This is a genomic window from Pseudomonas arvensis (assembly GCF_056688935.1).
On record NZ_CP162038.1, the window covers coordinates 6199337 to 6246317 of the forward strand.

Consider the following 46981-nt stretch of genomic DNA (forward strand, 5'->3'; position numbering starts at 1 on the left):
CCTCCTGCAACCGTGCGATATAGGCGTTGTGGTAGATCGCCAGGCCCGTGTCCACATCCAGCGTTGGCCCGCCGAGTAAGGTCGCGGCGAAGCCACTGTTGGCATCCGGCGTTTGCGCTAATAAATGCTGTTCGAAGGCCAACTGCCAATCGGTCAGGCGCATAGCGCTCTCCTGGCCAAGGCCGTGGCGCCCAGTTCGCGGGCTTTGCTCAACTCGGTGAGCAGCTCCTCGAATGGCGGAAAATGGTCATCGCGCTCCAACAATGTCGAGACCGGCCCCAAATGCTCCAGCGTCTGTTGATACAGCGCCCACACCGGATCACATACCGGGTGGTCGTGGGTATCGACTACGTAGTCGCCATAGTCCATATGCCCCGCCAGATGCAGCTGGCGAATGCTGTCGGGCGGCAAGTTGCGGATAAAGGTCCAGGCATCGAAGCCATGGTTGCGCGAACTGACGTACACATTGTTCACGTCCAACAGCAACTGGCAGCCCGACAGATGGGCCAGGGCGTTGAGGAATTCCCACTCGGTGAACTCATCCGACTTGGCGCGCACATAACTGGAGACGTTTTCCAACACCAGCGGGCGCTGCAGTACGTCCTGCACTTGGCGAACGCGGCTGGCGACGTGATAAAGGCTTTCTTCGGTGTAAGGCAGGGGCAGCAGGTCATGCAACTGGTGCGCACTGCCCCGGCTCCAGCACAGGTGATCGGAAACCCACGCCGGCTGGATGCGCTCGGCGAGCTGTTTGATTTGTTTCAGGTAATCGATATCGAGGGCGTGCGGCCCGCCGATGGACAGGGACACGCCGTGCATGACCAAGGGATAGCGCTCGGCTATCGCGTCCAGGAAGTACAAGGCTTTACCACCCTGCACCAGATAATTTTCGGAGATCACTTCGAACCAATCCACGGCCGGCGATTGTTCAAGGATCTGCTGGTAGTACTCACTGCGTAAACCCAGGCCGTAACCCAGACTTGGAAGGGAAGCGGACATGACTGACTCCTGGGGAAAGTGTCCGCAGCGCAAGGGGCTGGCGCTGCGGTTGCACCCGTTGCCGGTTATTCGCCGACTTTGCCGCCAGCCGCGTCACACGCTGCCTTGGTCATGGACTTGAAGCCGTGGCCCTTGCAGACCGCTTGGCCTTTGCAGGCGTTTTCAGCGGTCTTGCAGTCGTTCATGCCTTTGCAGGAGGTCACACCGTAGCAGTGCACTGGCGCGTCAGCCGCTTGTACCTGGGTGGCAACACCGGCAAACATGGTAGCGGCGGCCATCGCCAGAGCAGCACCAGCAGCAGCGGATTTAATGTTCATTGTTAAAGTCCTCATGATCGGTAGGGGTGTCGGTCTGAACGGATTGCTCAGTCTCGACACACCACTAGAGTGAGGCCCCCCGACGGCGTTACAGCAGTGTGCAAAGATTTCTGAAAATTATTCGTCGAGCTTCAACAGCGGTTCGTGGAAGCGCAGCAAACGCCCGGCGTTTCCCAACACCAGCAACGTGCTGAGGTTGTGCAGCACCGCCGCGATCATCGCGCCTGCGGCACCCAGCCAGCCAAACGCGGCGAATACCACAATCGCCAGCGTCCAGCCCAGACCGATGATCACATTGACCTGCAACGTGTGCCGGCATTGGCGACTCAACCGGACACAGGTGCCCAGGCGGCGCAGGTCGCTGCCGATCAGCACCACGTCCGCCGAGGCCAGCGCGATGTCTGCCCCGCCCGTCCCCATCGCTACGCCAACCACCCCAGCCTTGAGCGCCAGGGAATCGTTGATCCCATCGCCCACCACCATCGGCCGGAAGCCGCTGCCGATTTCCCCCAGCACGCGGTTGAGCTTGTCCTCGGGCAACGCCTGGGCTTCGACATCGCTGATGCCCACGTCCAGGGCCAGGCTGTCGGCCACGCTTTGGCGGTCGCCCGTCAGCAGCAATTGGCGGCCCAGGCCCAGCTCGCGAAGCTCCTGCAAAGCTTGACGCGCTTCCGGCTTGACACTGTCGGCCAACAGCAGCCAGGCGAGAAATTGCCCGTTCAGCGCCAGCCCGGCAATCGGGCCGTCATGGTTGGGCACGCCCGTGGTGGCAATGCCCAACTGCGCGAACAACTCCGGCCGCCCAAGGGCCGCTTCGCCCTGCTCTGTGTGTGCCACGACGCCCAGGCCCTGGCGTTCGCGAATATCCGTGAGCGCCAGCATTTGGGCCTGAGTCGCCAACCCCGCCAACGCGCGGCTGACCGGGTGGCTACTGGCCGAACCAAGGCTGGCCGCAAGGTTTAGCAGCGCCTGGCGATCGGTCGAGGATGTCTCGATGGACTGCAATCGCAGCGTGCCATAGGTCAGCGTGCCGGTCTTGTCGACCACCAGTGAGGTCAAGTCCGCCAGCTCTTCCAGGAACGCCGAGCTGCGAATCAAAATTCCATGACGCGCCGCCACCGCGATCCCGGCAATCGCCGTGGCCGGTGCCGACAGCACCAACGCACACGGACACGCCGCCACCAACACGGCGAGCATCGCCTGGGCATCGTTGGTCACAAACCAGGTGACCGCCGCCAGCAGCAGCACCAGCACCATATAGCTGCCCGCGTAGCGCTCCAGCAGCCGCGTGATCGGTGGCTTGGACCGCTCAGCGTTCTGCATCAACGCGATGACCTTGCCCAAGGTCGACTCGTTGCCGGTGCGCGTCACTTCAAGACGCAGCAGGCCGTCGAGATTGATCGCCCCGCCAAATACCTGCACACCCACGCTTGCCTCCAAGGGCACCGACTCACCGGTGATCGGCGCCGTGTCCAGGCTCGCCTGGCCGGACAACACCACACCGTCGGCGGGCACGCGGTCACCGGCACGCACTTCGACGATATCGCCGGTGTTCAACGTACCGTTATCCACCTCGACAATGCTGCCGTCGGCCTGCACCAACCGCGCATGGCTGCGGGTCAGCTTGCCCAGAGCATGGATCGCTTCCTGAGAGCCGATCACGCTGCGCTCTTCCAGTACATGGCCGAAGATCATAATGATCGGCAGCAACGCCGCCGTCAGCAGATCGCCGGTGGCCCAGGCGCCGAGCATGGCCAAGGCGATAAGTTGATCGGTGATCCCATGCAAACTGGGGAACCGCAGGCTGTACCACGCCGAACGCATCACCGGCACGGCCACCAGCAGCGAAGCCACGCCCAGCAGCAGCTGACTGACGCCCGTCTGGTCCGGCGCCAGCCAGCGCCACACCAGGCCCAGTACGAGCAAGCCCAGCGCCAGCATGGCCAGGGTCAATTGCCGGGCAGCGCTGCGCTGCTCGGCGGAGGTCAACATAGGTGCGCTCATTGCTCGGCTCCCTGGATGATCAAGCGGGAGTCGTCTTTAGGGTCGACCGTGGTCACGGAACCCGCCTGGCCGAGAATCTTCGGCAGGCGCTCGCGGTACAGCCGCAGCAGCAAACCCGGGTCTTTGACCTGGGCGAGGCTGGCGACCGTGGCGGTTTGCGCCTTGGCACTGGCCAGGCGCTCGCTGGCCTGGGCGTGGGCAACCTGCACCACACGATCCGCTTGCTGATTGGCGGTTTGGGTGAGTTTTTCCGCTTCGGTGCGCGCATTGGCCACCGCTTTATCGGCTTGCTGACTGGCCGTCAGCACCGCATTGAACGCATTCACCGCCGGGCTCGGCAGGCTCGATTGCACGTCAACGCGAGTGACTTCGATGCCCAGGCCCAGGCCGCTGGAGGTCAACTCCGACAGCCGCTTATTGATGCCCTGCACCAGGTCACCGCGCAAGCGCTCCCGCCGTTCGGCGGCGCTGTTGTCGGTGCCGATCAGCTCCGGACGCGCCACCAGAATCGTGTCCAGATCCCGCGCCGCCGTCAGGGCCACGGCGCTGCGCGTGACCAGCCGATCCAAAGCCGGCAACACATGCTCGCCCTGCAGCACAAAGGAATACGGTTCGGTGACCTTGTAGAACACCCGCACATCCAACTGCACCACGCCGGCATCGCCAGTCAGCAGATAACCGGAACCGGCCAGCGCATCGCTCAGCGGCGTGGCGAAGCTGGCCACGCGGTCAGCCTGCACCGCCGCCTCCGAACGCAGCAGGTTTTCCACTCGCCGCTCGATCACGCGGTCGGCAGCCGGCAGCAACACCACTTGCTCAAAGGGCTGCGGCCAGGCCAACAGCAAGCCAGCATTCTGAATGCGGTCGAGGGCGCCGAAGTGCAGCACCACGGCGCGGTTCTGCGGGTCGATCTGGCGCACATTGGAAAATGCCCAGGCCAAGGCCGCCAACACGGTCACCGCGTACAGCGCCATGAAGGTCAGGCGCCCGGCCTGGATCCAGGGGCTGTCCGGGCTGTCACGCTCGGTCATGGCTGGACGTCCTTCGGCCCGTCCACCAGTGCGCGAAACGGCGCGGCGTCGGTGCGCAGGATGATCTTGGTGCCCGGCGTCACCACGGTGCCCAAGGTATCCAGCGAGCGCAGCAAGTTGTACAGCTGAGGATTGCCGGCGTAGGCCCGCCCGTAAATCTGCGCGGCCTCGACTCGCGATTGGGCTTCGATATCGGCGGCTTTGACTGTGGCGTCAGCCTGCACGATCCGCGCGTCGCGCTCGGCGGCGGAGCGGATCTGCGCTGCTTCGCGCTTGCCCACGGCGGTGCGTTCGGTGGCGATGGTTTCGCGCTCGGCACGCATACGGTCGACGGTGGCGGTGAGGGTCACCGACGGCAAGGTCAGGCGCTCGATGCCGACCTGGGCCACGCGCACGCCGTAGGTGGTGAGCAATTGCTGATCAATCTGCTGGCGTAATTGCGCTTCGAAATCGGCGATGCGCACTTGGCTGGCATCCGTATTGATCAGGCTGGACAGATCAAAACTGGCTGCCGTGGTTTCCAGCGCCGAGCCGACGAAGGTGCGGATCTGCCGCGCCGCCTCATCCGGCTGATTTTGTACTGCACGCATAAAGCGCTGCACATTGTCGGCATCGCCTTGCACCTGCCACGCCACATAGGCCTGCACGATGATGCGCAGGCCGTCGCGGGTGCCTACGTCCTGCAAGCCGCTGGAGGTCGTGCGCAGGCGCAGGTCCACCGGGATCGCCGCCTCGAACGGCGCCGGCCAGCGCCAGCCCAGACCCGGCTCCAGCAGCACCCGCGACGGGTTGCCGAACCGCGTGATCACCGTGGCTTCGCCGGAACGCACTTGCACCAGGCTGGCCGCTGCGACCGCAAACAACACCAGCAACGCGGCCCAGGCCATGCGCCGCCAAGGGAAAGGACCAGCAGCGTGCACGTCACCGTGGTGGTGGTGGCCATGATGATGGTGATGACCGTGATCGTGAGAATGAGCGCTCAACAGACAGACTCCTTATTGAACGGCGTTACGCGGCAGCGAGGGATCGGCCGGCAAGGTAAAAGAACGCAGATCGATCGTCGGTGCGCCATCGGCGCCCAGGCGATGATCCAGAATCAGCAGCCTGGCGTGGGCCAGACCTTGGCTGAGTTGGCCGAGGTACTGTTCCAGCACGAAGGCTTGGCCGGCGCTGGCGTAGGCTTTTTGTTCGGCGGTGAAACGCAGGTTGGCCGCCTGGGCGCCGGCATTCACTTCGTGGGCAGTCGCCGTGGCTTGATCGCGGGCGGTGCTGGCTTGCAGCAGGGCTTGGTTGGTCTGCTCGCTGGCCGCGCCACGTTCGCGGGAGATCAGGGCCTGGGCACCGATCTGCGCGGCTTGCACGCCGTGATAGGCATTGGCGGCGCCGGCCGGTGGGTGGATGGCTTCGACCACGGTGGCGAGGATTTCCACACCACTGTGGAGTTTGCGCAAATCCGCCTGCACGGCGCGGCCCACTTCGTCAGCCAGGCTGGTGCGTTGCTCGCCGAGCAATTCGTCGAGGGTGCGCGAAGCAAAATCGTGCACGAGGATGCGGCTGGCGGTGCTGCGGATCAGGCTCGGCACGTCCGCGCTGTTATAGGTGGCGGCCAGCGCAGCCTCGTCGGTCAGGCCGATGCGGTAGACGAAGCGCACATCCATATTGACGATCTGGAAGCCCTGTTTGTCGCCGCTGCTGCTGGCGATGACCTGGGATTTGTCGTTCACGTGGCTGGCGTCCCACAAGCGATTGGCAATCAACGGCGCCGGGCCTTCCGCTGCGGCCAACTCGGGCGAGGCGGCTTCTCTGACGCTGGTGGCCAGTTCGTGCACCACGCCGTTTTCCACCTTGATCACACGACCCAACGGCCACGGCAATCCGGCATGCAGGCCAGGGCCGAAGACCTGCACCGGTTTGCCGAAGCGCTCATAAATCCCACGGCCTTGCAGCGGCACTTCATGCACGCCGGTCAGCGCCCAGCCGACCGCCAGCACCACCAGCAGCACCGGCCAAAATGCGCGGCGCATGTAGGTAAAGGCCCAGATTTGCCGCAGGTCGATGCCGAAGCGGTTGTGCAATTCGTGCTGCAACGCCAGCAAAGGTTGTGGCGGCCAGCGCAGCAACCCGGCGATAAAACTTTGCGCCATCAGCCGCGGTTCGAGGTGCGGTTGGCGTGGGCTGAACAGTGACAACGCGCCTCTGAACAGAAACTCCACCGCGACCAGCGCCGGCAGCAGCCCCATCAATACCGCCAGGCGCAACGGCCACACAGACTCGGCGCCAGCAAACAGCAGGCACATCGCGCTGACCACCAGGCAACTGATCGCCACCCGGCTCACCTGCGCCAGCTGCGAAGCTTCCGGCCATTGCGCGGCGGTTTCCTGGGCCAGGCGTCGTTCGAACACCAGCAAGCCAAACGCCAGGGCCAAGGCCAGCGCGGCGCCGATGCTGGCGGATTGACCGACAGCTGCAGCCGGCAACGCCAGGTTCCAGAACTCGACGATGCTGACCAGCGCCAGCAGCGACCAACCCGCGAGCCAAAGCACGGGCGTGCCGATCTGTCCGACCAAGCGCCCTGCCAGGCGTGCATAGCGACCTGTTTCTTCCTGCTTCAATTCAACCGTCGGCGCTTCAAGCGCCTGGGCGCGCCAATCGGCTACCCACCACGCCGACTGCAGGCAGGCCACCAGCACCAGCAACGCCGAGGCGCAGTTGATCAGCACCACCGGCCAGATCGACACCGGCGCAAACAGCGCGACAAACAACGCCAGCACCCAACCGCCTACGGCCAGGACCGTCAGGCCGATACCGGCCTGGCGCAACCGACGGGCATGGAACAGCCCCTGCTGAAAACGCGGCAGGCCTTCAACCGAAGCGCCGTCAGCTTCTAGATCCACTTGCATCCCAACACGCCCGCTTGCACATAATTCGTTACGATATAACACGGGGCGTGAAATTTTTGTTCGATGAACAGCGTTTTAAGCGGTACATCGATCCAATGTGGGAGGGGGCAAGCCCTAATGCCAGTCAGTTAAGGGCGAACACCGTACCTGTGGCGAGGGAGCTTGCTCCCGCTGGGCCGCGAAGCGGCCCCAAAAATGGGACTGCTGCGCAGTCCAACGGGAGCAAGCTCCCTCGCCACAGGTTACTTTTTGCCCTTTTATCTCTTAACTGACCGGCATTAGGGCAAGCCCCCTCCCACATTTGTCCCTCAGTGCTCTCCAGATCGTGACTAAACCCCCATAAACACGCGCCATCACTGGTGAACACCGTGATTAATCGGCACACTCCAAGCCAGTTTTTCGCGGGCTCACGGACAAGGAAGCGTCACCCCCCATGATTTCGATCTATCAGCTCAAACCGCGTTTTCAAAACCTGCTGCGCCCCCTCGTGCAGCGCCTCTACGACAACGGCACCACCGCCAACCAGATCACCGTGCTGGCCGGGGTGATTTCCCTGCTGGTGGGCCTGCTGATCGCCAGCTTCGCCCACCACCTGTGGCTGTTTGCGCTGATCCCGCTGTGGATGATTGCGCGCATGGCCCTCAACGCCATCGACGGCATGCTCGCCCGTGAATTCGGCCAGCAATCGCGCCTGGGCGCCTACCTCAACGAACTGTGCGACGTGATCGCCGACAGTGCGCTGATCCTGCCCTTTGCACTGATCCCCGGCGTGAGCCTGGCGCCGGTGTTGCTGGTGGCCTTGCTCGCGGTGTTCAGCGAATACGCCGGTGTGCTCGGGCCGATGGTCGGTGCATCGCGGCGATACGACGGACCGATGGGCAAGAGTGATCGGGCCTTTGTACTCGGCGTGCTGGCCACCGGTGTAGCGCTGGGCTGGCTCGGCGCGGGTTGGGTCGACACGGTGATGTGGCTGGTCGCCGCCCTGCTCGCCTACACCCTGGTCAACCGCGTACGCCAAGGCCTGAAAGAAACCCCTTCCCCTTCTGCATAAGGATTTTGCGATGCGCGAACAGCAAGCACACACTTTCAGCACCCATGATGGCGTCGAGCTTTTTTACCGACATTGGCCGGCCACTTCCCCTGAGGAGGGCGAGCCACGCCAGGCGATCGTGCTGTTCCATCGCGGCCACGAGCACTCGGGGCGCATCGCCCATCTGGTCGATGAGCTGAACCTGCCCCAATTCGACTTCTTCGCCTGGGACGCCCGCGGCCACGGCCAATCCCCCGGCGAGCGTGGCGACAGCCCCAGCTTCGCCACCAGCGCCCGCGACGTGCAGACCTTCTGCGACCATATCGGCGCCACCTATGGCATCGAAGAGAAAAACTTCGCCGTCATCGCCCAAAGCGTCGGCGCGGTGATTGCGGCCACTTGGGTCCACGATTACGCGCCGAAAATCCGTGCGCTGGTGCTCGCCTCGCCAGCGTTCAAGGTCAAGCTGTACGTGCCGTTCGCCCGTCCGGGCCTGGCGCTGATGCGCAAGTTTCGCGGCAACTTTTTCGTCAACAGCTACGTCAAGGCCAAGTTCCTCAGCCATGATCCGGAGCGGGTGGCGTCCTACGACAGCGATCTGCTGATCACCAAGGCCATCTCGGTGAATGTTCTGCTGGGCCTGTACGAAGCGGCCGACCGGGTTGTAGCCGACGCCCAGGCGATCCAGGTACCGACTCAACTGCTCATCTCCGGCTCCGACTTCGTGGTGCATCGAAAGCCCCAACAACAATTTTTCGACCGCCTTGGCAGCCTGAAAAAAGAGCTGCACATCCTGCCCGGTTTCTTCCACGACACCCTTGGCGAACGTGACCGCGCCGTGGCGGTGAGCAGCGCCCGGCGCTTTATCCTGCAAAACTTTGCACACCCGCTGGACCGCGCCTCCCTGCTCGACGCCGATAAACTCGGCGCCACCTGCGCCGAGTCCGAATCCCTCGCCGCGCCGCTGCCGCGCAATTCCCTGCGCGACCTGTACTGGCGCATGACCCGCGCCAGCATGGGCCTGGGCAAGAACCTGTCGGATGGGGTGAAACTGGGCTTCGACACCGGTTTCGACTCCGGCAGCACCCTGGACTACGTGTACCGCAATACGCCCACCGGCAAGGGCGGCCTGGGGCGGATGATCGACACCAACTACCTCAATTCCATCGGCTGGCGCGGCATCCGCCAGCGCAAGCTCAACGTCGAGGAACTGCTGCGCCTGGCCATGGCCAAGCTGCGTGGCGATGATCGCGAAGTGCGTATCGTCGATATCGCCGCCGGCCACGGGCGTTACATCCTGGAAGCCTTGCAGGGCGTGTCGCCGCTGCCGGAATCGATTCTGCTGCGCGACTACAGTGACATCAACGTACGCGACGGTGGCGCGCTGATCCGCGAGAAAGGCCTGGGAGACATCGCGCAATTCGTCAAAGGCGATGCGTTCGACCGCGCCGATCTGGCCGCTCTGGACCCCAAGCCGACCTTGGCCGTGGTGTCCGGGCTGTATGAATTGTTTGCCGATAACGCCATGGTCGGCGGTTCCCTGGCCGGCCTTGCCGAAGCCGTGGAGCCCGGTGGTTACCTGGTGTACACCGGCCAACCGTGGCACCCGCAACTGGAACTGATCGCCCGCGCATTGACCAGCCACCGCCAAGGCCAGGCCTGGGTGATGCGCCGCCGCAGCCAGGCAGAAATGGATCAATTGGTGGAGGCCGCAGGTTTCCGCAAGATCACCCAGCGTGTGGATGAGTGGGGCATCTTTACCGTGTCCCTGGCACAGAAGATCTGAACATGCGCGAACCCGGTTTGTTGAAACCCGCAGTGCTGTGGCTGCTACTGCTGGCACCGCTGTTTTTCAGCACCTACGGCTTTGCCACGTGGGTCACCAGCCAGCGCAGCGACGTGGGCACGCTGGTGTTCGGCTGGGAAACCCATATGCCGTTCTGGGCCTGGACCATCGTGCCCTACTGGTCCATCGACCTGCTGTATGGTTTCTCGCTGCTACTGCCGAGCACCCGTCACGAACTCAAGCAACATGCGCTGCGCCTGCTGAGTGCCCAAGTGATTGCGGTGAGCTGTTTCCTGATCTGGCCGCTGCGCTTCACCTTCGAACGGCCGGAGCTGGATGGCGTGTTTGGCTGGCTGTTTGCGGTGCTGGCGGGCTTCGACAAGCCGTTCAACCAGGCACCGTCGCTGCATATCGCGCTGCTGGTAATCTTGTGGGTCATGTTCCAACGTCATACCCAAGGTTTCTGGCGCTGGCTGGTGCATGGCTGGTTCGCGCTCATCGGGATTTCGGTGCTGACCACTTATCAACATCACTTTATCGACTTACCCACAGGCGCCCTCGCCGGCTGGCTGTGCGTGTGGTTGTGGCCGCTGGAACATCCGAGCCCGCTGCTGAATGCACGACTTGCCCGAGATGCGAAGCGCTGGCGGCTGGGCGTGCGTTACGGCTTGGGCGCGCTGGCGTTGATCATCCCGGCCTTTAGCCTTGGCGGGTGGTGGCTGTGGCTGCTGTGGCCAGCGGTTTCCCTGGGGTTGGTCACGGCGAATTACTGCGTGCTGGGGGCTGCGGGTTTCCAGAAGCGCGCCGATGGCCGGCTCACACCCGCCGCTCGCTGGTTGTATGCGCCCTATCTGGTGGGCGCCTGGATCAACTCCCGGCTGTGGACACGCAAACATCCACAGCCTGACCAGATTGTGGATAACGTTTGGCTGGGGCGGATTCCTACCGCAAAGGAGCAGGGTTCGTTCAGCGCCATCGTCGATCTCTGCGCCGAACTGCCGATTAATCCACAGGGGCGCGCCTATCAATGCATTCCCGTGCTGGACCTGATCGCACCGACACCCGCCGAATGCCTGCAAGCGGCTGAGGCCATCGAACGCCTGCGTGCAAGCGGCTCGTTGCTGGTGTGCTGCGCCCTGGGCTACTCACGCAGCGCCACTGCTGTCGCCGCGTGGTTGTTGCACAGTGGGCGAGCCACCACGGTGGACCAAGCGCTGACTATTATTCGTACAGCGCGGACCGATGTGGTCCTGCACCCCGCTCACCGTGAAGCGTTGGAGGGTTTGCCCCATGCCCGCTGATATGGAACTCCAGGTCGTCGCCAGCCTGCTGCGTCGTGGCCGCTCGCTGGATCAGTTATCCACAGGCCTGACCGTGGCCGGTGTGTTGTTCGGCCTGGCGCAATTGCTGATGCCGAGTGTTACGCCGATCTGCCTGTTGCTCAGCCTGTGGATGATCATCCTCGGGCTGTTGCAAAAGTACTGGGCGCTGCGTGTGGCCTTCGACGCCGACCTGTTCGCGTTGCTGGCCCGTGATACTGAGCGCACCGCCGACCTCGACCAGGCGCTGCAAACTCTCGGCCTGCAATCGCCCAAGCGTGCCGGCCGCCCCTGGACCGAGCGCCGTCGCGGCGCCCTCAAACTGTTGCGCAAACAAGCCTGGCTGCTGGGCGCGCAAGCGCTGCTGACCCTGGGCGTGATCCTCGCCAGCCCTTGGCTGCCTTTCGCCGGATAAGGAATCCCCATGTTCGAACCCGTGGTCGCCACGCTGATTACCTCCATGGCCCGCACCGTCACCGGGGCCCGCAGCCTGTGGCTGGGGTGTGCGCCGGTGCCGGTGCAACGCATCTATTTCGCCAACCACAGCAGCCACGGCGACTTCGTGCTGCTGTGGGCCTCGTTGCCGCAAAACCTGCGCAAATTCACGCGCCCGGTGGCCGGCAGCGATTACTGGAATAAAAGCGCGCTGCGTCGCTACATCATCAACCGGGTGTTCAACGGCGTGCTGATCGATCGCGAACGCAAAGAGCCTGTGGATAACCCTTTGCAGCCGATGCTCGCCGCCCTGGAAGGCGGCGATTCGTTGATCATCTTCCCTGAAGGCACGCGCAATCCGGAGGACGGCTTGCTGCCGTTCAAAAGCGGGCTGTACCACCTGGCAAAAAGTTACCCACAGGCCGAATTGATCCCGGTGTGGATCGCCAACCTCAACCGGGTCATGCCCAAGGGGCGGGTCTTGCCGCTGCCGTTGTTATGCACAACCAGCTTTGGTGCGCCACTGCAACTGGAGGACGGTGAAGACAAGGCGCTGTTCCTGGCCCGTACCCGCGACGCCTTGCTCGCCCTCGCCCCGGAGCATGTCTGACATGGATAGCCAAACCCTGATGTTATTCGGCGGGATCGGCGCGATCCTGGTGCTCGCCTCGCTGATCGGCCTGATCCTCAAACTGCGCACCCGTGGCACGCCAAACGCGGTAATCGACAACCTCAACGCCCGCATCAACGCCTGGTGGGTGATGGTGGTGGTGATCGGCATCGCCTTCTGGCTCGGCACCGGCGCGGTGATCCTGTTGTTCTACGCGGTGTCGTTCTACGCCCTGCGCGAATTCCTCACCCTCACGCCGACCCGGCGCAGCGACTACCCGGCGCTGGTGGCGGCGTTTTACCTGGCGTTGCCACTGCAATACCTGCTGATTTATTCGGACTGGTACGGGCTGTTCTCGATCTTCATCCCGGTGTACGTGTTTTTGCTGCTGCCGATCCTCGCCTCGCTGGGCGGCGACACCACGCACTTCCTGGAACGTGCCTCAAAAGTGCAATGGGGCCTGATGATCGCGGTGTTCTGCGTGTCCTTCGTCCCGGCGTTGCTGACGCTGGACATCCCCGGCTACGAAGGCCGCAACCTGCTGCTGATCGCCTACCTGGTGATCGTGGTGCAACTGTCAGACGTGCTCCAGTACGTGTGTGGGAAATTATTCGGCAAACACAAGATCGCGCCCAACCTGTCGCCGTCTAAAACCGTGGAAGGCTTTGTCGGCGGGATTTTGCTGTCATCGCTGATAGGTGCGGCGCTGTGGTGGACCACACCGTTCAACCCGTGGCAGTCGTTTTTGATTGCGCTGCTGATCAACCTGCTGGGGTTTGCCGGTGGGATTGTGATGTCGGCAATCAAGCGCGACCGGGGCGTGAAAGACTGGGGTCACATGATCGAAGGCCATGGCGGGATGCTGGATCGGTTGGATTCGGTGTGTTTTGCGGCGCCGATCTTCTTCCACCTGGTGCGCTACTGGTGGACGTGACCCCACCGTTCGCAGCACCAACGAGCTTAAAGGCTGACCGATAACCCCTGTGGTGAGCGGGCTTGCCCGCGCTGGGCTGCGCAGCAGCCCCTAACCAGACGCTGAGTTCCAACAGAAGGATCCCGGCGTGCGGCGTATATCGGCGTCATCTTTTGTATCAAAGACCCTGTAAGATACGCCGCACTTAGCCAGGGATGCTCACCATGTTCGATTCGCTCAAAGCCATCAGCCGTCGTGTTGTCGGCGTGTTTCTGACCGTGGTGGGGGCCGTTTTCGGCCAATGGCATCCTCCGCTGTGGCTGCGGGCTATCGGCCGTGGCGTGGCGAAACTGGGCGCTAAAGCCCGCGCTTACCCGCGCCAGACGGGTGCCGGGTTGCTCGGGCTGGTGCTGCTCACGGCGGCTGGCTTCTACGGCTGGCACTGGTATTCCAACCTGCCGCAGCCACACACCGCGAGCTACTCGTTGCACAAACCCAACCTGACTGACTACACCCAGCCCACGCCGGTTGTGGATAACTTGCAGGTGCGTTTCGCCGAATCCGTGGCGCCGCTTGCTGCCATTGGCAAGCCTGTTACCGAGGGCATTACCCTCAAGCCTGAGGTCGCAGGCACCTGGCGCTGGGCAGATGACCGCAGCCTGTTGTTCGTGCCGGAAAAAGACTGGCCCATCGACGCCCATTACACCCTCGATCTGGCCAAGAAAAACCTGCTGGCAGACGGCGTATTGCTGGATCAGTACAGCACCCAGTTCTCCACCCAACCGTTCCGCGCCACCCTGGCCGCCAACGAGTTGTACCAGGATCCATCCAACCCGACGCTGAAACAGCTGGTGGCGACCTTCCGGTTTTCCCACCCGGTGGATGAAGACAACCTACGCAAGCGTGTAACCGTGACCCTCGGCAAAGGCCTGGCCTACCGCGACGCCCAGTTGCCCAATCGCCCGGAAATCACCTTCGACGAGAAGAAGCTCAACGCCTACGTACGCTCCGCCGCCCTGGCCACCCCGCTGGAAAGCACCCCGGTCAGCGCCAAGCTCGACGAAGGCATCAAGGCCCGCGACGGCGGCAATGCCAGCGCCGCGCCATTGGTGGCCGAAGTCACCGTACCCGGCCGCTATCGCCTGACCTTTTCCGGCGCCGAAGTCCGCTTTGTGGATAACGAACGCGCCGAGCCAGAACCGGTGCTGATGTTCAGCAGTTCCAGCGCGGTAGCCGATGACACCATCGCCGGTAAGGTCCAGGCCTGGTTGTTGCCAGAAAAAGCCCAGGACGACACGCGCCCTTACACCACCAATGAGATCGACGACGCCCTGCTCGCCCGCAGCACCAAGGTCAACCTGACCCACGTGCCCAGCGTCGAACCGCTGAACACCCTGCATGCCTTCAAGTTCAAGGCCCCGGCCGGTCGTGCGCTGTATGTTCGCGTGCCCGCCAACCTGGAAGCCATTGGCGGTTATCTGGCAAAAAATCCTACGGCGTCGCTGGTGAGCATGCCGGCGTATCCGCGCACCTTGCAGTTCCTGTCTGACGGCGCCCTGCTCAGCCTTACCGGTGAAAAACGCTTGGGCTTCATGGCCCGTGGCGTGCCCGGCGCCCACGTGGAAATCGCCCGCCTGTTGCCCAACCAGTTGCAGCACCTGGTGGACCAGAGCAGCGGCAGCTTTGCGCGACCGAACTTCGGCAATGAGTACTTCGATCGCATGGTCGAGCGTCAGTCCCTGGACATTGCGCTGTCATCCAATGACCCGGCCAAAACCGTCTACGACAACGTGGACTTGAGCCACTACCTCACCGCCAACGGCGGCCGTCGCGGCATTTTTGTGCTCAAGCTCAGCCCACAGGATGAGCCGGCCGAGCGTACCTTCGACTACGACCGCAGCAGCACCAGTGACCTGCGGTTTATCGTGGTGACCGACCTCGGCATCATCGCCAAACGCTCCAGCGATGGCAGCCATGACGTGTATGTGCAGTCCATCGGCAATGGTTCTCCGGTGGCCGACGCGCAGGTCGACATCATCGGGCGCAACGGCTTGCCGGTTAGCAGCGGCCACACCGACGGCGAAGGCCATGTGCATTTCGCCAAGCTGGATGAACTGCGCCGTGAGAAAACGCCGCTGATGTATGTAGTCAGTCGCGGTAATGACCAGTCGTTCCTGCCGATTGCCCGTCAGTCTCAGCAGCTGGATTTGTCGCGCTTCGATGTAGGCGGTTTGGAAGAAGACGGTGCGATTGATCGCCTCAGCGCCTACCTGTTTACCGACCGCGGCCTGTACCGGCCTGGCGAAACTGCTCACTTGGGCATGATCGTGCGCAGCGGCAACTGGAAAGGCGCTCTGCAAGGCCTGCCGGTGGAGCTGCAAATCACCGATCCACGGGGTCTGGAAGTGATTCGCCAGCCGCTGAAGCTGTCCGCCAGCGGGTTTGAAACCTTTGATTTCCCCAGCAGCGAAGTCGCCCCCGCCGGGGACTACACCGCGACTTTGCAGTTGATTGGCCAGAAACAGACCCGCACCGACCTGGGCAGTGTCAGCTTCAAGGTCCGCGACTTCGAGCCGGACCGCATGAAAGTCAGCCTGAGCCTGCATGACACGCCGGTACCGGGCTGGATTGCGCCGGACCAGGTGGTGGCCAAAGTCACCGCCATGCACCTGTTCGGCGCCCCGGCGTCGGGCCGTCGCGTCACGGCGAAAATGTCCCTGAGCCCGACGCTCGCGGCCTTTGACCGTTACCCCGATTACCGCTTCCGCCTCAATGATTCCCTGGAAGACGCCAGCACCGAAGACCTGGCCGAAACCACCGTCGACGATAACGGCCAGGCGGTACTCGACCTCAACCTGCAACGTTTCGCCAACAGCACGTATCGCCTGCAAGTGATGACCCAGGTGTTTGAGGCCGAAGGTGGCCGCAACGTCGCAGCGCAAAGTGCCTTGCTGGTGTCGTCCGCGCCCTACCTGGTGGGTGTGAAAAGTCAGGACTCGCTGTCGTACGTTGCCAAGGATGCGCCACGCCAGGTGCAGTGGATGGCCGTCGCGCCAGACCTTTCGCCGCTGGCGGTGGATGGCCTGACCAGCGAAGTGGTCGAGCACCGTTATGTGTCGGTGCTGGTGAAGCAATCCAACGGTACCTACAAGTACGAGTCGCGCATCAAGAACATCAGCCAACCGGCCTCACCGCTGGTGATGACCAAGGACGGCGCCAAGCAGACCCTGAACACCGGCGCACCAGGGGATTTCACCCTGCAAGTGAAGGACGCCAACGGCAACCTGCTCAACCAGATCGACTACAGCGTGGCCGGGCGCGGCAACACCTCGCGCTCCCTGGAGCGTAACGCCGAGCTGCAGCTGCGCCTGGATAAACGCAGCTACGCCACCGGTGATGAGATCGCCATCAGCATTCGCGCGCCGTACACCGGCGCGGGCTTGATCACCATCGAGCGCGATAAGGTCTACACCCAGCAATGGTTCAAGGCTGACAGCACCAACAGCGTGCAACATATCCGCGTGCCTGCAGGGCTTGAGGGCAATGCCTACGTTAACGTGCAGTTCGTGCGGGACATCGGCTCGTCCGAGGTTTATATGAGCCCGCTGTCCTATGGCGTGGTGCCGTTCAGCATCAACCTGGATGCGCGGCGCATGGCGCTGAAGGTCGAAGGCCCGGCGAAGATCGAGCCGGGGCAGACCCTGGATATCAAGGTCAACGCCGACCGGCCGGGTCGCGCAGTGGTCTACGCGGTGGACGAAGGCATCCTGCAAGTAGCGCGCTATCAGACGCCGGATCCGCTGGGTTTCTTCTTCCAGAAACGTGCACTGGAGGTCGGCACCAGTCAGATTCTTGACCTGATCCTGCCGGAATTCAGCCGCCTGCTCAGTGGGGCAGCGCCCGGTGGCGATACGGAAGGCGCCCTGGCCAACCATCTCAACCCGTTCAAGCGTAAACATCAGCCGCCGGTGGCCTGGTGGTCCGGGCTGGTGGATTTGCCGGCCGGTGAGACCGTGCTGCATTACCAGGTACCGGACAGCTTCAACGGCAAGTTGCACCTGTTTGCCGTTGCGGTGGATACCGACAGTGTGGGCGTCAGCGAGGCGACGACCGACGTGCGCGGGCCGATCGTGATCACGCCCAACGTACCGGCCTTTGTGGCGCCAGGGGATGTGTTCACTGTCAGCACCGGGGTGTTCAGCAACCTCGACGCCGCAGCGCAGGTGAAGTTTGAGGTGCAGACCAGCGCCGGCCTCGTGGTACAGGGCGACAAGGGCAGCACGCTGTCGCTGCAACCACGCAAGGAAGGCACTGCCGAGTTCAAGATCAAGGTCGGCGACACGCTCGGGTCGGCGGACCTGCGTTTTGTTGCGGTGCTGCCGGATGGCAAGCGGATCCAAGTGGCAGAAACCACCTCGATCCGGCCCTTGAGCGAACACCGCGTGGCCCTGAGCCTGGGGCGTTTCGACAGCGCCAGCAAAGAGCTCAAGCCCACACGTGAACTGTTCAGCAAACTGCGTGATGTGCAACTGGGCGTGGCCGCCTCGCCGCTGGTATGGGCCAACGGCCTCAAGCATTACCTGGATGACTACGGCTATGTGTGCACCGAGCAATTGGTGTCCAAGGCCATGCCGGCCTTGATCTGGGGCGGCACCGCACCCGAGGCTGAGCAAGCCTTCAACAGCGCGGTGCGCATGTTGCGCCAGCGTCAGAACCAGGCCGGTGGCTTTGGTTTGTGGGCGGCCAACCCGGACGTGGCGCCGTACGCCAGCCTGTACGCAACCGACTTCCTGATCGAAGCCAAGGAGCGCGGGCTGCCGGTACCGGAAGATCTGCTGGTACGGTCGAATGCGTATCTGACAGACCTGGCCAACGGCCCGAGCGAAGGCTTGTCGGAATTGCGCAACCGCGCCTACGCCAGTTACCTGCTGAGCCGTCAGGGGATTCTGGTGAGCGGCGCGCTGAGCGACATCCGCGAGCGCTACGAAAGTTACTTCAAGGACAGCTGGCAGAACGACCTGGGCGCCGCCTATCTGGCAGCCAGCTACAAGCTGCTCAAGCAGGATCGTCAGGCCGATACGCTGTTTCGCAAAATCCCGTGGCGTTCTCTGGTGGATAAGTGGGACAGCGACGGTTTGTACTACGACCCACTCGTGCACGACGCCGAACACTTGCACCTGCTGGCGCGCCACTTCCCTGAACTGATGGATGACGTGCCCACGGCGCTGCTGGACAAGCTTGGCAAACGCCTCAATGAGCAGCGCTACAACTCGCTGTCGGCAGCCTTGTTGCTGCGCGCCCTGGACAACTATGGTCAGCGTGCGCAAAGCGACATGACCCTCAAGGCCACCGCCTGGCTGGGCGACAAGCAGCAACAATTGCTGGAGATGGCCGGCCAGCCACCGCGCGCCGCCGTACCGGGCGCCACGCAGAAGCTGGTCATGGAAAAATCCGACGGCCCTGCGGCGTTCTACATGCTCAGCGAAGCCGGTTTTGATAAGGGCACCAAGCTCAAAGCCATCAGCAATGGCCTGGAAATCATCCACGAATACCTCGACCTCAAAGGCGAGCCGGTGAGCAAGGTGGCAGTGGGCGACGAGTTCCTGGTGCGCCTGCGCCTGCGCGCCACCGACCGTGATCAAGTGCAGCAAGTGGCTGTGGTTGACCTACTGCCGGGTGGCGTCGAGCCTGTGTATAACTTGCCGCCGGAGCCGGAAGCCGCGAGCAGCGAGGAAAGCGAGGGCGAGGAATCCGAGTACGTAGAAGCCAGCGAAGAAGAAGCCGACACCTGGCAAGCCCCCATCGGCGAGACCGAGTTGAGCAACTGGCAGCCGGACTACGTGGATGTGCGGGATGATCGGGTGGTGTTGTACGGCACTGCGCTACGTGATGTAGGCACTTTCGTGTACCGCGTGCGCGCCACCAATGCAGGCACGTTCAACACGCCACCGGCCTACGCCGAAGGTATGTACGAAACCACCCTGCAAGGGCGTGGCAAAGTAGGCCAGCTTGAAATTACCAAGCCTTAAACGCCTGGCGCCGCTGCTGGCCGCAGCGGCGCTACTGGCGGGGTTGCGGCTGTGGCCCCATACGCCGCTGGAACAGGCCGTCACGTCCTCCAGAGTGGTATTGGCCGACGACGGCTCGCTGCTGCGCATGACCTTGGCCCAGGACGGCCAATATCGCCTGTGGCTACCGCTGGAGCGTATTTCGCCTTCATTGCTTGAGGCCCTGCTGCTCAAGGAAGACCGCAATTTCTACTGGCACCCTGGGATCAATCCCCCGGCGTTGCTGCGGGCGGCCATGGCCACCTACAGCGGCGGCCAGCGCCAGGGCGGCTCGACCTTGAGCATGCAACTGGCGCGGCGCCTGTGGGACCTCAACACCCGCCAGGTGCCCGGAAAATTGCAGCAAATGGCGTTGGCGCTGTGGCTGGAGGCGCGCTACAGCAAGCACGACATCCTTGAGGCGTACCTGAACCTGGCGCCCATGGGCGGCAATATTGAAGGTGCCGAAGCGGCCAGCCGCATTTACTTCGGTAAAGCGGCGGCGCAGTTATCGTTGTCCGAAGCCTTGGCGTTGGCAGTGATCCCGCAACAGCCGGGCCGGCGGGCGCGCTTCGGGCCTTCGCTGCAAAACGCCCGGCTGCGCCTGATGGCTGACTGGCGCGAGACTTATCCACAAGACCTGCGCAATGACAGTCTGCTGGACTTGCCCCTGGAAGCGCGCAATCGCCAGCAGATTCCTTTTTTGGCGCCGCACGTGAGCGAACAACTGCTGGCATCCCAAGCCGGTAACGAATTGAACAGCACCCTCAATCTGCCTTTGCAGCAATTGCTGGAGCGTCTGAGCAGCGGGTTTATCGCCGAACGGCGCAGCACCGGTGTGGAAAACGCCACGGCGATCCTGATCGACAGCCGCGACCAGAGCGTGAAGGCGTTGGTGGGCTCGGCGGACTACCTATCCACAAGCATCCATGGGCAGGTCAATGGCGTGCTGTCACGGCGCTCGCCGGGGTCAACGCTCAAGCCGTTTCTCTACGGGCTGGCGCTGGACCAAGGGGTGATCCACCCCATGAGCATCCTCAAGGACTTACCGAGTAACTTCGGCTACTTCCAACCGGAAAACTTCGACGGCAGTTTTGTCGGGCCACTGACGGCGCGGGATGCGTTGATCCGTAGTCGCAATATTCCGGCCGTGTGGCTGGCAAGTCAGGTCAAGTCGCCGTCTCTGTACGGTTTGCTGCAACGCGCCGGCATCAAAGGCCTGCGCGACGAAAGCCATTACGGCCTGGCCCTGGCACTGGGTGGTGGCGAGATGACCCCGGAGGAGCTGGCGCGGCTGTATGTGATGTTAGCGGGAGACGGGCATTTACGGCCGTTGCGCTACTTGCAGGAACAGCCGCAAACCACCGGCGCGCAACTGCTCACGCCCCAGGCGGCCTTTATGGTACGCGACATGCTGCGGCGCAACCCGCGTCCCGATGGTCTGCCAGGCCGCCATTGGCGCACCGCCTGGAAAACGGGCACGTCATGGGGTTTTCATGATGCGTGGAGCGCCGGTCTGGTTGGCCCGTATGTGCTGGTGGTGTGGGTGGGTAATTTCGATGGTCGGCCGAACCCGGCGTTTATTGGCGCCAAGACGGCCGCGCCGTTGTTCTTCCGCATTGCGGACGCGTTGCCCCTGGCCTTGCCCAACGTCGCGATCAAAGCCGACAAGCCGCCCGCCGGGCTGGTGCGCATCGATATCTGCGCCGCCTCCGGCGAGCTGCCCAACCGCTGGTGCCCGCAAACCCGCAAAACCTGGTACATCCCCGGCGTCTCGCCGATTCGTGTGTCCAACCTGCACCGCCCGGTGCTGATCGACACGCGTACCGGCAAGGCCGCATGCCCGCCATTCGATCCGCAATACACGCGAGAGGAAATCTTCGAATTCTGGCCCAGCGACGTGCAACGCCTGTACCGCGCTGCCGGCCTGCCCCGCCGCACGCCGCCCAGCGTGATGAAAAACTGCCAACCCAACCGCATCACCGACCAGAGCGAAGCGCCGCAGATTCGCTCACCGCTGACCCAGGTGAGCTACCAACTGCGCCTGTCCCAACCCCAGGAAAGCATCCCGCTGAACGCCAACGCCGCCAGCGATGCGGCGACCCTGTACTGGTTCGCCGACCAGACCCTGATCGGCCAGGGCCCACCGCAAGCCACGCTGAACTGGCGGCCGGGCAAGTCGGGGGAATATCGGTTGCGGGTCAGTGATGATCAGGGGAGGAGTGCGAGTCGGGGGTTGCGGGTGGAGTTTGTGCCTTAGGAGCGGCGCTCACCTTCAGCAAGCTCAACATAGTTCGACTCCCCGCCCCCGGTAGCACCCAACAACCAACCCCATACAAAGCTCAGTCTGGTAAGCCCAGACTTATCCACAGCCACCGTGCCTCGCGACCATCCGGACAGCAGCTCACCGTCCAGCGTCAGGCATTGAAACAGCAGCTCAATGGTGTCGGCACCGGTGACGCGACCGACTTGCGTCCCCATGCGGATTCGGCCGCCTTGGTAGGTGCTGGAAATGGCATCGCCGTCGACAAGGTAATGAAACACCGTGCCGGTACCGGAAAGGCCATGGGTGTTGCTGGCGACGGCAAACCGGCGATTGTGCAAAAGCTCGCCGGGTTGGGGAAAGGAAGAAGGGGTCAACGTAGCGTCCTTGCGTTGAAACCTGGAGGCCGCGGGAGCCTCCAGGTACGTGGGGTGTTACTCGACTGTCACCGATTTGGCCAGGTTGCGCGGCTGGTCAACGTCGGTGCCCTTGAGCACGGCCACGTAGTACGACAGCAGTTGCAGCGGGATGGTGTAGAGGATCGGCGACAGGGTGTCGTTGATGTGCGGCATGTTGATGACGTGGGTGCCTTCAGCGTTGGTCATGCCAGCTTTCTCGTCGGCGAATACCACCAGTTGGCCGCCACGGGCGCGTACTTCCTGCAGGTTGGATTTGAGTTTTTCCAGCAGTTCGTTGTTCGGCGCCACGGTGACTACTGGCATGTCGTCATCCACCAGGGCCAGGGGGCCGTGTTTGAGCTCGCCGGCTGGGTAGGCTTCGGCGTGGATGTACGAAATTTCCTTGAGCTTGAGGGCGCCTTCCATCGCCACCGGGTATTGCGCGCCACGGCCGAGGAACAGGGTGTGGTTCTTGTCGGCGAATAGCTCGGCGACTTTCTCTACCACGCTGTCCATGGCCAGGGCTTCGCCCAGGCGGGTCGGCAGGCGGCGCAGTTCTTCCACCAAGGTGGCTTCGACGCCTTCGGCCAGGGTGCCGCGCACTTGGCCCAGGGACAGGGTCAGCAGCAACAGGCCGACCAGCTGGGTGGTGAAGGCTTTGGTGGAAGCCACGCCGATTTCGCGACCAGCCTGGGTCAGCAGGGTCAGGTCGGACTCACGCACCAGCGAGCTGATGCTGACGTTGCAGATCGCCAGGCTGGCGAGGAACCCCAGCTCCTTGGCGTTGCGCAGGGCGGCAAGGGTGTCAGCGGTTTCGCCGGACTGGGAGATGGTCACGAACAGGGTGTCGGGCTGCACCACCACCTTGCGGTAGCGGAATTCGCTGGCGACTTCGACCTGGCAAGGGATGCCGGCCAGTTCTTCCAACCAGTAACGGGCAACCATACCCGCGTGGTAGCTGGTGCCGCAGGCGACGATCTGCACATTGCGCACTTTGGCGAACAGCTCGGCGGCTTGTGGGCCGAATGCGTTGACCAGCACTTGGTGCTGGCTCAGTCGACCTTCCAATGTGCGTTGGACCACGGCCGGTTGCTCGTGGATTTCCTTGAGCATGAAGTGACGATATTCGCCTTTGTCGGCGGCTTCGGCACCGTCACGGTATTGCACAGCTTCGCGTTCGACGGAGTTGCCGTTCACGTCCCAGATCGCCACGCTTTCGCGGCGGATGTCGGCAATATCGCCCTCTTCCAGGTACATGAAGCGGTCAGTCACCTGGCGCAGGGCCAGTTGATCGGAGGCGAGGAAGTTTTCCCCCAGGCCCAGGCCGATCACCAGCGGGCTGCCACTGCGGGCGGCAACCACGCGGTCGGGTTGGCTGGCGCTGACCACGGCCAGGCCATAGGCGCCGTGCAGTTCCTTGACCGTGGCCTTGAGGGCGGTGGTCAGGTCGCTGTGGTCCTTGAGCTTGTGGTTGAGCAGGTGGGCGATGACTTCGGTGTCGGTGTCCGAGGTGAACACGTAGCCCAGGCTCTTGAGTTGCTCACGCAACACTTCGTGGTTTTCGATGATGCCGTTGTGCACCACGGCCAGGTCGCCGGAGAAGTGCGGGTGGGCGTTGCGTTCGCACGGCGCACCGTGGGTGGCCCAACGGGTGTGGGCGATACCCAGGCGGCCGACCAGCGGCTCGCCGGCCAGGGCCTGTTCCAGCTCGCTGACCTTGCCTGGGCGACGCATGCGCTCAAGCTTGCCGGCGTTGCTGAAGACGGCCACACCGGCGCTGTCGTAGCCACGGTATTCCAGGCGCTTGAGGCCTTCGATCAAAATCGCGGTCACGTTACGTTCGGCGACTGCGCCTACAATTCCACACATGGTGCTTCTCCTAGATGATTGCCGCGCATATCAGCGTAATGCCGCGGGCTTGGATCTGGTCGCGGGCCTCAAGCGGCAGGCGATCATCGGTGATAAGGGTATGGACGCTGCTCCAGGGCAGTTCCAGGTTGGGAATCTTGCGACCGATCTTGTCGGACTCGACCATCACCACCACTTCACGGGCGACCTCGGCCATCACGCGGCTCAGGCCCAGCAGTTCGTTGAAGGTGGTAGTACCGCGCTGCAGATCGATGCCGTCGGCCCCGATGAACAGTTGATCAAAGTCGTAGGAACGCAAAACCTGCTCGGCAACCTGGCCCTGGAACGAGTCCGAGTGGGGGTCCCAGGTGCCGCCGGTCATCAACAGCACTGGCTCATGTTCCAGTTCGCTCAAGGCGCTGGCCACGTGCAGGGAGTTGGTCATCACCACCAGGCCGGGCTGGTGGCCGAGTTCCGGAATCATGGCGGCGGTAGTACTGCCGCTGTCGATGATGATGCGGGCGTGTTCGCGCAGACGCATCACCGCCGCACGGGCAATGGCCCGCTTATGGGCCGAGACCGGTTGAGCGGCATCGCCGACCAGTTCCTGGGGCATGGTGATTGCGCCACCGTAGCGGCGCAGCAGGAGGCCGTTGCTTTCGAGGGCGGCCAGGTCCTTGCGGATGGTCACTTCCGAGGTTTCGAAACGTTTGGCCAGTTCGTCCACGCTGACTTCGCCCTGTTCATTGAGCAAGGCCAGGATGTTGTGGCGTCGTTGGGGTGTATTTCGTTTCGACATGGTGATGATAAGTTTCGTTTCGAAAGATAACGAAGGCAATCAAAACCTATTGCCAAGATATCGTCAAGCGTCGAGACCAAATTTTTCGAACAACACACGACAAATGTGGGAGGGGGCTTGCCCCCGATAGCAGTGTGTCAGTCGGTACATAAGCTGACTGATGCGCCGCCATCGGGGGCAAGCCCCCTCCCACATTGGAGCTAAGTTACCGGGGGATGTGGATAACTCAGGTCTTTTTGATTTTGACCGGGCGTTTCCAGCCGTCGATATTGCGTTGGCGGGCGCGTGCTACGGCCAATTGGGACTTATCCACATCCTGATTGATGGTTGAGCCCGCGGCAGTGTTCGAACCATCGCCGATTGTCACAGGTGCAATCAGCGAATTATTCGAGCCGATGAATACGTCCTCACCAATCGTCGTCTGGTACTTGTTGGCGCCATCGTAGTTGCAGGTGATCGCGCCGGCGCCAATGTTGCTGCGAGCACCGATCACCGCATCACCCAGGTAGGCTAGGTGGCCGGCCTTTGCGTCGTCGCCCATTTTCGCGTTTTTCAGTTCGACGAAATTGCCGACATGCGCCCTGGCGCCCATCACCGTGCCCGGACGCAACCGTGCAAACGGGCCGGCGTCGCTGCCCTCGCCCATCACGGCACCGTCGATATGACTGTTGGCCTTGACCACCACGCCTTTACGCAAGGTGCTGTCCTTGATCACACAGTTCGGGCCAATCACCACGTCGTCTTCGATGATCACGCGACCTTCCAGGATCACGTTGATGTCGATCAGCACATCTCGGCCCACAGTCACTTCACCGCGCACGTCAAAGCGAGCCGGATCACGCAGGGTCACGCCGAGCGCCATCAGGCGACGGCCTTCGCGCAATTGATAGTGACGCTCAAGCTCTGCAAGCTGCTTGCGGTCGTTGGCGCCCTGCACTTCCATCGGGTCGTGGGGCTGTTCGGTGGCGACCAGCAGGCCATCACTCACGGCCATCTCGATGACGTCGGTGAGGTAGTACTCGCCCTGGGCGTTGTTGTTGGACAGGCGGCTCATCCAGTCAGCAAGCTTGTTGGCAGGGACGGCGAGAATCCCGGTATTGCCTTCGGTGATGGCGCGTTGGGCTTCGCTGGCGTCCTTGTGTTCAACGATGGCGGCGACCTTGCCGTCAGCATTGCGCACGATGCGCCCGTAGCCGGTGGGGTCGTCCAGTTCAACGGTGAGCAGGCCCATCTGGCCAGGCACTACGTGCTTGAGCAGGCGTTGCAGGGTTTCCACTTCGATCAGCGGCACGTCGCCATAGAGGATCAGTACCGTATCGGCGGTGATGAACGGTACGGCTTGCGCGGTGGCGTGGCCGGTGCCCAGTTGCTTGTCCTGCAATACGAAATTCAGGTCGTCCGCGGCCAGGCGCTCACGCACGGCATCGGCACCGTGGCCGATCACCACGTGGATGCGTTGCGGGTCCAACTGCCGGGCGCTGTGGATAACATGGCCAAGCATGGAGTTGCCGGCCACCGGGTGCAGCACCTTGGGCAGGGCTGAACGCATGCGGGTGCCCTGGCCTGCGGCGAGAATGACGATTTCAAGAGACATGAATGGCTACCAATCCTGGGCGGTCCGGGTTCAGACCAGAGAAGTGTTTTGCTAAAAAAGAAAAAGGGTAGCCGAGGCTACCCTTTTTAATCAATCGCGCTTGAAGCATTGCGGCTAGGCCGCTTACTTCTTGCGGATCTGCTGGAGCGTGCGCAGCTGGGCTGCAGCCTCGGCCAGACGTACAGCAGCAGCGCTGTAGTCGAAGTCCGCACCCTTTTCGTTCAGGGCCTTCTCGGCAGCCTTGACGGCTTCCTGAGCGGAGGCTTCATCCAGGTCGCCAGCACGTTGCACAGTGTCGGCAAGTACCTTGACCATGTTCGGCTGAACCTCAAGGAAACCACCGGAGATGTAAAACACCTCACGTTCCCCGCCTTGCTTGGTCAGAGTGATCGGACCTGGCTTCAAGCTGGTGATCAACGGCGCGTGGCCCATGGCAATACCCAGGTCACCGAGTTCGCCGTGTGCAATCACCATTTCTACCAGACCGGAGAAAATTTCCCCTTCCGCGCTGACGATATCGCAATGGACTGTCATAGCCATCTGATTGCCTCAACCTGATGAGCGCCCGTTTCCGGGCGCCTGGATTACAGTTTCTTGGCTTTCTCGATCGCTTCTTCGATGCCGCCGACCATGTAGAACGCTTGTTCTGGCAAGTGGTCGTAGTCACCGTTGAGGATGCCTTTGAAGCCAGCAATGGTGTCTTTCAGGGAAACGTATTTACCCGAAGCACCGGTGAAGACTTCAGCCACGAAGAACGGCTGCGACAAGAAGCGCTGGATCTTACGAGCACGGTTTACCAACTGCTTGTCGGCTTCCGACAGCTCGTCCATACCCAGGATCGCAATGATGTCCTTCAGTTCTTTGTAACGCTGCAGCACGTACTGAACGCCGCGAGCGGTGTCGTAGTGCTCCTGGCCGATCACGTTCGGGTCCAGCTGGCGCGAAGTCGAGTCCAGTGGATCGACCGCTGGGTAAATACCCAGGGAAGCGATGTCACGGGACAGAACGACGGTGGCGTCCAAGTGGGCGAAGGTGGTCGCTGGCGATGGGTCGGTCAAGTCATCCGCAGGTACGTATACCGCTTGGATCGAAGTGATCGAACCTTCCTTGGTCGAAGTGATACGTTCTTGCAGAACGCCCATCTCTTCAGCCAGGGTCGGCTGGTAACCTACTGCAGAAGGCATACGGCCCAGCAGTGCGGATACTTCAGTACCGGCCAAGGTGTAACGGTAGATGTTGTCGACGAACAGCAGAACGTCGTTACCTTCGTCACGGAACTTCTCGGCCATGGTCAGGCCAGTCAGTGCTACGCGCAGACGGTTACCCGGCGGCTCGTTCATCTGACCGTAAACCAGTGCCACTTTGTCCAGAACGTTGGAGTCCTTCATCTCGTGGTAGAAGTCGTTACCCTCACGGGTACGCTCACCCACACCGGCGAACACGGAATAACCGCTGTGCTCGATGGCGATGTTACGGATCAGTTCCATCATGTTTACGGTCTTGCCTACACCGGCACCACCGAACAGACCGACTTTACCGCCTTTGGCGAACGGGCAAACCAGGTCGATAACCTTGATGCCGGTTTCCAGCAGGTCGTTGCCGCCAGCTTGTTCCGCGAACGAAGGTGCTGGACGGTGAATGCCCCAACGCTCTTCGGTGTCGATCGGACCCGCTTCGTCAATCGGGTTGCCCAGTACGTCCATGATCCGGCCCAGGGTCGCTTTACCGACCGGTACGGAAATGGCAGCGCCAGAGTCGATAACGTCCAGACCGCGCTTCAAGCCTTCGGTGGAACCCATCGCAATGGTACGAACTACGCCGTCGCCCAGCTGCTGCTGAACTTCCAGAGTAGTTTCCGCGCCTTGTACTTTCAGCGCGTTGTAGATGCTCGGTACGCTGTCGCGTGGAAATTCCACGTCGATAACGGCGCCGATGATTTGAACGATACGTCCGCTACTCATAGCTGGATCCTCTGAATATTTGAACCGTTAAACCGCGGCAGCGCCGCCGACGATTTCCGAGATCTCTTGGGTGATCGCAGCCTGACGCGCCTTGTTGTAGATCAGCTGCAAATCGCTGATCAGATCACCGGCGTTATCGGTAGCGTTTTTCATCGCGATCATCCGCGCCGCTTGTTCAGCTGCGTTGTTCTCGACCACCGCCTGGTACACCTGCGACTCCACGTAGCGCACCATCAAGCCGTCAAGCAGCTCTTTGGCGTCTGGTTCGTAGAGGTAGTCCCAGTGGTGCTTGAGTTCCTGATCCGGAGTCGCCACCAGTGGAATCAATTGCTCCACGGTTGGCTGCTGGGTCATGGTGTTGATGAACTTGTTGGATACCACGGACAGGCGGTCAATCCGGCCTTCCAGGTACGCATCCAGCATCACCTTCACACTGCCGATCAAATCATTGATCGACGGCTCTTCACCCAGGTGGCTGATAGCTGCAACGACGTTACCGCCGAAGTTGCGGAAAAAGGCCGCACCCTTGCTACCAACGACACACAGATCGATCTCGACGCCGTTTTCGCGGTTTACCGCCATGTCCTTGACCAGGGCCTTGAACAGGTTGGTATTCAAACCACCGCACAAACCACGGTCACTGCTCACTACCACATAACCCACACGCTTAACTTCGCGGTCGATCATGAACGGGTGGCGGTATTCCGGGTTGGCGTTGGCCAGATGCCCAATTACCTGGCGGATACGCTCCGCATAAGGACGGCTAGCAGCCATGCGCATTTGTGCCTTGCGCATTTTGCTGACCGCCACTTTTTCCATGGCGCTGGTAATTTTTTGCGTGCTTTTGATGCTCGCAATCTTACTGCGAATCTCTTTTGCGCCTGCCATGTAACACCTATCAGGTTAGCAAGCGGGAGCCTTGCGGCTCCCGCTGCGGCTTACCAGGTTTGGGTGGCCTTGAACTTCTCGATACCGGCTTTCATGCCAGCGTCGATATCGTCATTGAAGTCACCCTTCACGTTGATCTTCGCCATCAATTCGGCGTGATCGCGGTTGAAGTAAGCAATCAGCGCTTGTTCAAAGCTGCCGACCTTGGCGATTTCAACGTCGGTCAGGAACCCACGCTCAGCGGCATACAGCGACAACGCCATGTCAGCGATCGACATTGGGGCGTATTGCTTCTGCTTCATCAGCTCGGTAACGCGCTGACCATGCTCAAGTTGCTTACGGGTCGCTTCGTCCAGGTCAGAAGCGAACTGGGCGAATGCCGCCAGTTCACGGTACTGAGCCAGAGCGGTACGGATACCACCGGAGAGCTTCTTGATGATCTTGGTCTGAGCGGCACCACCCACACGGGATACCGAAACACCGGCGTTCACTGCAGGACGGATGCCCGAGTTGAACATGGCCGATTCCAGGAAGATCTGACCGTCGGTGATGGAAATCACGTTGGTCGGAACGAACGCGGAAACGTCGCCAGCCTGGGTTTCGATGATCGGCAGTGCGGTCAGGGAACCGGTTTTGCCGGTCACTGCGCCGTTGGTGAACTTCTCTACGTACTCTTCCGAAACGCGGGATGCGCGCTCCAGCAGACGGGAGTGGAGATAGAACACGTCGCCTGGGTAAGCTTCACGGCCTGGTGGACGGCGCAGCAGCAGGGAGATTTGGCGATAAGCCACTGCCTGCTTGGACAGATCGTCATAAACGATCAGCGCGTCTTCACCGCGGTCGCGGAAGAATTCACCCATGGTGCAACCGGAGTACGGTGCCAGGAATTGCAGCGCAGGAGATTCCGAAGCACTGGCAGCCACGATGATCGTGTTGGCCAGGGCGCCGTTTTCTTCCAGCTTGCGAACCACGTTGGCGATGGTCGATTGTTTCTGACCAATAGCTACGTAGACGCAGAAAATGCCGCTGTTTTTCTGGTTGATGATCGCGTCGATTGCCAGAGCGGTTTTACCGATCTGACGGTCACCGATGATCAGCTCACGCTGGCCACGGCCGACAGGAATCATGGCATCGACAGCCTTGTAGCCAGTCTGTACAGGCTGGTCTACCGACTTACGCCAGATCACGCCCGGAGCAACTTTCTCGACCGCGTCGGTCTCGGTGTTGCCCAGTGGACCTTTGCCGTCAACAGGGTTACCCAGTGCGTCGACTACGCGACCCAGCAGTTCCTTACCAACCGGAACTTCCAGGATGCGGCCTGTGCACTTGGCGCTCATGCCTTCAGCCAGACTGGTGTACGCGCCCAATACAACGGCACCTACGGAGTCTTGCTCCAGGTTGAGGGCCATACCGTAGACGCCGCCCGGAAACTCGATCATCTCGCCGTACATTACGTCGGCCAGACCGTGAATCCGCACGATGCCGTCAGATACGCTGACGACAGTGCCTTCGTTACGGGCTTGGGAGGTCACATCGAGCTTGTCGATGCGGCCCTTGATAATTTCACTTATTTCGGAAGGATTGAGTTGCTGCATTGCTCTGCTGCCCCTTCAAACTCAAGATTTCAATGCTTCGGCAAGATTCGCGAGTTTGCCGCGAATCGAGCCATCGATAACCAGGTCGCCGGCGCGAATGACAACACCCCCAATGAGGGATGGGTCTTCCGCAACTTGCAGGCGCACTTCCCGGTCGAGTCGTGCACTGAGAACCTTGGCGAGTTTGTCTTGCTGTTCTTGGTTCAATGCAAAAGCACTGGTCACTTCAACGTCTACCGATTTCTCTTGCTCGGCCTTGTACAGGTCGAACAGAGCGGCAATCTCCGGCAGAAGCAGGAGACGGTCGTTTTCGGCAATGACGTTGATGAAGTTCTGTGCCTTCACATCAAACTTGTCGCCGCACACTTCAATAAAAGTGGCGGCCTTGTCTGCGCTCGTCAGTCGCGGGGCCTTGAGCACGCGCTGCATGGTGTCGTCTTGCGACACTGCTGCAGCCAGGCCGAGCATGGCTGACCAAGAGGCCAGCTGCTGGTGGGCCTGGGCGTGCTCGAAGGCTGCCTTAGCGTAAGGTCGGGCCAACGTGGTCAATTCTGCCATGATCGCCCTCGCTTAAATTTCAGCAGCCAGTTTGTTAACCAGCTCCGCGTGCGCGTTTTGATCGATTGTGGCACCCAGGATCTTCTCAGCACCGCCAACGGCCAGAGCACCCAGTTGGGCACGCAGCGCGTCTTTGACACCGTTCAGTTCCTGCTCGATCTCGGCCTGAGCCTGAACCTTCACACGGTCAGCGTCGATACGGGCTTTTTCAACAGCCTCTTCAACGATCTGGTTACCGCGTTTCTTGGCTTGCTCAATGATTTCGGCTGCTTGAGCTTTCGCTTCGCGCAGTTGTTGACCCGCTTTATCTTGGGCCAACTCCAGGTCGCGAGCTGCTCGTGCTGCAGCGTCCAGTCCATCCGCGATCTTCTTCTGACGTTCGTGCAGAGCTGCGATGACCGGAGGCCATACGAACTTCATGCAGAAAACGACAAAAATCAAGAACGCTAAGGACTGACCAATAATGGTTGCATTAATGTTCACGCCAATACCTCGCTCATTCGTTGCACAACACACCAATCACTCGAAAAGACGAGTGATTAACCGGCGAGTTGACCAACGAAAGGGTTCGCGAAGGTGAAGAACAGAGCGATACCAACACCGATCATGGTCACGGCGTCGAGCAGGCCGGCGACGATGAACATTTTAACTTGCAGCATTGGAACCATTTCTGGCTGACGCGCTGCGCCTTCCAGGAACTTGCCGCCCAGCAGGCCGAAACCAATGGCAGTACCCAGGGCGCCCAGGCCGATCAACAGTGCAACAGCGATAGCGGTTAGACCAACTACAGTTTCCATCTTTCCTCCCGACTTTTACGTCGTATGGTTTAGGTTTTTTAGATTTTAAAGCGGTAAAACAAATCGTTTCATAGCCCTGTCGGGCCACCTTCCCGTTTCACCGGGAAGGACATCAGACTAGTCGAGACTGGTCTTAATGGTTCTCTTCGTGCGCCATCGACAGGTAGACGATGGTCAGCATCATGAAGATGAAGGCCTGCAGGGTGATGATCAGGATGTGGAACACAGCCCACGCCCACTGCAGAACAATGCCCAGGCCGCTAAGCCAGAGCAGGCCGCTGCCGAACATCACAGCGATCAGAATGAACACCAGCTCGCCGGCATACATGTTGCCGAACAGTCGCAGAGCCAGGGAAATCGGCTTGGCGATCAGGGTCACGAATTCCAGCAGGAAGTTCACCGGGATCAGCAGGGCTTGAACGAAGATGTTCTTGCTGCCGAACGGGTGCAGGGTCAGTTCGCCGATGAAGCCGCCGATGCCCTTGATCTTGATGCTGTAGAAAATGATCAACGCAAATACCGACAGGGCCATGCCCAGGGTAGCGTTAGGGTCAGTGGTCGATACGGCACGGAATGGAATGTGCGGATCGCCGGAAATCGCCATGGCCAACTGAGGAATCCAGTCAACCGGGATCAGGTCGACGGCGTTCATCAGGAACACCCAGACGAAGATGGTCAGCGCCAGCGGTGCAATCACCGGGCTACGGCCATGGAAGCTGTCTTTCACGCTGCCATCGACGAATTCGACCAATACTTCAACGAAGTTCTGCAAAGCACCTGGCTGACCCGAAGTCGCCTTCTTTGCCGCCATGCGGAAAATCAGGACGAAGATCAGACCCAGTGCGACCGACCAACCCAGAGTGTCCAGGTGGAAAGCCCAGAAGCCCATTTCTTTGGCTTCTGCTGCGGAGTGGGCAAAGCCCCAGCCGCCGTTGGGAAGCTGACCGAAGGTCAGGTTCTGCAAGTGGTGCTGGATATAGCCCGAAGCGGTTGTTTCTGCCATGGTTGCCTCAAACGCCCTAAGGTTTCGAAAGTCTTGTTTTCATTAGCAGGGGAGCGAACCAGCTGACCAGTTGGGTCAACACGAAGACGCCGAATACAGCCAGCGGCGCCAATGGCTTCACACCTGCAAAGGTCAGTGCAAACAGCACTGCCGTCAAAATCAGTTTCCCTGCCTCGCCAGCATAAAAAGACCGGACGATAGCCTGGGCTGCTCGGGCGCCGGAAAACCGAAAGGCCCTGTGAGCAAAATACATATTGGGCAGCAAGGCTATCAGGCCTCCGCAGAGTCCTGAATATCCGGCTACGACTCCATGCCAGTACCAAAGCGCCAATGCGGCGATCAGCAAGATGACAAATTGAGCCAATAAAACCGGAAAAACGGCCAAGCGATGGAACGGCAACGTGTTTGGCGTGCGGGTTTCCATCACTCTTGCTCCTCAATGGTCGGCTGCCGGAAATCAATAACTTGGCATAATTTGTGCCGACAAAATGCGCGCAGAGTATAGGGGCGGTTCTGCCCCTATTCAACTGCCGGGTAGTGATTTCCGATCACGCGCTACATAAGCAAATGTTTCAGCGGATGTGGGCAAGGACGCCCTGAAGCTCATCGAGGGAGTTATATCCGATCACCAATTGGCCTTTGCCCTTCTTGCCGTGGCGAATCTGCACCGCAGAGCCCAGGCGTTCGGCCAGGCGTTGCTCAAGACGCGCGATATCCGGATCAGGTTTGGCGGTTTCGACCGGTGCAGGTTTGCCACTGAGCCACTGGCGAACCAGCGCTTCAGTCTGACGAACGGTGAGCCCTCGTGCGACAACGTGTCGCGCCCCTTCAACTTGTTGATTTTCCGGCAACCCGAGCAAAGCACGGGCATGACCCATTTCCAGATCGCCATGGGACAACATAGTCTTGATGACTTCCGGCAATGCGATCAGGCGCAGCAAGTTGGACACGGTGACGCGGGATTTGCCCACCGCGTCGGCCACTTGTTGCTGGGTCAACTGGAATTCCTGCTGCAGACGCTGCAATGCGATCGCCTCTTCGACCGGATTGAGATCTTCACGCTGGATGTTCTCGATCAACGCCATGGCGATGGCGGTTTCATCCGGCACATCACGCACCATCGCAGGGATGGTCTCTTTGCCGGCCTGCTGGCTGGCACGCCAGCGACGTTCACCGGCAATAATTTCAAAACGACCACCGCCAATCGGACGCACCACGATCGGCTGCATCACGCCCTGGGCCTTGATCGAGTTGGCCAGTTCTTCCAGCGCCTGTGGATCCATGTCCCGGCGTGGCTGGTATTTGCCGCGCTGGATCAGGTCCAGGGGCAAGTGCTGCAGCTCGCGCTCGTCGGCCTGCACCGCTTGTTCTTCAAGCGATGTGACGGTCGGACCACTCAACAGTGCATCCAGTCCACGTCCGAGACCTCGTTTCTTGACGGCCATGGGGATTCCTTAAGTTGGCTGGGCTGCAGCGGTGCGAGAGTTGCGGCGTTGGCGGCGAACCATCTCGCCGGCCAGAGCCAGGTAGGCAATGGCGCCACGGGACGATTTGTCGTACGCCAACGCGGGCATCCCATAGCTTGGCGCTTCGGCCAAACGAATGTTGCGCGGGATCACGGTGTCGTAAAGCTGCTCGCCGAAGTGTTCCTTGAGCTGTGCCGACACATCGTTCATCAGGCTCAGGCGCGGGTCGAACATGGTGCGCAGCAAGCCTTCGATCTGCAGGTTCGGGTTGAGCAACTCGGCGATCCGCTTGATGTTATCCACAAGGTCGCTCAAACCTTCCAGCGCGTAGTACTCGCACTGCATGGGGATAATCACCCCATCGGCCGCCACTAACGCGTTGAGTGTCAGCATCGACAGCGACGGTGGGCAGTCGATCAAGATGTAATCGTAGTTCTCGCGGATCGGCGCCAAGGCGCTGCGCAGACGGCTTTCTTTCATCTGCATTTCCAACAGCACCACTTCCGCCGCGGTCAAATCGCGGTTGGCCGGCAGCAGTTGATAACCGCCGTGTTCGGAATAGTGCATGGCCTGGGCCAGGTCGCACTCGCCGATCAGCAAGTCATAGACCGAGTTTTCCAGGCCGTGTTTATCCACACCGCTACCCATGGTGGCGTTGCCCTGTGGATCGAGATCGATCAACAGCACCCGGCGCTTGGTCGCGACCAGGGATGCTGCGAGGTTGATGCAGGTGGTGGTTTTGCCCACGCCACCTTTCTGGTTCGCTATCGCGAATACCTTAGCCATTCTTGCTTGTGTTCCCAATCATGCCGTGCGGCGCAGTATCAGCAGATGGCGTTGGCCTTGGCAACCGGGTACGGCCAAGGCGTGTTCGCTATCGAGGTGGAAGTCTGTCGGCAATGCTAACAGCTCATCGCTTGGATGGACGCCCTTCATTGCCAGCCAGCGGGTATCGCGGTCACCCAGGTGGCGTGTCCAGTTGCTGAAGTTCTCCATGCTGCTGAACGCCCGGGAAACAATTCCGTTGAAAGGCAGTTCAGGCGTGAATTCTTCGACACGGCTGTGGATAACATGGAGGTTATCCAGCTTGAGTTCGAGTTTGACCTGGGTCAGGAAGCGGGTTTTCTTGCCGTTGCTGTCCAGGCAAGTCACTTGGGACTCGGGAAACAGGATGGCCAGGGGAATACCCGGCATGCCGCCGCCACTGCCCACGTCCAACCAGCGACCGTTTTCGATAAACGGCATCACGCTCAGACTGTCGAGCAAATGCCGGGACACCATCTCGTCGGGATTTCGCACCGCGGTAAGGTTGTAAGCCTTGTTCCATTTGATCAACAGGGCCAGATAGCCCAGCAGCAACTCGTGCTGGACTGCGGTCAGATCAACGCCCAACTGGCGTGCACCTGTGGATAACTCTTCGGCATGTTGCGAGGTGACCAACGAACTCAAGCGCTTTGCTCCAACTGACGGCCCGCGCCGCGTTTTTTCAAATGAATCATCAACAGCGAAATGGCTGCCGGAGTGACGCCGGGGATACGTGAAGCCTGGCCCAGGGTTTCTGGTCGAGTTATCCCCAGCTTGCTTTGAATTTCTTTCGATAGACCGGAAATTCCGGTGTAGTCGATATCCACAGGCAACTTGGTGTCTTCACTGGCGCGCAGTCGAGCAATCTCGTCCTGCTGGCGATCAATGTAACCGGCATATTTGGTCTTGATTTCGACCTGCTCGGCGACCTGTGGATCTTCTGCGCCGCCCCCCGTCACTTCGACCAAGCCAGCGTAGTCGATTTCCGGACGGGAAAGCAGATTCAGCAAGTTGTACTCGTGGGTCAGCGGCGTGCCGAATTTTTCGGCAATTGCGTCGCCCTGCTCAGTGCCTGGGCGAACCCAGGTGCTTTTCAGGCGCTGCTCTTCCAGTGCAATGCTTTCGCGTTTTTTGCAGAAGGCTGCCCAGCGCGCGTCATCGACCAGACCCAGTTCGCGACCTTTTTCGGTCAAGCGCAAGTCGGCATTGTCTTCACGCAGGATCAGGCGATATTCGGCGCGAGACGTAAACATCCGATACGGTTCCTGGGTACCCAGGGTAATCAGGTCGTCGACCAACACGCCGATGTAGGCTTCATCGCGGCGCGGGCACCAGCTGTCTTTGCCCTGAGCACGCAGTGCCGCGTTGGTTCCGGCCAGCAAGCCTTGGGCGCCGGCCTCTTCGTAACCGGTTGTGCCGTTGATTTGGCCGGCGAAGAACAGCCCGCCGATCACTTTGGTTTCCAGGCTGTACTTCAGATCCCGCGGATCGAAGTAGTCGTACTCGATGGCATAACCGGGGCGCACGATGTGCGCATTTTCCATGCCGCGAATCGATTGCACGATCTGGATTTGCACGTCGAACGGCAGGGAAGTGGAAATCCCGTTCGGGTACAGCTCATGAGTGGTCAAGCCTTCGGGCTCGATGAAGACCTGGTGACTGTCCTTGTCGGCAAAGCGGTGGATCTTGTCTTCGATCGACGGGCAATAACGCGGGCCAATCCCTTCGATCACGCCGGAATACATTGGCGAACGGTCGAGGTTCGCGGCAATGATCTCGTGAGTCCTGGCATTGGTGTGGGTAATCCAGCAGCTCACCTGTTTTGGATGCTGCTCTTTGGAGCCCATGAACGACATCACCGGGATCGGCGTATCGCCGGCTTGCTCGGTCATCATCGAGAAATCCACAGAACGCCCATCGATACGCGGCGGGGTCCCGGTTTTCAGGCGACCGACACGCAGTGGCAATTCACGCAGGCGTTTTGCCAGAGCAATCGACGGCGGATCACCGGCTCGGCCACCGGAATAATTTTGCATGCCGATGTGGATAAGTCCGCCAAGGAACGTACCGGTGGTCAACACCACGGATTCAGCGAAGAAACGCAGACCCATTTGGGTGACAACACCTTTCACCACGTCTTGTTCGACGATCAGGTCATCGGCTGCCTGTTGAAATATCCACAGGTTCGGTTGGTTTTCCAGGGTTTCACGTACCGCAGCCTTGTACAGGATGCGGTCGGCTTGTGCCCGAGTAGCACGCACGGCGGGGCCTTTGCGGCTGTTGAGCACGCGAAATTGAATACCACCTTTGTCGGTCGCCATGGCCATGACGCCGCCAAGGGCGTCGATTTCCTTGACCAGATGGCTTTTGCCGATCCCACCAATGGCGGGGTTGCAACTCATTGCACCGAGGGTTTCCACGTTATGCGTGAGCAACAGGGTTTTTACGCCCATGCGTGCTGACGCCAGTGCTGCCTCGGTACCGGCATGACCGCCGCCGATGACGATCACTTCAAAACGGGAAGGGAAATCCACCACGCACCTCGTGCCTGCTTATGTAGGTAATCAGGAATTGATTGTTGAAAGAGTTTTAGAGCTTTGGCGGCAAGTATAGGGACTTAGCCCTTCCTAAAGAACCCTTTGCACAAAATTTAACCAGCTGTGGATGAATCACTGACAATAGAAATTAAAAAGAAAGAAATTTATAAGATCTTTGTTTTTATGTTTATTTCTACTGAGCAACTTTTCTGTGGATAGATCTATGCAGCCCTTTATTTACGTCGTGTACAGCGATTCAAAAGTCTGTGGTCATGTGCCAATGAGGCCCTTGGATAAGTGCTTTAAGCCTGTGGATTAAACAGGTGGTTATCCACAGATGGGTTTTTGCTCAGGTTTCAGGCCCTGTTATCAACTGGGCACAGGGGCGGTTATTCACAGGGCTTAATCCACAGAAATTGTTGAATTGGGCTGTATTTCACCCACGATGAGGCCATCCAAACTCATCAGTCCGTTGGAGCGGGCGGTAGAAAGAGGGCTATTGTGAGAAAACGATAGGGCAGTTAATAATAGCGATTATCATTAAGCCACCTTGTCTCGCTCCTATGTCTGCTCCTTCGCACACAGCTGTAGTCCAGCACATCTACGAGCAACACCATTCCTGGCTGCACGGGTGGCTCAAAGGCAAGTTGCATAACACCTGCGATGCGGCCGATGTGGCCCACGATACGTTCGTGCGTATCCTGGGCGGTCGTCATGCATCGCAGATCCTGGAACCGCGCGATTACTTGGCGACCATCGCCCGCGGGTTGGTGATTGATCGGTATCGCCGCCACGCCATTGAACAAGCCTATAGGCAGACTTTGGCCGAACGCCCTGAAGTCATGGCCATCAGTGAAGAAGACAAGGCAATCATCATTGAAACGCTGGTGGCTGTGGACAAAGCGCTTTGCGGCCTCGGTGACCGGGCGCGGCGAATCTTCATGCTCTCGCAGATCGACGGGCTGACTTATCAACAGATCGCTGATCAACTGCAGGTTTCACTGACCACGGTGAAAAAGCACATGATCCGCGCACTGACGGAATGCTCGCTGATCATGGCCACCTTGTAATGGCGGCCCCTGATCGCAAAATCTTCGAAGCGGCCGCCAGTTGGTATGTGCAGTTTCAAGCCCAACCACCCACTCCCGCCGAACACCATGCCTGGCAGCAATGGCTCAATGGTGATCCTTCCCACCAGGCCGCGTGGAACCAGATGGAGCAAGTGCAGCGCAGCCTTGGCGCACTGCCTGCGGATTTGACGCGCCGTGCGCTGTCCACCACGCAACAACGCCGCCAGGTACTGAAGTGGATGTTGCTGCTGGGTGGCACCGGGTATTTGGGGTGGAATGTTCAGCAACATACGTCCCTGGGCAACGTGTGGGCCGACTACCGCACCGGCGTAGGTGAACACCGGCGCATCGCGTTGGCCGACGGCACGCAGGTCGATCTCAATACCCACACCTCGATAGACGTGGCGTTCGATGCGCGCCAGCGATTGATCCGCCTGCGTGAGGGGGAAGTACTTATCCACACGGGCAAGTCTGGCGGGCAGACACCGTTTTACGTCGAAACCCGCCAAGGCCGGGTTGAGGCATTAGGCACGCGGTTTACGGTACGCCAGCTGTCGGATTCCACACGCGTTGGGGTACTGGAAGATCGGGTCAGCGTGTCGCCCGCAGATCAACCTGACCACAGCCAAATCCTCAGTGCGGGTGAAAGCGTCGACTTCGACCGCCACAAGGTTGGGGATAACCATCCGTATCGCAGCACTCAAGCCGCCTGGGTCGACGGGCAATTGATTGTGCTGGATGCTCGGCTGGGTGATGTGATCGACGAGCTTGCCCGCTATCGGCCGGGCGTCTTGCAGTGCGACGCCGCCTCTGCACGCCTGCGCGTCTCCGGAACGTTCCGCCTGGATTCCACCGATGCCGTGCTTTCCAACCTGCAAGCGACCCTGCCTATCCAGGTGAAATACTTCACTCGGTATTGGGTATCGGTGAGTCGAACCGGCTGATCGCAAAAATAATCTACAGGGGGGGTTATCTTTTTTTTACCTGGCGCGGCCCTACAGGTAATCACGATGCTACCTTCAGGGCTTACTCACCTATGCGCCTTCCCACCAAGCTTCGCCAGCGACTTTCTTACCACGGCATAACCTACGGCCTGCTGACGGGCACTGTAGCCACAACGGTTGCTTTGCTCTCGACCGGCGCCTTTGCAGCCGTTACGGTGCAGCACTACACCATTGCTGCCGGGCGGCTGGACAATGCCTTAAGCCAATTTGCCGCCAAGGCCAATGTGATTCTGTCGTTCTCGCCTCAGCAGACCGCGAGTTTAAGTACGCCAGGGTTGGAAGGTGACTATTCGGTGGAACAGGGTTTTGCGCTATTACTGCAAACCTCAGGCCTGCTGGCTGTCGTCCAGGCCCCTGGAAGCTATGTGCTGCAAGCCGTGCCATCCGGGCAACTCACGCTCTCACCGACCACCGTGAGTACTTATCAACAGGACGGTTTTAATCAAGAGATTGCCGGGGATGTAGGCTACAAGGCGCTAAACAGCCGCATCGGCACCAAGACCAGTACGCCCTTGTCGGAAACACCGCGCTCGGTATCGGTGGTCACCGGCCAACGCATCAAGGACCAGAAATCCCAGACGCTGACCGAAGTATTGGGTTATGTGCCCGGTATTTTTGCGCCGCCCTTTGCCGCCGGCGATAGCCTGGCAGGGGATTTATTCTTCATTCGCGGTTTCAACGCCACCGATTACGGCTACGGCCTGCTGCGTGATGGCCTGCGTGTACAAGGGAATCGGTACGACACCACTAGCGAACCCTACGGCTTAGAGCGTGTGGAAATCTTCCGTGGGCCCTCTTCACTGCTTTACGGCGAAAATGCCCCAGGTGGGCTGGTGAACCTGGTGAGTAAACACCCTACTGCGACGCCACAGGGTGAGGTGCAGTTGGGTTATGGCTCCCACAACCGTCGCCAGGTGGGTGTGGATATCTCCGGCCCGCTCAATGAAAACGGGAATATCCTCGGCCGGGTGGTGATGCTTGGGCGTAAATCCGATACGCAAACTGACCATGTCCCGGATGATCGGCTCTACATTGCGCCCTCCCTGACCCTTAACTTCGATGACTTCAACACCCTGACCCTGCTGGCCAACTACCAGAAAGACCACACCAACCTTGAACTCGGCCTACCGGCTGCCGGCACCTTGCTCACCAATCCCAACGGCAAGCTGTCCAAACACACCATGCTCGGTGACCCGGATTGGAATACCTTTGAGCGCGAAGCCTGGAACACCGGTTACGAATTCAGCCACAGCTTCAATGACGATTGGCAGTTCCGCCAGAACTCCCGCTACATGCAGTCACGTATCACCCGTCATGAAACCTGGCCGGGCGACTTGAACAACCAAGGCTTCGGCACGCAACTGAACATGAATGCCTACGACCGCTACAACAAGTCGATGGTTTACTCCCTGGATAACCAGCTGGAAGGCAAATTCCAGCTGGGCAGCCTGGAAAACACGCTGCTGTTCGGCGCGAGCTACGACCGTACTTCGTTTAACCAGGACTGGGATGCGGGGTTCGCCGGCACGATCAATGTGTATGACCCGGTGTATCTGCGTGACCCGACCACCCCGCAGGCGGTGCAAAACACCTTGCTCGCGCAACAGATGAAAGGCGTTTATGCACAGATCCAAAGCAAGTACGACCATTGGTTGTTCCTGCTCGGTGGGCGCCAAGATTGGGTCGACAGTGATTTCCGGGACAAGGTAAAAAGCGCCACGGACTCCAGCACCACCGAGCAGAAATTCACCTACCAGGGTGGTGTGATGTACCAGTTCGACAACGGCCTGACGCCGTATGTCAGCTACTCCACCGCGTTTGTACCGGTGCAGCAGATCTCGGTGGCGGGCTCACCGCTCAAGCCCATCACCAGCCGGCAATACGAAGTGGGCTTGAAATACGAACCGATCGGTTGGGACACAGCGATGACGTTGTCGGTGTACGACTTGCGCAAACAAGACGATACCTATCTCGACAGCACCACCAATACCTATCGCCAAGTGGGAGAAAGCCGCGCCAAAGGTGCGGAACTCGAAATCAACAGCAACATCACACCGAACCTGAATCTGACGGCGGCCTATACCTATACCGACGCACGGATTACCAAGGACACGGCCGGTTCGTTGGTCGAAGGGCACCAGATGACAGGTGTTCCACGCAACCAGGCTTCGGTGTGGGGCAAATACCGATTCTTGGATGGCCAACTCAAAGGCCTTTCCCTGGGCGGTGGCGTGCGCTACTTCGATAGCGCCTATTCCTACACCAAGCCGACTCTCTACGGGAAGCTCGACCCCGGCAGTGTCACGTTGGTGGATGCCGCGATTGGTTACCAGATTGATACCCACTGGTCGATCGACCTGAATGCCAAGAACCTCTTCGACAAGGAATATGTATCTGGTTGCAACGACGCAGGGCGCTGCTACTGGGGTGACAGCCGTACCTTGCTCGGTACGGTGTCTTACAACTGGTGAGGCGCTGTGGATAACTCGGTTATTTGCCGATACAGAAACTGGAAAAGATCCGCCCCAGCAAATCATCGGAGCTGAACGCGCCAGTGATTTCCCCCAGCAGCTGCTGTGCCTGACGCAGATCTTCGGCCAGCAGCTCCCCTGCCCCCGCCAAGGTCAGCTGAGCACGTCCGTGCTCCAGGGCTGCGCTGGCATGCCGCAGTGCCTCCAAGTGCCTGCGACGGGCACTGAAGCTGCTTTCGGAGGTCTGCTCGTAGCCCATGCAGGCCTTGAGATGGTCGCGCAGCAATTCCAGGCCATTACCTGCCGACTTGGCACTCAGGCTGATCGTGACGTGGCCATCCTCGCTGGTTTCCATGGCAATGGCTTCGCCCGTCAGGTCGGCCTTGTTGCGGATCAAGGTGACCTTGGCCGGGTCCGGCCGTTGCTCCAGGAATTCCGGCCAGAGTGCAAAAGGGTCCACAGCCTCAGGCGCGGTGGCGTCTACCACGAGCAGCACGCGATCGGCCTCGGCGATCGCCTTGAGCGCTCGTTCCACGCCGATCTTTTCCACCTGGTCATCGGTGTCACGCAGCCCTGCGGTGTCGACCACATGCAGAGGCATGCCGTCGATGTGGATATGTTCCCGCAGGATATCCCGGGTGGTCCCCGCAATCTCGGTAACGATAGCCGCTTCACGGCCGGCCAGTGCATTGAGCAAACTGGATTTGCCAGCATTCGGGCGGCCTGCGATCACCACGGTCATACCGTCGCGGAGCAAGGCGCCCTGCCCGGCTTCGCGCAGTACTGTGGATAACTCTTCACGGACTTTATCCAGCATCGCCAGTACGTGGCCATCGGCCAGGAAGTCGATTTCTTCTTCCGGGAAATCAATCGCCGCCTCCACGTAGATGCGCAAGCTGATCAATTGCTCCGTCAGGTTATGCACACGCAAGGAAAACGCGCCTTGCAGCGAGCGCAGCGCATTGCGTGCCGCCTGTGCAGAACTGGCTTCGATCAAGTCGGCAATGGCTTCGGCCTGGGCCAGGTCAAGTTTGTCGTTGAGGAACGCCCGTTCGCTGAATTCACCTGGGCGGGCCAGCCGGCAGCCGAGTTGCAGGCAGCGCTGCAACAGCATATCGAGGACTACAGGACCACCATGGCCCTGCAATTCCAGAACATCTTCACCGGTGAACGAGTTCGGCCCAGGGAAATAAAGGGCCAGGCCCTCATCCAGCACGCTTTTGTCTGCATCCAGAAACGGGCCGTAATGGGCATAACGCGGTTTCAATTCCCGACCACTGATGGCCTGTGCAGCCACGCCGGCGAGCGGCCCTGAAATTCGAACGATGCCGACGCCGCCGCGACCTTGAGCGGTAGCGACAGCAGCGATGGTTTCACGAGGAGCGCTCATCAGCAGGTTCCAGAACAAAAGTGACGGAAAGCAAAACGCCCCACTAGGGGGCGTCTTGAGTGGTTATCCACAGAGTAAGTTACGCCTCGGCTTTTTTGGTAGCCGCTTCGATTTTACGTGTGATGTACCACTGTTGAGAGATCGACAATACGTTGTTGACCACCCAGTACAGAACCAGACCAGCTGGGAACCACAGGAAGAAGAAGGTGAAGATGATAGGCATCATTTTCATCACTTTGGCCTGCATCGGATCCGGCGGTGTTGGGTTCAGACGCTGCTGGATGAACATGGTCGCGCCCATGATGATCGGCAGGATAAAGAACGGGTCTTTAATCGACAGGTCAGTTATCCACAGCATGAACGGTGCCTGGCGCATTTCTACGCTTTCCAGGAGTACCCAGTACAACGAAAGGAACACTGGCATCTGCACGAGGATAGGCAAGCATCCACCCAGCGGGTTGATCTTCTCTTTCTTGTACAGCTCCATCATGGCCTGCGACATTTTCTGCCGGTCATCACCATGTTGCTCTTTCAACGCAGCCAGCTTCGGGGCAACGGCACGCATACGCGCCATCGACTTGTAGCTGGCAGCCGACAGTGGGAAGAAGATCCCCTTGATCAGCATGGTCAGGAAGATGATCGAGAAGCCCCAGTTACCCACAATGCTGTGGATATGTTGCAGCAGCCAGAAGATCGGCTGGGCAATGAACCACAGAATGCCGTAATCCACAGTCAGTTCCAGACCTGGGGACAACTCTTTCAATACCGCTTGGCTTTTCGGGCCGGCGTAAAGGGTAGCGCTGGTTTCAGCCTTGGCACCTGGTGCGACGTTCAGCACCGGGCCAGTAAAGCCGATGATGTAGTTGCCTTGGCTGTCTTTACGGGTTTGAACCAGGTTGGCTTCACCTTTGTTCGGGATCCATGCGGTCACGAAGTAGTGTTGCAACCAGGCGACCCAGCCGCCTTGGACGGTTTCTTTCAGCGCGCCCTTGTCGATATCTTTCATCGACACTTTTTTGTACGGCTCGCTACTTGTCCACAGGGCTGCGCCCAGGTAAGTCGCGGTGCCGGTGGCGGTGCTGGAAGAAGGATCGGAGCTGCCATCACGCTTGAGTTGGGCAAACAGGTTGCCGCTCCACGGTTTTTCGCTGGTGTTGTCGATCAGGTAAGTGACCTTCAAGTCGTACAAACCGCGAGTGAAACTGAAGCGCTTGATGTAATTGACGCCGTCGAGACTGAATTTCAGGTCGACGTTCAACTGATTTTGGCCATCAGCCAGTTGATAAGTCTTCTTTTCGGTCGAATAAACCGGACGACCGGTAGCACGCGCATCCGGACCATTGGTGCCGGTCAGGCCGCTTTGCGCCAGATAAGTACGTTCACCGCCATTATCGAACAGTTGGAACGGTACATCTGGATGATCTTGGCGACGTGGATAAAGCGGCAGTTTCAACTGCGCGATATCACCACCTTGTGGGTCGATAGCCAGGTCGAGCACATCCGTTTTCACAAGGATGAGGTCTTTATTGGTGACCACTGGCGTTTCTAAAGGGGCGGTTGTCTCGCCATTCGCGCTGGGAACATCGGCACTCGCGGACGCATTGGTACCCAACGGGGTGTCCGGAATAGCCGGCGCAGCCTGATTGGTAGCAACATTCTGAGTCGGCAGGGCAGCTTGGCCATAATCCTGGTTCCACTTAAGAACCATGACATAGGACACGATTGCCAGGGCGACGATCAGGATCGTGCGTTTAATATCCATGATTACTCGGCCATCGAAGAAGAACGGGAGGTAGGGATAGGTGGAACCGGGTCATAACCACCGGGATTCCACGGATGACAGCGACCTAAACGACGAAAGGTCAGCCAGCCACCGCGCAGAAGACCATGATTTTCTATGGCCTCTAACGCGTAGCAGGAACAACTGGGGTAGAAACGACAGTGACTGGCCATCAGAGGACTAATGGCATAGCGATAAAACTGGATCGGAACGAGTGCCAGTTTACGCATCGGTGCTGTCTACCCCTACAGTTTCGGTGCTGACTGCTGGTGCTGGCTTGTTGGTACGCGCCAGACGTTTCCAGAGCTTGCCGAAATGCTGAATCAATTCGGGGTTTTCTACATCCCCCAAGCCTTTGCGCGCGACGATAACAATATCCCAACCAACCAGAGTGTCCTGGTGGAGGCGAAACGATTCGCGCATCAGACGCTTGAGGCGATTGCGCTCAACGGAGAGCTTTACGCTCTTCTTGCCGATCACCAACCCGAGACGGGGGTGATCAAGATCGTTGTTACGCGCAAGGAGCAGGAGATTTTTCCCCGGAACCTTGCCGGTGGGGGAGTCAAAGACTGCCTTGAAGTGCCGGGGGGTTAGCAAACGCTTTTCCCGACTGAAGTCCTGACTCACCACCAGTACCGGATTATCAAACTGCCAGACGCGCACGACCTTTGGCGCGGCGACGCGACAGGACAGCACGGCCGTTCTTGGTAGCCATGCGAGCACGGAAGCCGTGAGTACGGGCGCGTTTGATGGTGCTTGGTTGGAAAGTACGTTTCATGGCGTTGTTACCTGGTTCGTCCACAACGGGCCGGAATGGCCCCCGTTTTAAGAGACCGGCGATTCTAGAGAAAGCAAGCCTCTAGGTCAATTTCCAACCAGCTTTTCCTTCAATTAGATCGCTATAGGGCAAAACGCCCTTTTCTATCCGCCGGCCTTCCACGAGCAATGTCATAGATATAAAAATAAAGAAGGAAGTTATTTAAAGCTTTTCTGTAAAGCTTATAAAAGCTAGGCAGGCCATCCTCTGTGGATAACTGCGTTAAGGCCATATTCCACGTGGTGTACAGAGGATGACAACACGGGGGAGAAGCAGTGCTCTGCCTGTGCTGCGCTGTCGGATAAGCTGTGTGTGGAATGGCATGTTATCCACAGGCCAGTTACCCACAGACTTTCACCCCCACTTGTGCAACGAGCTCAGGGGCGCTTATCCACAGAGCTTATGCACAGACCATTGGTCGCCTTTTTCCCCGATAAGGCGTTGATTTTGGGTGCCCTGTGGGCAACCTACATGTGGATAAGTGGGCGGCTCGCCGCTACAATGGCGGCTGTTTTTGCCTCACCGGCTTTCAACTTAGGGGATATCC

40 protein-coding genes (1 of these 40 only partly in view) are annotated in these 46981 nt (G+C 60.0%); 11 read left to right on the forward strand and 29 right to left on the reverse strand.

The window, feature by feature from the left end:
* From AB3G88_RS28330 to hflK (AB3G88_RS28360), 7 genes are all read right to left on the reverse strand, one after another.
* Window positions 1-163, reverse strand: partial view of an HvfC/BufC family peptide modification chaperone gene (locus tag AB3G88_RS28330; protein ID WP_480452633.1) — the 5' end (the start) only. The gene continues 626 nt to the left of window position 1, outside the view; the window shows 163 of its 789 coding nt (coding positions 1-163); it begins with the start codon at window positions 161-163; the stop codon falls past the left edge of the window.
* Window positions 154-999, reverse strand: a complete 846-nt coding sequence (bufB, locus tag AB3G88_RS28335; RefSeq protein WP_112192812.1) for an MNIO family bufferin maturase — start codon at window positions 997-999, stop codon at window positions 154-156. Before bufB ends, AB3G88_RS28330 begins: the two co-directional genes overlap by 10 nt.
* A gap of 65 nt (window positions 1000-1064) precedes the next feature.
* Window positions 1065-1316, reverse strand: coding sequence for a BufA2 family periplasmic bufferin-type metallophore (bufA2, locus tag AB3G88_RS28340; RefSeq protein ID WP_099586101.1), 252 nt, complete (start codon window positions 1314-1316; stop codon window positions 1065-1067).
* A 117-nt stretch (window positions 1317-1433) separates the two neighbouring features.
* Window positions 1434-3320: a cation-translocating P-type ATPase gene (locus AB3G88_RS28345; RefSeq protein WP_480452636.1), complete on the reverse strand. Its 1887-nt coding sequence runs from the start codon at window positions 3318-3320 to the stop codon at window positions 1434-1436.
* Window positions 3317-4351: a protease modulator HflK gene (gene hflK / locus AB3G88_RS28350; RefSeq protein ID WP_191946658.1), complete on the reverse strand. Its 1035-nt coding sequence runs from the start codon at window positions 4349-4351 to the stop codon at window positions 3317-3319. Before hflK (AB3G88_RS28350) ends, AB3G88_RS28345 begins: the two co-directional genes overlap by 4 nt.
* Window positions 4348-5337, reverse strand: coding sequence for a protease modulator HflC (gene hflC, locus AB3G88_RS28355; RefSeq protein WP_371926585.1), 990 nt, complete (start codon window positions 5335-5337; stop codon window positions 4348-4350). The genes hflK (AB3G88_RS28350) and hflC overlap by 4 nt, the downstream gene beginning before the upstream one ends.
* 9 nt (window positions 5338-5346) lie before the next feature.
* The gene (hflK, locus tag AB3G88_RS28360) at window positions 5347-7251 is read right to left on the reverse strand and encodes a protease modulator HflK (protein WP_480452638.1); all 1905 of its coding nucleotides are present in this window, start codon (window positions 7249-7251) and stop codon (window positions 5347-5349) included.
* Window positions 7252-7684: 433 nt separating this feature from the next.
* Between hflK (AB3G88_RS28360) and AB3G88_RS28365 the strand changes: the two genes are divergently transcribed.
* The 8 genes from AB3G88_RS28365 to pbpC all read left to right on the forward strand — a co-directional run bounded on the left by AB3G88_RS28365 (window position 7685) and on the right by pbpC (window position 21651).
* A complete protein-coding gene (locus tag AB3G88_RS28365) occupies window positions 7685-8302 on the forward strand; it encodes a CDP-alcohol phosphatidyltransferase family protein (protein ID WP_099586106.1) in 618 nt (205 codons plus the stop codon).
* Window positions 8303-8312: 10 nt separating this feature from the next.
* Window positions 8313-10067, forward strand: a complete 1755-nt coding sequence (locus AB3G88_RS28370) for a bifunctional alpha/beta hydrolase/class I SAM-dependent methyltransferase (protein WP_480452641.1) — start codon at window positions 8313-8315, stop codon at window positions 10065-10067.
* Window positions 10068-10069: 2 nt separating this feature from the next.
* Window positions 10070-11368 carry a phosphatase PAP2/dual specificity phosphatase family protein gene (locus tag AB3G88_RS28375; protein WP_480452643.1) on the forward strand — a complete coding sequence of 433 codons (1299 nt, stop codon included), beginning with the start codon at window positions 10070-10072 and terminating at the stop codon, window positions 11366-11368.
* A complete protein-coding gene (locus tag AB3G88_RS28380) occupies window positions 11358-11801 on the forward strand; it encodes a hypothetical protein (RefSeq protein WP_122306941.1) in 444 nt (147 codons plus the stop codon). The genes AB3G88_RS28375 and AB3G88_RS28380 overlap by 11 nt, the downstream gene beginning before the upstream one ends.
* Before the next feature lie 9 nt (window positions 11802-11810).
* Window positions 11811-12431 carry a lysophospholipid acyltransferase family protein gene (locus tag AB3G88_RS28385; RefSeq protein ID WP_099586110.1) on the forward strand — a complete coding sequence of 207 codons (621 nt, stop codon included), beginning with the start codon at window positions 11811-11813 and terminating at the stop codon, window positions 12429-12431.
* A 1-nt stretch (window position 12432) separates the two neighbouring features.
* On the forward strand, window positions 12433-13365 hold the full coding sequence (locus AB3G88_RS28390) for a phosphatidate cytidylyltransferase (protein WP_032885177.1): 933 nt from the start codon (window positions 12433-12435) through the stop codon (window positions 13363-13365).
* Between the two features lie 203 nt (window positions 13366-13568).
* Complete coding sequence (locus AB3G88_RS28395) at window positions 13569-19373, forward strand: alpha-2-macroglobulin (RefSeq protein ID WP_480452646.1); 5805 nt, start codon at window positions 13569-13571, stop codon at window positions 19371-19373.
* Window positions 19354-21651 (forward strand): penicillin-binding protein 1C, encoded by a 2298-nt coding sequence (gene pbpC / locus AB3G88_RS28400; RefSeq protein WP_480452648.1) that lies wholly within the window; start codon window positions 19354-19356, stop codon window positions 21649-21651. The genes AB3G88_RS28395 and pbpC overlap by 20 nt, the downstream gene beginning before the upstream one ends.
* On the opposite strand, the gene AB3G88_RS28405 is transcribed toward pbpC, so the two are convergent.
* The 17 genes from AB3G88_RS28405 to mnmG all read right to left on the reverse strand — a co-directional run bounded on the left by AB3G88_RS28405 (window position 21648) and on the right by mnmG (window position 37899).
* Window positions 21648-22031 (reverse strand): avidin-fold protein, encoded by a 384-nt coding sequence (locus tag AB3G88_RS28405; protein WP_480452650.1) that lies wholly within the window; start codon window positions 22029-22031, stop codon window positions 21648-21650. The two genes, pbpC and AB3G88_RS28405, sit on opposite strands and share 4 nt — an antisense overlap.
* Before the next feature lie 57 nt (window positions 22032-22088).
* Window positions 22089-23921 carry a glutamine--fructose-6-phosphate transaminase (isomerizing) gene (glmS, locus tag AB3G88_RS28410; protein ID WP_099586129.1) on the reverse strand — a complete coding sequence of 611 codons (1833 nt, stop codon included), beginning with the start codon at window positions 23919-23921 and terminating at the stop codon, window positions 22089-22091.
* A 10-nt stretch (window positions 23922-23931) separates the two neighbouring features.
* A complete protein-coding gene (locus AB3G88_RS28415; protein ID WP_099586130.1) occupies window positions 23932-24699 on the reverse strand; it encodes a DeoR/GlpR family DNA-binding transcription regulator in 768 nt (255 codons plus the stop codon).
* Window positions 24700-24925: 226 nt separating this feature from the next.
* Window positions 24926-26293 carry a bifunctional UDP-N-acetylglucosamine diphosphorylase/glucosamine-1-phosphate N-acetyltransferase GlmU gene (gene glmU, locus AB3G88_RS28420; RefSeq protein WP_480452652.1) on the reverse strand — a complete coding sequence of 456 codons (1368 nt, stop codon included), beginning with the start codon at window positions 26291-26293 and terminating at the stop codon, window positions 24926-24928.
* 123 nt (window positions 26294-26416) lie between these two features.
* The gene (locus AB3G88_RS28425) at window positions 26417-26833 is read right to left on the reverse strand and encodes a F0F1 ATP synthase subunit epsilon (RefSeq protein WP_032885166.1); all 417 of its coding nucleotides are present in this window, start codon (window positions 26831-26833) and stop codon (window positions 26417-26419) included.
* A 44-nt stretch (window positions 26834-26877) separates the two neighbouring features.
* A complete protein-coding gene (gene atpD / locus AB3G88_RS28430; RefSeq protein ID WP_003177062.1) occupies window positions 26878-28254 on the reverse strand; it encodes a F0F1 ATP synthase subunit beta in 1377 nt (458 codons plus the stop codon).
* Window positions 28255-28281: 27 nt separating this feature from the next.
* A complete protein-coding gene (gene atpG, locus AB3G88_RS28435) occupies window positions 28282-29142 on the reverse strand; it encodes a F0F1 ATP synthase subunit gamma (protein ID WP_010565870.1) in 861 nt (286 codons plus the stop codon).
* Between the two features lie 50 nt (window positions 29143-29192).
* A complete protein-coding gene (atpA, locus tag AB3G88_RS28440; RefSeq protein WP_003177064.1) occupies window positions 29193-30737 on the reverse strand; it encodes a F0F1 ATP synthase subunit alpha in 1545 nt (514 codons plus the stop codon).
* A 21-nt stretch (window positions 30738-30758) separates the two neighbouring features.
* Window positions 30759-31295 carry a F0F1 ATP synthase subunit delta gene (locus AB3G88_RS28445; RefSeq protein ID WP_017528669.1) on the reverse strand — a complete coding sequence of 179 codons (537 nt, stop codon included), beginning with the start codon at window positions 31293-31295 and terminating at the stop codon, window positions 30759-30761.
* Between the two features lie 12 nt (window positions 31296-31307).
* Window positions 31308-31778: a F0F1 ATP synthase subunit B gene (locus AB3G88_RS28450; protein ID WP_008439543.1), complete on the reverse strand. Its 471-nt coding sequence runs from the start codon at window positions 31776-31778 to the stop codon at window positions 31308-31310.
* Window positions 31779-31834: 56 nt separating this feature from the next.
* Window positions 31835-32092, reverse strand: a complete 258-nt coding sequence (gene atpE, locus AB3G88_RS28455) for a F0F1 ATP synthase subunit C (RefSeq protein ID WP_002555987.1) — start codon at window positions 32090-32092, stop codon at window positions 31835-31837.
* A 133-nt stretch (window positions 32093-32225) separates the two neighbouring features.
* Window positions 32226-33095 (reverse strand): F0F1 ATP synthase subunit A, encoded by an 870-nt coding sequence (gene atpB / locus AB3G88_RS28460; protein ID WP_017736231.1) that lies wholly within the window; start codon window positions 33093-33095, stop codon window positions 32226-32228.
* Window positions 33096-33111: 16 nt separating this feature from the next.
* Complete coding sequence (locus AB3G88_RS28465; RefSeq protein WP_010565865.1) at window positions 33112-33519, reverse strand: F0F1 ATP synthase subunit I; 408 nt, start codon at window positions 33517-33519, stop codon at window positions 33112-33114.
* A gap of 148 nt (window positions 33520-33667) precedes the next feature.
* Window positions 33668-34540 carry a ParB/RepB/Spo0J family partition protein gene (locus AB3G88_RS28470; protein ID WP_017135124.1) on the reverse strand — a complete coding sequence of 291 codons (873 nt, stop codon included), beginning with the start codon at window positions 34538-34540 and terminating at the stop codon, window positions 33668-33670.
* Window positions 34541-34549: 9 nt separating this feature from the next.
* Entirely contained in the window at window positions 34550-35347 is a 798-nt protein-coding gene (locus AB3G88_RS28475; protein ID WP_032885161.1) for a ParA family protein, read from the reverse strand.
* An 18-nt stretch (window positions 35348-35365) separates the two neighbouring features.
* On the reverse strand, window positions 35366-36010 hold the full coding sequence (rsmG, locus tag AB3G88_RS28480) for a 16S rRNA (guanine(527)-N(7))-methyltransferase RsmG (protein WP_150674558.1): 645 nt from the start codon (window positions 36008-36010) through the stop codon (window positions 35366-35368).
* Window positions 36007-37899 carry a tRNA uridine-5-carboxymethylaminomethyl(34) synthesis enzyme MnmG gene (mnmG, locus tag AB3G88_RS28485; RefSeq protein WP_099586248.1) on the reverse strand — a complete coding sequence of 631 codons (1893 nt, stop codon included), beginning with the start codon at window positions 37897-37899 and terminating at the stop codon, window positions 36007-36009. The genes rsmG and mnmG overlap by 4 nt, the downstream gene beginning before the upstream one ends.
* A 566-nt stretch (window positions 37900-38465) precedes the next feature.
* On the opposite strand from mnmG, the gene AB3G88_RS28490 reads away from it, so the two are divergent.
* The 3 genes from AB3G88_RS28490 (at window position 38466) to AB3G88_RS28500 (ending at window position 42447) form a co-directional block, all read left to right on the forward strand.
* Window positions 38466-38972, forward strand: coding sequence for a sigma-70 family RNA polymerase sigma factor (locus AB3G88_RS28490; protein ID WP_112192822.1), 507 nt, complete (start codon window positions 38466-38468; stop codon window positions 38970-38972).
* Window positions 38972-39916 carry a FecR domain-containing protein gene (locus tag AB3G88_RS28495; protein WP_480452655.1) on the forward strand — a complete coding sequence of 315 codons (945 nt, stop codon included), beginning with the start codon at window positions 38972-38974 and terminating at the stop codon, window positions 39914-39916. Before AB3G88_RS28490 ends, AB3G88_RS28495 begins: the two co-directional genes overlap by 1 nt.
* 92 nt (window positions 39917-40008) lie before the next feature.
* Complete coding sequence (locus AB3G88_RS28500) at window positions 40009-42447, forward strand: TonB-dependent siderophore receptor (protein WP_480452657.1); 2439 nt, start codon at window positions 40009-40011, stop codon at window positions 42445-42447.
* A 19-nt stretch (window positions 42448-42466) separates the two neighbouring features.
* Here the strand turns inward: AB3G88_RS28500 and mnmE are convergent, their stop codons facing one another.
* The 5 genes from mnmE to rpmH form a co-directional block, all read right to left on the reverse strand.
* Window positions 42467-43837, reverse strand: a complete 1371-nt coding sequence (gene mnmE / locus AB3G88_RS28505) for a tRNA uridine-5-carboxymethylaminomethyl(34) synthesis GTPase MnmE (protein WP_480452659.1) — start codon at window positions 43835-43837, stop codon at window positions 42467-42469.
* Window positions 43838-43916: 79 nt separating this feature from the next.
* The gene (yidC, locus tag AB3G88_RS28510; protein ID WP_099586138.1) at window positions 43917-45599 is read right to left on the reverse strand and encodes a membrane protein insertase YidC; all 1683 of its coding nucleotides are present in this window, start codon (window positions 45597-45599) and stop codon (window positions 43917-43919) included.
* Between the two features lie 2 nt (window positions 45600-45601).
* A complete protein-coding gene (yidD, locus tag AB3G88_RS28515) occupies window positions 45602-45847 on the reverse strand; it encodes a membrane protein insertion efficiency factor YidD (RefSeq protein WP_010207715.1) in 246 nt (81 codons plus the stop codon).
* Window positions 45840-46244: a ribonuclease P protein component gene (gene rnpA, locus AB3G88_RS28520; protein ID WP_053128141.1), complete on the reverse strand. Its 405-nt coding sequence runs from the start codon at window positions 46242-46244 to the stop codon at window positions 45840-45842. The genes yidD and rnpA overlap by 8 nt, the downstream gene beginning before the upstream one ends.
* A 16-nt stretch (window positions 46245-46260) precedes the next feature.
* Complete coding sequence (gene rpmH / locus AB3G88_RS28525; protein WP_003213577.1) at window positions 46261-46395, reverse strand: 50S ribosomal protein L34; 135 nt, start codon at window positions 46393-46395, stop codon at window positions 46261-46263.
* Window positions 46396-46981: the final 586 nt, after the last annotated feature.

Coding starts and splice junctions, on each gene's coding strand:
- bufB (WP_112192812.1), bottom strand. CDS start 999: ATGTCCGCTTCCCTTCCAAGTCTGGGTTACGGCCTGGGTTTACGCAGT.
- bufA2 (WP_099586101.1), bottom strand. CDS start 1,316: ATGAACATTAAATCCGCTGCTGCTGGTGCTGCTCTGGCGATGGCCGCC.
- AB3G88_RS28345 (WP_480452636.1), bottom strand. CDS start 3,320: ATGAGCGCACCTATGTTGACCTCCGCCGAGCAGCGCAGCGCTGCCCGG.
- hflK (WP_191946658.1), bottom strand. CDS start 4,351: ATGACCGAGCGTGACAGCCCGGACAGCCCCTGGATCCAGGCCGGGCGC.
- hflK (WP_480452638.1), bottom strand. CDS start 7,251: ATGCAAGTGGATCTAGAAGCTGACGGCGCTTCGGTTGAAGGCCTGCCG.
- AB3G88_RS28365 (WP_099586106.1), top strand. CDS start 7,685: ATGATTTCGATCTATCAGCTCAAACCGCGTTTTCAAAACCTGCTGCGC.
- AB3G88_RS28370 (WP_480452641.1), top strand. CDS start 8,313: ATGCGCGAACAGCAAGCACACACTTTCAGCACCCATGATGGCGTCGAG.
- AB3G88_RS28375 (WP_480452643.1), top strand. CDS start 10,070: ATGCGCGAACCCGGTTTGTTGAAACCCGCAGTGCTGTGGCTGCTACTG.
- AB3G88_RS28380 (WP_122306941.1), top strand. CDS start 11,358: ATGCCCGCTGATATGGAACTCCAGGTCGTCGCCAGCCTGCTGCGTCGT.
- AB3G88_RS28385 (WP_099586110.1), top strand. CDS start 11,811: ATGTTCGAACCCGTGGTCGCCACGCTGATTACCTCCATGGCCCGCACC.
- AB3G88_RS28390 (WP_032885177.1), top strand. CDS start 12,433: ATGGATAGCCAAACCCTGATGTTATTCGGCGGGATCGGCGCGATCCTG.
- AB3G88_RS28395 (WP_480452646.1), top strand. CDS start 13,569: ATGTTCGATTCGCTCAAAGCCATCAGCCGTCGTGTTGTCGGCGTGTTT.
- glmS (WP_099586129.1), bottom strand. CDS start 23,921: ATGTGTGGAATTGTAGGCGCAGTCGCCGAACGTAACGTGACCGCGATT.
- AB3G88_RS28415 (WP_099586130.1), bottom strand. CDS start 24,699: ATGTCGAAACGAAATACACCCCAACGACGCCACAACATCCTGGCCTTG.
- glmU (WP_480452652.1), bottom strand. CDS start 26,293: ATGTCTCTTGAAATCGTCATTCTCGCCGCAGGCCAGGGCACCCGCATG.
- AB3G88_RS28425 (WP_032885166.1), bottom strand. CDS start 26,833: ATGGCTATGACAGTCCATTGCGATATCGTCAGCGCGGAAGGGGAAATT.
- atpD (WP_003177062.1), bottom strand. CDS start 28,254: ATGAGTAGCGGACGTATCGTTCAAATCATCGGCGCCGTTATCGACGTG.
- atpG (WP_010565870.1), bottom strand. CDS start 29,142: ATGGCAGGCGCAAAAGAGATTCGCAGTAAGATTGCGAGCATCAAAAGC.
- atpA (WP_003177064.1), bottom strand. CDS start 30,737: ATGCAGCAACTCAATCCTTCCGAAATAAGTGAAATTATCAAGGGCCGC.
- AB3G88_RS28445 (WP_017528669.1), bottom strand. CDS start 31,295: ATGGCAGAATTGACCACGTTGGCCCGACCTTACGCTAAGGCAGCCTTC.
- atpE (WP_002555987.1), bottom strand. CDS start 32,092: ATGGAAACTGTAGTTGGTCTAACCGCTATCGCTGTTGCACTGTTGATC.
- atpB (WP_017736231.1), bottom strand. CDS start 33,095: ATGGCAGAAACAACCGCTTCGGGCTATATCCAGCACCACTTGCAGAAC.
- AB3G88_RS28465 (WP_010565865.1), bottom strand. CDS start 33,519: ATGGAAACCCGCACGCCAAACACGTTGCCGTTCCATCGCTTGGCCGTT.
- AB3G88_RS28470 (WP_017135124.1), bottom strand. CDS start 34,540: ATGGCCGTCAAGAAACGAGGTCTCGGACGTGGACTGGATGCACTGTTG.
- AB3G88_RS28475 (WP_032885161.1), bottom strand. CDS start 35,347: ATGGCTAAGGTATTCGCGATAGCGAACCAGAAAGGTGGCGTGGGCAAA.
- AB3G88_RS28490 (WP_112192822.1), top strand. CDS start 38,466: ATGTCTGCTCCTTCGCACACAGCTGTAGTCCAGCACATCTACGAGCAA.
- AB3G88_RS28495 (WP_480452655.1), top strand. CDS start 38,972: ATGGCGGCCCCTGATCGCAAAATCTTCGAAGCGGCCGCCAGTTGGTAT.
- AB3G88_RS28500 (WP_480452657.1), top strand. CDS start 40,009: ATGCGCCTTCCCACCAAGCTTCGCCAGCGACTTTCTTACCACGGCATA.
- mnmE (WP_480452659.1), bottom strand. CDS start 43,837: ATGAGCGCTCCTCGTGAAACCATCGCTGCTGTCGCTACCGCTCAAGGT.
- yidC (WP_099586138.1), bottom strand. CDS start 45,599: ATGGATATTAAACGCACGATCCTGATCGTCGCCCTGGCAATCGTGTCC.
- yidD (WP_010207715.1), bottom strand. CDS start 45,847: ATGCGTAAACTGGCACTCGTTCCGATCCAGTTTTATCGCTATGCCATT.
- rpmH (WP_003213577.1), bottom strand. CDS start 46,395: ATGAAACGTACTTTCCAACCAAGCACCATCAAACGCGCCCGTACTCAC.